This window comes from Catenulispora sp. GP43 (assembly GCF_041260665.1).
Lineage (GTDB): Bacteria > Actinomycetota > Actinomycetes > Streptomycetales > Catenulisporaceae > Catenulispora.
In genome coordinates, this window is sequence record NZ_JBGCCT010000003.1 from 394654 (window position 1) to 449777 (window position 55124).

57 protein-coding genes, 2 tRNA genes and 1 other RNA gene (1 of these 60 running past the window's edge) are annotated in these 55124 nt (G+C 71.3%); 25 read left to right on the plus strand and 35 right to left on the minus strand.

The genetic code is table 11. From position 1 onward, the window contains the following. Positions 1-107: 107 nt before the first annotated feature. A tRNA-Ser gene (locus ABH926_RS09045) sits at positions 108-192 on the minus strand. Positions 193-244: 52 nt separating this feature from the next. Here ABH926_RS09045 and ffs point away from each other — a divergent pair. The 9 genes from ffs to ABH926_RS09090 all read left to right on the plus strand — a co-directional run bounded on the left by ffs (position 245) and on the right by ABH926_RS09090 (position 8846). Continuing rightward, positions 245-341: signal recognition particle sRNA small type (ffs, locus tag ABH926_RS09050), an RNA gene on the plus strand. Between the two features lie 35 nt (positions 342-376). Further along, entirely contained in the window at positions 377-2830 is a 2454-nt protein-coding gene (locus ABH926_RS09055) for a DNA polymerase III subunit gamma and tau (RefSeq protein ID WP_370364946.1), read from the plus strand. A 209-nt stretch (positions 2831-3039) separates the two neighbouring features. Further along, complete coding sequence (locus ABH926_RS09060; RefSeq protein ID WP_370365193.1) at positions 3040-3384, plus strand: YbaB/EbfC family nucleoid-associated protein; 345 nt, start codon at positions 3040-3042, stop codon at positions 3382-3384. A gap of 19 nt (positions 3385-3403) precedes the next feature. Further along, on the plus strand, positions 3404-4003 hold the full coding sequence (recR, locus tag ABH926_RS09065; RefSeq protein ID WP_370364947.1) for a recombination mediator RecR: 600 nt from the start codon (positions 3404-3406) through the stop codon (positions 4001-4003). Continuing rightward, positions 3996-4532 carry a DUF5063 domain-containing protein gene (locus ABH926_RS09070; protein ID WP_370340986.1) on the plus strand — a complete coding sequence of 179 codons (537 nt, stop codon included), beginning with the start codon at positions 3996-3998 and terminating at the stop codon, positions 4530-4532. The genes recR and ABH926_RS09070 overlap by 8 nt, the downstream gene beginning before the upstream one ends. A 191-nt stretch (positions 4533-4723) precedes the next feature. Further along, positions 4724-5992, plus strand: coding sequence for an aspartate kinase (locus ABH926_RS09075; protein ID WP_370364948.1), 1269 nt, complete (start codon positions 4724-4726; stop codon positions 5990-5992). Then, entirely contained in the window at positions 5989-7050 is a 1062-nt protein-coding gene (locus ABH926_RS09080) for an aspartate-semialdehyde dehydrogenase (RefSeq protein ID WP_370364949.1), read from the plus strand. Before ABH926_RS09075 ends, ABH926_RS09080 begins: the two co-directional genes overlap by 4 nt. Before the next feature lie 153 nt (positions 7051-7203). Next, positions 7204-7719 (plus strand): SigE family RNA polymerase sigma factor, encoded by a 516-nt coding sequence (locus ABH926_RS09085; protein WP_370364950.1) that lies wholly within the window; start codon positions 7204-7206, stop codon positions 7717-7719. Continuing rightward, a complete protein-coding gene (locus tag ABH926_RS09090) occupies positions 7716-8846 on the plus strand; it encodes a hypothetical protein (protein ID WP_370364951.1) in 1131 nt (376 codons plus the stop codon). Before ABH926_RS09085 ends, ABH926_RS09090 begins: the two co-directional genes overlap by 4 nt. Here ABH926_RS09090 and ABH926_RS09095 read toward each other — a convergent pair. From ABH926_RS09095 to ABH926_RS09110, 4 genes are read right to left on the minus strand one after another with little or no spacing between them, the layout of a single operon-like run. Beyond that, the gene (locus ABH926_RS09095; protein ID WP_370364952.1) at positions 8828-9241 is read right to left on the minus strand and encodes a YchJ family protein; all 414 of its coding nucleotides are present in this window, start codon (positions 9239-9241) and stop codon (positions 8828-8830) included. The two genes, ABH926_RS09090 and ABH926_RS09095, sit on opposite strands and share 19 nt — an antisense overlap. Beyond that, positions 9231-9455, minus strand: a complete 225-nt coding sequence (locus ABH926_RS09100; RefSeq protein ID WP_370364953.1) for a DUF2277 domain-containing protein — start codon at positions 9453-9455, stop codon at positions 9231-9233. Before ABH926_RS09100 ends, ABH926_RS09095 begins: the two co-directional genes overlap by 11 nt. Positions 9456-9464: 9 nt before the next feature. After that, positions 9465-10460: a M56 family metallopeptidase gene (locus ABH926_RS09105; RefSeq protein WP_370364954.1), complete on the minus strand. Its 996-nt coding sequence runs from the start codon at positions 10458-10460 to the stop codon at positions 9465-9467. Further along, the gene (locus ABH926_RS09110; protein ID WP_370364955.1) at positions 10457-10816 is read right to left on the minus strand and encodes a BlaI/MecI/CopY family transcriptional regulator; all 360 of its coding nucleotides are present in this window, start codon (positions 10814-10816) and stop codon (positions 10457-10459) included. The genes ABH926_RS09105 and ABH926_RS09110 overlap by 4 nt, the downstream gene beginning before the upstream one ends. A gap of 164 nt (positions 10817-10980) precedes the next feature. Between ABH926_RS09110 and ABH926_RS09115 the strand changes: the two genes are divergently transcribed. After that, positions 10981-11685, plus strand: coding sequence for a phosphatase PAP2 family protein (locus ABH926_RS09115; protein ID WP_370364956.1), 705 nt, complete (start codon positions 10981-10983; stop codon positions 11683-11685). 20 nt (positions 11686-11705) lie between these two features. On the opposite strand, the gene ABH926_RS09120 is transcribed toward ABH926_RS09115, so the two are convergent. Both ABH926_RS09120 and ABH926_RS09125 read right to left on the minus strand, forming a co-directional pair. After that, complete coding sequence (locus ABH926_RS09120) at positions 11706-12485, minus strand: MBL fold metallo-hydrolase (RefSeq protein ID WP_370364957.1); 780 nt, start codon at positions 12483-12485, stop codon at positions 11706-11708. Positions 12486-12609: 124 nt separating this feature from the next. After that, complete coding sequence (locus ABH926_RS09125) at positions 12610-13062, minus strand: GatB/YqeY domain-containing protein (protein ID WP_370340998.1); 453 nt, start codon at positions 13060-13062, stop codon at positions 12610-12612. A gap of 86 nt (positions 13063-13148) precedes the next feature. On the opposite strand from ABH926_RS09125, the gene ABH926_RS09130 reads away from it, so the two are divergent. Together ABH926_RS09130 and ABH926_RS09135 are read left to right on the plus strand one after the other, a co-directional pair. Further along, complete coding sequence (locus ABH926_RS09130; RefSeq protein ID WP_370364958.1) at positions 13149-14135, plus strand: metallophosphoesterase; 987 nt, start codon at positions 13149-13151, stop codon at positions 14133-14135. A gap of 80 nt (positions 14136-14215) precedes the next feature. Continuing rightward, positions 14216-14289 (plus strand) — tRNA-Pro (locus ABH926_RS09135). A gap of 78 nt (positions 14290-14367) precedes the next feature. Here the strand turns inward: ABH926_RS09135 and ABH926_RS09140 are convergent. The 5 genes from ABH926_RS09140 to ABH926_RS09160 form a co-directional block, all read right to left on the minus strand. Then, complete coding sequence (locus ABH926_RS09140) at positions 14368-15093, minus strand: NDP-sugar synthase (RefSeq protein ID WP_370364959.1); 726 nt, start codon at positions 15091-15093, stop codon at positions 14368-14370. After that, positions 15090-15803: a hypothetical protein gene (locus ABH926_RS09145; protein WP_370364960.1), complete on the minus strand. Its 714-nt coding sequence runs from the start codon at positions 15801-15803 to the stop codon at positions 15090-15092. The genes ABH926_RS09140 and ABH926_RS09145 overlap by 4 nt, the downstream gene beginning before the upstream one ends. Further along, positions 15800-17209 carry a hypothetical protein gene (locus ABH926_RS09150; protein ID WP_370364961.1) on the minus strand — a complete coding sequence of 470 codons (1410 nt, stop codon included), beginning with the start codon at positions 17207-17209 and terminating at the stop codon, positions 15800-15802. The genes ABH926_RS09145 and ABH926_RS09150 overlap by 4 nt, the downstream gene beginning before the upstream one ends. 114 nt (positions 17210-17323) lie before the next feature. Continuing rightward, complete coding sequence (locus ABH926_RS09155; protein ID WP_370364962.1) at positions 17324-17692, minus strand: hypothetical protein; 369 nt, start codon at positions 17690-17692, stop codon at positions 17324-17326. Then, positions 17689-18345 (minus strand): HD family hydrolase, encoded by a 657-nt coding sequence (locus tag ABH926_RS09160; protein ID WP_370364963.1) that lies wholly within the window; start codon positions 18343-18345, stop codon positions 17689-17691. The genes ABH926_RS09155 and ABH926_RS09160 overlap by 4 nt, the downstream gene beginning before the upstream one ends. A gap of 164 nt (positions 18346-18509) precedes the next feature. Here ABH926_RS09160 and ABH926_RS09165 point away from each other — a divergent pair, with 164 nt between their 5' ends. Beyond that, positions 18510-19025 (plus strand): NUDIX hydrolase, encoded by a 516-nt coding sequence (locus tag ABH926_RS09165; RefSeq protein ID WP_370364964.1) that lies wholly within the window; start codon positions 18510-18512, stop codon positions 19023-19025. A gap of 92 nt (positions 19026-19117) precedes the next feature. Here the strand turns inward: ABH926_RS09165 and ABH926_RS09170 are convergent, their stop codons facing one another. From ABH926_RS09170 to ABH926_RS09180, 3 genes are all read right to left on the minus strand, one after another. Further along, complete coding sequence (locus ABH926_RS09170; protein WP_370364965.1) at positions 19118-19927, minus strand: HAD family acid phosphatase; 810 nt, start codon at positions 19925-19927, stop codon at positions 19118-19120. Then, positions 19924-20616 (minus strand): trypsin-like serine protease, encoded by a 693-nt coding sequence (locus tag ABH926_RS09175; protein WP_370364967.1) that lies wholly within the window; start codon positions 20614-20616, stop codon positions 19924-19926. The genes ABH926_RS09170 and ABH926_RS09175 overlap by 4 nt, the downstream gene beginning before the upstream one ends. 535 nt (positions 20617-21151) lie before the next feature. Further along, complete coding sequence (locus tag ABH926_RS09180; RefSeq protein ID WP_370364968.1) at positions 21152-21424, minus strand: CocE/NonD family hydrolase; 273 nt, start codon at positions 21422-21424, stop codon at positions 21152-21154. Between ABH926_RS09180 and ABH926_RS09185 the strand changes: the two genes are divergently transcribed. From ABH926_RS09185 to ABH926_RS09195, 3 genes are read left to right on the plus strand one after another with little or no spacing between them, the layout of a single operon-like run. Then, positions 21408-21824, plus strand: a complete 417-nt coding sequence (locus ABH926_RS09185; protein ID WP_370364969.1) for a hypothetical protein — start codon at positions 21408-21410, stop codon at positions 21822-21824. The two genes, ABH926_RS09180 and ABH926_RS09185, sit on opposite strands and share 17 nt — an antisense overlap. 28 nt (positions 21825-21852) lie before the next feature. Beyond that, on the plus strand, positions 21853-23277 hold the full coding sequence (locus ABH926_RS09190) for a hypothetical protein (RefSeq protein ID WP_370364970.1): 1425 nt from the start codon (positions 21853-21855) through the stop codon (positions 23275-23277). Between the two features lie 2 nt (positions 23278-23279). After that, positions 23280-24047, plus strand: a complete 768-nt coding sequence (locus tag ABH926_RS09195) for an SDR family NAD(P)-dependent oxidoreductase (RefSeq protein ID WP_370365194.1) — start codon at positions 23280-23282, stop codon at positions 24045-24047. On the opposite strand, the gene ABH926_RS09200 is transcribed toward ABH926_RS09195, so the two are convergent. Beyond that, a complete protein-coding gene (locus tag ABH926_RS09200) occupies positions 23980-24897 on the minus strand; it encodes a hypothetical protein (protein ID WP_370364971.1) in 918 nt (305 codons plus the stop codon). The two genes, ABH926_RS09195 and ABH926_RS09200, sit on opposite strands and share 68 nt — an antisense overlap. A gap of 127 nt (positions 24898-25024) precedes the next feature. Beyond that, the gene (locus tag ABH926_RS09205; protein WP_370364972.1) at positions 25025-27250 is read right to left on the minus strand and encodes a transglycosylase domain-containing protein; all 2226 of its coding nucleotides are present in this window, start codon (positions 27248-27250) and stop codon (positions 25025-25027) included. Positions 27251-27606: 356 nt separating this feature from the next. Between ABH926_RS09205 and ABH926_RS09210 the strand changes: the two genes are divergently transcribed. Next, positions 27607-28059: a WhiB family transcriptional regulator gene (locus ABH926_RS09210; RefSeq protein WP_370365195.1), complete on the plus strand. Its 453-nt coding sequence runs from the start codon at positions 27607-27609 to the stop codon at positions 28057-28059. A 237-nt stretch (positions 28060-28296) separates the two neighbouring features. Here ABH926_RS09210 and ABH926_RS09215 read toward each other — a convergent pair whose 3' ends face one another. The 5 genes from ABH926_RS09215 to ABH926_RS09235 all read right to left on the minus strand — a co-directional run bounded on the left by ABH926_RS09215 (position 28297) and on the right by ABH926_RS09235 (position 32305). After that, positions 28297-29103 (minus strand): MBL fold metallo-hydrolase, encoded by an 807-nt coding sequence (locus ABH926_RS09215; protein WP_370364974.1) that lies wholly within the window; start codon positions 29101-29103, stop codon positions 28297-28299. Between the two features lie 13 nt (positions 29104-29116). Continuing rightward, a complete protein-coding gene (locus tag ABH926_RS09220) occupies positions 29117-29986 on the minus strand; it encodes an NUDIX hydrolase (RefSeq protein WP_370364975.1) in 870 nt (289 codons plus the stop codon). A 95-nt stretch (positions 29987-30081) separates the two neighbouring features. Then, positions 30082-30543, minus strand: a complete 462-nt coding sequence (locus ABH926_RS09225) for a RidA family protein (RefSeq protein ID WP_370364976.1) — start codon at positions 30541-30543, stop codon at positions 30082-30084. Between the two features lie 3 nt (positions 30544-30546). Further along, positions 30547-30711 carry a DUF4177 domain-containing protein gene (locus ABH926_RS09230; protein ID WP_194894760.1) on the minus strand — a complete coding sequence of 55 codons (165 nt, stop codon included), beginning with the start codon at positions 30709-30711 and terminating at the stop codon, positions 30547-30549. A 37-nt stretch (positions 30712-30748) separates the two neighbouring features. Further along, positions 30749-32305 (minus strand): serine/threonine-protein kinase, encoded by a 1557-nt coding sequence (locus ABH926_RS09235; RefSeq protein ID WP_370364977.1) that lies wholly within the window; start codon positions 32303-32305, stop codon positions 30749-30751. Between the two features lie 115 nt (positions 32306-32420). Here ABH926_RS09235 and ABH926_RS09240 point away from each other — a divergent pair, with 115 nt between their 5' ends. After that, positions 32421-33416 carry an ArsA-related P-loop ATPase gene (locus ABH926_RS09240; RefSeq protein WP_370364978.1) on the plus strand — a complete coding sequence of 332 codons (996 nt, stop codon included), beginning with the start codon at positions 32421-32423 and terminating at the stop codon, positions 33414-33416. Beyond that, the gene (locus tag ABH926_RS09245; RefSeq protein ID WP_370364979.1) at positions 33413-34561 is read left to right on the plus strand and encodes an ArsA family ATPase; all 1149 of its coding nucleotides are present in this window, start codon (positions 33413-33415) and stop codon (positions 34559-34561) included. The genes ABH926_RS09240 and ABH926_RS09245 overlap by 4 nt, the downstream gene beginning before the upstream one ends. A gap of 302 nt (positions 34562-34863) precedes the next feature. On the opposite strand, the gene ABH926_RS09250 is transcribed toward ABH926_RS09245, so the two are convergent. Continuing rightward, a complete protein-coding gene (locus ABH926_RS09250) occupies positions 34864-35538 on the minus strand; it encodes a Crp/Fnr family transcriptional regulator (protein WP_194908530.1) in 675 nt (224 codons plus the stop codon). A gap of 113 nt (positions 35539-35651) precedes the next feature. Then, a complete protein-coding gene (locus ABH926_RS09255; protein WP_370364980.1) occupies positions 35652-37118 on the minus strand; it encodes a PLP-dependent aminotransferase family protein in 1467 nt (488 codons plus the stop codon). A gap of 47 nt (positions 37119-37165) precedes the next feature. Here ABH926_RS09255 and ABH926_RS09260 point away from each other — a divergent pair, with 47 nt between their 5' ends. Next, positions 37166-37663 (plus strand): carboxymuconolactone decarboxylase family protein, encoded by a 498-nt coding sequence (locus tag ABH926_RS09260; protein ID WP_370364981.1) that lies wholly within the window; start codon positions 37166-37168, stop codon positions 37661-37663. A gap of 71 nt (positions 37664-37734) precedes the next feature. Here ABH926_RS09260 and ABH926_RS09265 read toward each other — a convergent pair whose 3' ends face one another. From ABH926_RS09265 to ABH926_RS09280, 4 genes are all read right to left on the minus strand, one after another. Continuing rightward, on the minus strand, positions 37735-38400 hold the full coding sequence (locus tag ABH926_RS09265; RefSeq protein WP_370364982.1) for a response regulator: 666 nt from the start codon (positions 38398-38400) through the stop codon (positions 37735-37737). Continuing rightward, a complete protein-coding gene (locus ABH926_RS09270; protein ID WP_370364983.1) occupies positions 38397-39596 on the minus strand; it encodes a sensor histidine kinase in 1200 nt (399 codons plus the stop codon). The genes ABH926_RS09265 and ABH926_RS09270 overlap by 4 nt, the downstream gene beginning before the upstream one ends. 132 nt (positions 39597-39728) lie before the next feature. Then, positions 39729-40544, minus strand: coding sequence for a hypothetical protein (locus ABH926_RS09275; RefSeq protein ID WP_370364984.1), 816 nt, complete (start codon positions 40542-40544; stop codon positions 39729-39731). Between the two features lie 92 nt (positions 40545-40636). Further along, positions 40637-41317 (minus strand): TetR/AcrR family transcriptional regulator, encoded by a 681-nt coding sequence (locus ABH926_RS09280; protein ID WP_370364985.1) that lies wholly within the window; start codon positions 41315-41317, stop codon positions 40637-40639. Positions 41318-41411: 94 nt separating this feature from the next. Between ABH926_RS09280 and ABH926_RS09285 the strand changes: the two genes are divergently transcribed. Next, the gene (locus ABH926_RS09285; protein ID WP_370364986.1) at positions 41412-42533 is read left to right on the plus strand and encodes an epoxide hydrolase family protein; all 1122 of its coding nucleotides are present in this window, start codon (positions 41412-41414) and stop codon (positions 42531-42533) included. On the opposite strand, the gene ABH926_RS09290 is transcribed toward ABH926_RS09285, so the two are convergent. Both ABH926_RS09290 and ABH926_RS09295 read right to left on the minus strand, forming a co-directional pair. After that, a complete protein-coding gene (locus tag ABH926_RS09290; protein WP_370364987.1) occupies positions 42492-43859 on the minus strand; it encodes an MFS transporter in 1368 nt (455 codons plus the stop codon). The two genes, ABH926_RS09285 and ABH926_RS09290, sit on opposite strands and share 42 nt — an antisense overlap. 137 nt (positions 43860-43996) lie before the next feature. Continuing rightward, positions 43997-45589, minus strand: coding sequence for an MFS transporter (locus ABH926_RS09295; protein WP_370364988.1), 1593 nt, complete (start codon positions 45587-45589; stop codon positions 43997-43999). 167 nt (positions 45590-45756) lie between these two features. Between ABH926_RS09295 and ABH926_RS09300 the strand changes: the two genes are divergently transcribed. Together ABH926_RS09300 and ABH926_RS09305 are read left to right on the plus strand one after the other, a co-directional pair. Beyond that, complete coding sequence (locus tag ABH926_RS09300) at positions 45757-46563, plus strand: TetR/AcrR family transcriptional regulator (protein WP_370364989.1); 807 nt, start codon at positions 45757-45759, stop codon at positions 46561-46563. 9 nt (positions 46564-46572) lie between these two features. Further along, a complete protein-coding gene (locus ABH926_RS09305) occupies positions 46573-47598 on the plus strand; it encodes an aminoglycoside phosphotransferase (protein ID WP_370364990.1) in 1026 nt (341 codons plus the stop codon). Between the two features lie 6 nt (positions 47599-47604). On the opposite strand, the gene ABH926_RS09310 is transcribed toward ABH926_RS09305, so the two are convergent. Then, on the minus strand, positions 47605-48405 hold the full coding sequence (locus ABH926_RS09310; RefSeq protein WP_370364991.1) for an arylamine N-acetyltransferase: 801 nt from the start codon (positions 48403-48405) through the stop codon (positions 47605-47607). 125 nt (positions 48406-48530) lie between these two features. On the opposite strand from ABH926_RS09310, the gene ABH926_RS09315 reads away from it, so the two are divergent. After that, entirely contained in the window at positions 48531-49130 is a 600-nt protein-coding gene (locus ABH926_RS09315) for a TIGR03086 family metal-binding protein (RefSeq protein ID WP_370364992.1), read from the plus strand. A gap of 19 nt (positions 49131-49149) precedes the next feature. Here the strand turns inward: ABH926_RS09315 and ABH926_RS09320 are convergent, their stop codons facing one another. Both ABH926_RS09320 and ABH926_RS09325 read right to left on the minus strand, forming a co-directional pair. Continuing rightward, positions 49150-51069, minus strand: a complete 1920-nt coding sequence (locus tag ABH926_RS09320) for a GTP-binding protein (protein WP_370364994.1) — start codon at positions 51067-51069, stop codon at positions 49150-49152. A 137-nt stretch (positions 51070-51206) separates the two neighbouring features. After that, positions 51207-51950, minus strand: coding sequence for a metallophosphoesterase (locus ABH926_RS09325; RefSeq protein ID WP_370364995.1), 744 nt, complete (start codon positions 51948-51950; stop codon positions 51207-51209). A 46-nt stretch (positions 51951-51996) separates the two neighbouring features. On the opposite strand from ABH926_RS09325, the gene ABH926_RS09330 reads away from it, so the two are divergent. After that, a complete protein-coding gene (locus ABH926_RS09330) occupies positions 51997-53451 on the plus strand; it encodes a PLP-dependent aminotransferase family protein (RefSeq protein ID WP_370364996.1) in 1455 nt (484 codons plus the stop codon). A 21-nt stretch (positions 53452-53472) separates the two neighbouring features. Here the strand turns inward: ABH926_RS09330 and ABH926_RS09335 are convergent, their stop codons facing one another. After that, complete coding sequence (locus ABH926_RS09335) at positions 53473-54438, minus strand: ABC transporter permease (RefSeq protein ID WP_370364997.1); 966 nt, start codon at positions 54436-54438, stop codon at positions 53473-53475. Beyond that, positions 54435-55124, minus strand: partial view of an ABC transporter ATP-binding protein gene (locus tag ABH926_RS09340; protein ID WP_370364998.1) — the 3' portion only. 156 nt of this gene lie beyond the right edge of the window; only the last 690 of its 846 coding nucleotides appear in the window; its start codon lies off the right edge, out of view; it ends in the stop codon at positions 54435-54437. Before ABH926_RS09340 ends, ABH926_RS09335 begins: the two co-directional genes overlap by 4 nt.

Here is a 55124-nt window from a genome sequence, read left to right on the forward strand (position 1 = left end):
GTGACACCGCTTCCGACATGGCCGCTTCCTCCGACGGGAGAGCCGGGGCCAACGACGAAGGCCCGGACCTGCGGTCCGGGCCTTCGTGCGCCCGAGCTGGGCGAAAGCGGAGGATACGAGATTTGAACTCGTGAGGGGTTGCCCCCAACACGCTTTCCAAGCGTGCGCCCTAGGCCACTAGGCGAATCCTCCGCCGAGAAGCATACCCGACTCTCGGGATGGTCCTCACTCCTATATGCTTGTCCCCGGACTCCCATGCGGCGTCACCACACTCAACTCCCCCAGGGCTTGACGGCAGCAAGGGTCGGTGTGCTCTGGCGGGTGCATGGGAGTTCTTTTTTGTCCCGGTGTCGGTGTCAGCAGATACCTTTGCTACGTGTCTCTCGCGCTCTATCGCCGCTATCGGCCCGACACCTTCGAGGAGGTCGTCGGCCAGGAGCACGTGACTCTGCCCTTGCAGCAGGCCCTCCGGAACGGTCGGATCAACCATGCCTACCTGTTCAGCGGGCCGCGAGGGTGCGGCAAGACCACCAGTGCGCGGATCCTGGCGCGCTGTCTGAACTGCGAGCAGGGGCCCACGCCGACGCCGTGCGGGACCTGCCGGTCGTGTGTGGAGCTGGCCAACGGCGGGTCGGGGTCGATCGACGTGATCGAGATCGACGCGGCCTCGCACGGCGGTGTCGACGACGCGCGCGATCTGCGGGAGCGGGCGTTCTTCGCGCCGGCCGCGTCCCGGTTCAAGATCTACATCATCGACGAGGCGCACATGGTGACCTCGGCCGGCTTCAACGCGCTGCTGAAGGTGGTGGAGGAGCCGCCGCCGCACCTGAAGTTCATCTTCGCCACGACTGAGCCGGAGAAGGTGATCGGGACCATCCGGTCGCGGACCCACCACTACCCGTTCCGGCTGATCGCGCCGGGTGCGCTGCGCGAGCACCTGACCGACATCACCGCGCGCGAGGGCATCAAGGTCGAGCCGGAGGTGCTGCCGCTGGTGGTGCGGGCCGGCGCCGGCTCGGCGCGGGACGCGATGTCGGTGCTGGACCAGCTGCTGGCCGGGGCCGACGAGACCGGCGTCACCTACGCGATGGCCACCGGCCTGCTCGGCTACACCGACGCCGCGCTGCTGGACCGGCTGGTCGAGGCCTTCGCCGGGCACGACGGCGCCGCCGTGTTCGGCCTGGTCGACCAGGTGGTCGAGAGCGGCCACGACCCCCGGCGGTTCCTGGCCGACCTGCTGGAGCGCTTCCGCGACCTGGTGGTCCTGAACGCGGTGACCGATCCCGTGGCCGCCCGGGCGCTCATCGACGTGCCCGACGACCAGTTCGAGCGGATGGCGGCCCAGGCCCGGGCCTTCGGCGCCGCTGAGCTGTCGCGCGCGGCCGACTTGGTGAACACCGGCCTGACCGAGATGCGCGGGGCCACCGCCCCCCGCCTGCTGCTGGAGCTGGTGTGCGCCCGGGTGATGCTGCCCGGTGCCGACGACGCCGAGCAGGGCCTGGTCGCCCGCGTGGACCGGCTGGAGCGCCGCGGTGTGGTGATGGGTGCCGCCGCCCCCGCGCCGATGGCGCCGATGGGCGGCGGGCCCAGGGTGGTGGAGGACGAGTTCGACGAGCCGCCGGCGCGGCCGCCCAGCGGTGGCGGGGCCGGCGGTGCGACGGGTCCCACGGGGCCCACAGGTCCGGCGGGTGCCGGTCCGGCCTCGCACGGCGCGGCGGCTGCGGCCGGCGGTGCCGCTCACGGCCAGCAGTCGGCGGCCGACGGCGGTGCCCGGCAGGGCGTGTCCGCACCGGCGCCGGGGGCAGCCGGCGGCGGCCTCGGAACGCCGCCGTGGGAGCAGGGCGGCGGTCAGCAGGCCGTAGCGAACAGCGGCGGTGGCCAGCAAGGCGCTTCCGCATCAGCGCAGGCAGCCGGCGGCAGCCTGGGCACGCCTCCGTGGGAGCAGGGCAGCGCTGCGCCGTCGAGCGCATCGGAGTCGGCGACCGGGCCGACTGGGGCAACCGGGGCGACCGACGGCGGGTACGCCGCCACGGGCGCCGAGGGGCGCGGAACCGCAGGTCAGCAGGTACCCGCCGCGGACGACGCGCCGTCCTGGGCCGCCGAGTCCGCACCGGCGCCCGCCGCGCCCGAGCCGAGTGCGCCGCCGCAGGCCGCTCCTGCGCCGCAGCCGCAGTCCCAGCCGCAGCAGCAGTCGGGCGGCGCGCCCGCCGGCGTCGACATCCGCCGCATGTGGCCGGACCTGGTCGAGGAGGTCAAGCGCCGGGACGGCCGGGTGAGCTGGATGCTCGTGAGCCAGAACGCGCAGGTCCTCGGTGTGGACGGCGACCGCTTGCAGGTCGCCTTCGTGAACGCCGGCGCGCGCGACCGCTTTGTCAGCCGCGGCACCTCCGACACGCTGCGCCAGGCTGTGCGTGACCTGTTCGGCTTCCAGTGGCAGGTCGACGCGATCGTGGATCCGTCGCAGAATCCCGGCGCGCACGTGAGCCCGGGTGTCTCCATGACCCCGCCGCCTCCGGCGCAGATGCCTCCGCCGCCGAGCTCGTACCAGCCCCCGCAGGCTCAAGCCGAGGCTCAACCTTCGCCGCCGCCGCAGCGCGAGCCCGAGCCGCCGCGCGCGGCCCCGGCGCCGCCACAGCAGGCACAGCAGCCACCGGCTCCGTCCCCGGCCCCCTCGTCGCCGCCTCCGCCGCCGATCCCTGCGGTCCCGGCGGTGCGGCCCGAGGACGACGTCGTCTCGGACGACGACGAGGTCCTGGCCGAGGACAACGCCTCAGCCCACGAACTCGTCGTCCGGGAGCTCGGCGGGCAGCGGCTGGACGGCGAGGACTGACCGGTGCCGCCCGGGCCGGCCCGCGCTGAAGCCCGCGCCAGCGGCGGAACCGGGGCTGCCCAGGCCGTTCCCGACCGGGACACGCGGTATTGGCCGCCTTGGTCCCGGAGCGCGTATGGTCGAGTACGACTTCACATAGCGGCGGAACAGTGGCAGGAACAGGAGCACGCACAGTGGCTTTCCCCGATGCGACCGGGCCCGGTGGCGGGATGCCCGACTTCGGCGGCATGGACCTGCAGGGCATGCTCGGCCAGGCCATGCAGATGCAGCAGCGCATGGTCGAGGCACAGCAGGAGCTGGAGAACACGATCGTGTCCGGCAGCGCCGGCGGCGGCCTGGTGACCGCGAAGGTGACCGGCACCGGGGACCTGGTGGGCCTGGACATCAAGCCCGAGGCCGCCGACCCGGAGGACACCGAGACCCTGGCCGACCTGGTGATCGCCGCGGTGCGCGACGCGCGCGCGGCCGCCGACAAGCTGGCCTCGGACAAGATGGGCCCGCTGGCCGGCGGAGGGATGCCGGACCTGGGCAGCCTCGGCAACCTGTTCGGCTGACGCGGTCGGGGATTTCGCCATGTACGAGGGTGTGGTCCAGGACCTGATCGACGAGCTCGGCCACCTGCCCAACATCGGGCCCAAGTCCGCCCAGCGCATCGCCTTCCACCTGCTGCAGGCCGATCCGGCCGAGGTCCGCAGGCTGGCCGAGGTGCTGATCCGGGCCAAGGAGCAGGTGCGGTTCTGTGCGATCTGCTTCAACGTCGCCGAGCAGCAGGAGTGCAAGATCTGCCGGGACCCCCGGCGCGACCCGGGCAGCCTGTGCGTGGTGGAGGAGTCCAAGGACGTCGTCGCCATCGAGAAGACCCGGGAATTCCGGGGCCGGTACCACGTGCTGGGCGGCGCCATCTCGCCGATCGACGGCGTGGGCCCGGACGACCTGCGGGTCAAGGAACTGCTCAAACGGCTGGCCGACGGTGTGATCACCGAAGTGATCCTGGCCACCGACCCGAACCTGGAGGGGGAGGCCACCGCCACGTACCTGGCGCGGCTCATCAAGCCCCTCGGGCTGCGGGTGACCCGGCTGGCATCAGGCCTGCCGGTGGGCGGGGATCTGGAATACGCCGACGAGGTCACCCTCGGCCGGGCGTTCGAGGGGAGAAGACAGCTCGATGTCTGAACCGATGACCTCCGACGACTTGTCGGACTTCGCGATCGAGATCCACGACCAGGTCACCTCCTTCCTGCTCTCGGTGCGCGCGGTGGCCCGCGGCGACGCCCCGGACAGCAGCGTGCCGATCCTGCTGCTGGAGACCTCGCAGCTGCTGCTGGCCGGCGGGCGCCTGGGCGCGATCCGGGACGTGGTGCCCGACGAGCGCTTCGAGACCGACGCCGGTCCCGACCCGGACCTGGACGAGCTGCGGGACAAGCTGAACGCGCTGCTCAAGCCGGTGAACACCTACAAGGAGGTGTTCGACCCGCTGGCGCCCAAGTCCGAGATCGAGACCCGCCGGATCTCCGACGACCTGGCCCTGGTCTGCGCCGACCTGGCGCACGGCCTGGCGCACTACAAGGCCGAGCGGGTCACCGAGGCGCTGTGGTGGTGGCAGTTCTCCTACCTGTCCAGCTGGGGCCCGGCGGCCTCGGCGGTACAGCGGGCGCTGCTGTCGGTGGTGGCCCGGTCCCGGCTCGGGGCGACCACCGGCTGAGCCGGCCGCTCCCGGTTCCCGAGACGATTCCGCGGCCGGCCGCCTGACCTGCGTCGGCGGCCGGCCGGGTCCGGTCCCACATGGTGAAAGCTCAGGGACGTCTCAGCGGTCCCGATTAGACTCGAAGGCGGCGGGCCGCCTGCGGGCGGCCCTTTGTACCGCACACCGCCTCATCTCCAGGGAGACACCGCGTGGGCCTCATCGTCCAGAAGTACGGGGGCAGCTCCGTTGCCGACGCCGAGAGCATCAAGCGTGTCGCCAAACGGATCATGGAGACGCGCCGGGCCGGCCACGAGGTGTGCGTCGTGGTGTCCGCCATGGGCGACACCACCGACGAGCTGATCGACCTGGCCAAGCAGGTCTCGCCGATACTGGAGGGCCGCGAGTACGACATGCTGCTCACCGCCGGCGAGCGCATCTCGATGTCGCTGGTGGCGATGGCCATCAACTCCATGGGCGGCGACGCGCGCAGCTTCACCGGCTCGCAGGCCGGCGTGATCACCGACCAGTCCTTCAACAAGGCCCGCATCACCTCGGTGACCCCGGGCCGGCTGCGCACGGCGCTGGACGAGGGCGCGATCACCATCGTGGCCGGTTTCCAGGGCGTCTCGGAGACCACGAAGGACATCACCACGCTGGGCCGCGGCGGCTCGGACACCACCGCGGTGGCGCTGGCCGCCGCGCTGGGCGCCGACGTCTGCGAGATCTACACCGACGTGGACGGCGTGTTCTCCGCCGACCCGCGCCTGGTCCCCAAGGCCCGCAAGCTGAACCGCGTCGCCTACGAGGAGATGCTGGAGCTCGCCGCGTCCGGCGCGAAGATCCTGCACCTGCGCAGCGTGGAGTACGCGCGCCGATTCGACGTCCCGATCCATGTCCGCTCCTCGTTCTCGCAGCACGAGGGCACCTGGGTCGCCGCAAGAGAAGAAGGAGAGACGGTGGAGCAAGCCATCATCGCCGGGGTCGCCCACGACACCAGCGAGGCGAAGGTCACGGTGGTCGGCGTACCCGACAAGCCCGGCGTGGCCGCCCAGATCTTCCGCACCATCGCCGACGCCGAGCTGAACATCGACATGGTGGTGCAGAACATCTCGGCCGCCGCGACCGGCCGCACCGACATCTCCTTCACGCTGCCGGTCGCCGACGGCCGCAAGGCGATCACCGCGCTGCAGAAGGTGCAGCCGGCGATCGCGTTCGAATCGCTGTTGTTCGACGACCAGATCGCCAAGGTGTCGCTGGTCGGCGCGGGCATGAAGTCGCACCCCGGGGTGACCGCGGTGTTCTTCGAGGCCCTGTCCAACGTCGGCGTGAACGCCGAGATGATCTCGACCTCGGAGATCCGCATCTCCGTGGTCTGCCGCGCCGACGTCGTCAAGGACGCCGTCGCCGCGCTGCACACCGCCTTCGGCCTGGACGCCGACGGCGACGAAGCCGTGGTTTACGGAGGCACCGGCCGATGAGTGTGAAGAAGCCCACCCTGGCGGTCGTGGGGGCGACCGGAGCGGTCGGCACCGTGATGCTCGACCTGCTGTCCACCCGCGAGGACGTCTGGGGCGAGATCCGCCTGATCGCCTCGCCGCGCAGCGCCGGCCGCAAGCTGACCTGCCGCGGCGAGCAGCTGGAGGTCGTGGCGCTGTCCGAGGAGGCCTTCGAGGGCATCGACGTGGCGATGTTCGACGTGCCCGACGAGGTCTCGGCGCAGTGGGCGCCGATCGCCGCGGCCAAGGGCGCGGTGGCCGTGGACAACTCCGGCGCGTTCCGGATGGACCCGCAGGTGCCGCTGGTGGTGCCGGAGGTGAACGCCTCCGCGGCGCGCAACCGGCCCAAGGGCATCATCGCCAACCCGAACTGCACCACGCTGTCGATGATCGTGGTGCTCGGCGCGCTGCACCAGCGCTACGGCCTGGCCTCGGTGGTGGCCGCCTCCTACCAGGCGGCCTCCGGCGCCGGCCAGCCCGGCATCGACACGCTGCGCGCCCAGATGGAGAAGGTGTCCGGCACCAACCTCGGCACCCACCCCGGCGACCTGCGCGGCGTGGTCGGCGACCTGGGCCCGTTCCCGGCGCCGCTGGCGCTGAACGTGGTGCCGTGGGCCGGCTCGCTGAAGGAGGACGGCTGGTCCTCCGAGGAGCTGAAGATCCGCAACGAGTCGCGCAAGATCCTGGGCCTGCCGGACCTGCGGGTGTCGGCGACCTGTGTGCGCGTCCCGGTGGTCACCACGCACTCGGTCTCCGTGCACGCCAGCTTCGAGGACGAGGTCACGGTGGCCGGCGCGCACGAGATACTGCGGGCCGCGCCCGGCGTCGTCGTGCTCGACGACCCGGCGGCCGGAGAGTTCCCGACCCCGGCGGACGTGGTCGGCACCGACCCGACCTGGGTGGGGCGCATCCGGCGCACGCTGGACGACCCGAAGTCGCTGGAGCTGTTCGTCTGCGGCGACAACCTGCGCAAGGGCGCCGCGCTGAACACCGCGCAGATCGCCGAGGTGGTGGCCGCGGAGCTGTCCGGAAGGGTCTAAGGGTTCTTATTGCCCGGTCAATTCGGGTAGGAATAAAGGCATGTGCCTGTCAGAACACCCCCGTAGGCGGTACAACTCTACGGGGGTGTTCCGTGTCTAACGTTTGTGACCGCTGGAGTTCTGACGTCTCTGTTGCCCACGGGTGGGGCAGCGGTGACGTCTGACCGAGAAGCCGGCGACGTCACCGTCGACCTGCTCACGCAGACGTACCGCGACCATTACGGCTCCCTGCTGAAGCTGGCCGCCCTCCTGCTGGACGACCTGGCCTCCTGCGAGGACGTGGTGCAGGAGGCGTTCATCCGGGTGCACAGCGCGCGCACGCGGGTGCGGGACTCGGACAAGGTGCTGGCCTACCTGCGCCAGACCGTGGTGAACCTCTCGCGCTCGGCGCTGCGCCGCCGGCTGATCGGCATGCGCCTGGCGCCCAAGCCGATGCCGGACATGGCCAGCGCCGAGGAGGGCGCCTACGAACTGCTGGAGAAGGACGCCCTGATCCAGGCCCTGCGGGGCATCCAGCGGCGCCAGCGCGAGGTGCTGGTGCTCCGCTATTTCTCGGACCTGACCGAGGCGCAGGTCGCTGATCTGCTCGGGATCTCGATCGGGTCGGTCAAGGCTTATGGTTCTCGGGGCATCGAGGCCCTTCGGGTACGGATGGAGGCGTTCCGGTGAGCGCGCCACACGAGGACGACATGGCGTCGCAGCCGCCGGACGGGGATTCCGGGTGGTCGCAGGACGACTTCGACGAGGTCGGCAGCGCCCTGCGCGAGCGTTTCCAGCAGGCGGTCTCGGGCCTGGAGCCGGGACCCGGGACGCTGGAGTACCTGCGGCGCGCGGTTCCGGTGCGGCGCCGCCGGCGGCACGCGGCGCTGGCCGCGACGGCCGTGTCGGTGTTCGCGGTGAGCGCCGGGGCGACGCTCGCCGCCCGCGGCTCCTTCGAATCCGGATCCTCCCAGGCCGGCGGCACCGCTGTCGGCAATCCGTTGAGCACCGCGGTGAACGACGCGCCGGGCGGCGGTTCCGGCCACGGTCCGGCCACCCCCGGCGGCCCGGAGCGGACCACCGACGGCGCGGTCGGCAGCCAGGCGCCGTCCTCGCCGGCCTCGGCGCCGGGCAGCGCGAAGTCACCGCAGTCCGCGACCGCGCCCTCGGCCACGGTGACCGGAAGTCCGTTGGCCCCGCTGTGTCAGAACTCTTCGGTGACCGCGCTGGTCGCCACCCAGAACGGCACGACCGCGGGGGTCACCTATGAGACCTTCGAGGGCACCGCGAAGGCGGCCTGCGCCCTGCAGGGATTGCCGGGTCTGACTGTGACCGGGTCAGGCGGTACGTCGGTGAGGATCCCGGTCCTGGCGGCGGATCCGAACGCCGCGCCGCTGCTGCCGATCGTCCCGGCCGGCCAGGCGCTGGTGCTGCAGCCCGGCGAGCGGTTCGAGTTCCAGCTCGCCTGGGTCCCCTGGACCTGTCCGACGAATCCTCCGCCGACGGTCCCGCCGACGTCCGCGCCGTCCCAGAACGGCAGTCCGACGACCACCGCGACGTCCGCCGGACCGACGCCGAGCGGCCCGAGTTCGCCGCCGTCGAGCCAGCCGACGCCGTCCGGGCCGCCGTCGTCGTCCGCGCCGGGCTCGTCGGCCTACTCGGTGGTCTACTCGGTGTCCGGGTCGCAGCCGGCGCAGAGCGTGGGTTTCCGGGCCGAGTGCGGGGCCGCGGTCTACGTCACGAACTACTTCGCGGCGTCGGGGCAGAAGCAGGTGGGGCAGGCGACGTCGGCTTCCCCCTACACAGCGGTCAGGTAGACCCAGTTCCCGTTCTCGCGGACGAAGGAACTGTTCTCCCGCATGGAGCCGGCGCGGCCGGATTCCGTGTAGTGCGCGATGAATTCGACGGTGCCGTCGGTGTGGAACGCCGTGCCGCCGGTGGTGCCGAGGATCTCCAGGCCGGTCCAGCGGAGCTTCGGCTCGAAGTCGAGGGTCGTGGGGCGTGTTGAGGGGTGGTGTGTCTTCAACAAGTACGCGCCGTCCTGTACAGCGAAGGCGCTATAGCGGGAGCGCATGAGCTGTTCCGCTGTCGCGGCGGTTGCTTGTCCGGAGTGCAGTGCGGCACAGCAGTCGGCGTATGGCTTCCCGGTCCCACAGGGACATGCAGAGGGAATCGCTTTAGCGTTTCCGCCCCGGCGTTCTTTACGCGGCACTAGGCACCTGCTTACGGACTTCGAGATGGTCCAGGAGTTCCTGGGTCGCCGCCGCGATGGCGTCCACGGCCTGCTCGAAGGCCTCGGTGTTGGCCTTGCTCGGCGCGCGGAAACCGCTGATCTTGCGGACGTACTGGAGCGCTGCGGCGCGGACGTCCTCGGCGGTGGGGTCGGCCACATAGGGCTCGCGGAGGGTCTTGATGCTTCGGCACATGACTTCAGGCTAATCCCGCGAGCTGACGAGATGCGGGTGCTCCAGGCTTTGCCGGTGCTCCAGGCTTTGCTGGTGCGTGACATGCCAGGCGTCGCGCGCGGTGTCGAAGAAGTTCTCGGTCTCCCGGGCGGAGTCGATCGAGGCCCATACGGTCACCGCTATAGCGATTCCCACCAGTACGGCGAGTGCGCGACGGCGCGGAGGGGGCGGCGCCATCAGCGCGCGGACGCGTTTGCCCACATGCGCCTGCGCCATCGCCGGGACGGTGCGGGGGAGGTTCGACAGGGCGGCCCGGCCGAGCGCCCGGGCCAGGATCTCGCGATCGCCGACCTCGATCGCGGCGTCCTCGTCGGCCCACCGCTCGGTGGCCTCGGTGACCGCGTCCGGCAGCCGCCACAGCAACGGGTTCGCGACCGCGGCGAGGTTGGTCAGGAGCAGGTAGAGGTGGTGCCGGCGGCGCAGGTGGGCCTGCTCGTGGGCGAACATCGCGCGGCGCTGGTCCTCGTCGAGGGTGCGCAGCAGCGAGTCGGTGGCGACGATGCGGGTCGGGATCGCGGCGTGGCCGGGCAGCGACGGGATCCCCGGTACGGCGAAGGCCTGGGCGCGGGGGTCCTCGATCACCGCGATGCTCGCCGGGTGGGCCGAGAAGGCCTTGGCCAGGCGGTAGGTGCGCGCGGATTCGCGCCACAGGCGGATGCCGCCGCGGATCGCGAAGGGGAGCAGGCCCAGGAGCGCGGCGCCCGCGGCGGCGCCGGCCAGCGGGCTCACCGGGCCGTGCATGAGGACCGCGTCGGACAGCCGGCCCTCGGCGGCGAACTCCGGGACCCGCAGCAGGACGACGCCGGCCAGCAGGGCCAGCGAGGCGAGCGAGGTGAGGGCAGTGACCAGCGCCGCCGCGGTGAGCAGGACGGTGGCCACGGCCGGCGGCAGGCGGCGGCCCAGGGCCGGGCCCGCGGCGCCCAGTACGAGCGCGGCCAGCAGCGGGAGGTACACGTTGACGTTCACGGCGAGTCACCCAGCAGCTCGCGGATCATCGCCGCGTCGTCGGGGGAGATCTCGCCGAGGAACTTCGACAGCACGGCCGGGCGGTCGCTGCTGCCCTCCAGCGCGGCGCGCATGGCCTCGGCCGCGAGGTCGGCCTGCTCCACGACCGGCGTGTAGGCGTAGGCCTTCCCCTCGCGCACGCGGGTGAGCATCTTCTTCTCGTGCAGGCGGTCCAGGATCGTCTTCACCGTGGTGTAGGCCAGACCGCCGCCCACCTGCTCCTGGACCGCGGCCGGGGTCAGCGGGCGGCCCGCCGCCCACAGCGCGGCCAGCACTTCCTGCTCCAGCGCTCCGGAGGGTCTGCGTCCGGTGGCCATCAGGGGGTCTCCTCACAGGTCCGGGTCCGCGGGCGCGGTGTCGTCCGCATCGATGCTACAGCTTGTAGTAGATTGCGGGACGGGAACGCCTCGTTCACCCGGCGTTCACCAGTCTTGCCTGTACAGCCCATGGACCGCATCCCCCGATCGTAGGAGTATCCGCGATGCCGAAGGTACGCCACTGGCTGGCGATCCCGCTGGCCCTGTTCGCCGCGGCCCTGGTGCTGGGGCTGACCGCCGCGCACACCTCGCTGACCCGGAGCACCGAGCTGGGATGGAACTCACACATCCAGCAGCTGCGGACCGGCTGGCTCAACCGCGTGATGCTGGACCTGGCGAACCTCGCCTCGCCGGTCGGGGGACTGGTGATCGCCGTGCTGATCGCGCTGTTCTTCCTGTGGCGGCGCAACCCCGTGCAGGCCACCGCCACCTTCCTGGTGATCGCGGTGGGCTGGAACAGCTCGGAGCTCGCGAAGATCATCGTGGCCCGGCACCGGCCGCCGACGGTCTACTCCCTGGCCCCGGAGACCGGGTCGAACTCGTTCCCGTCGGGGCACACGGCGTTCGCCTTCTCGCTGGCCGTCGCGCTGTGCCTGCTGGCGGCGCGGACCCGCTGGTTCGGGCTCGCGGTGGCGCTGGGCACGGCGTGGACGCTGCTGATCGGCTTCGACCGCCTGTACATCGGCGCGCACTACCCGTTCGACGTGCTGGGCTCGGTCCTGGTCAGCACCGCGGCGATCGTCTTCCTGACCGGTCTGTGGCACGGCTGGATCGCGCCGAACCTGTACCGGGTGCCGCTGCTGGACAGGTTCGGGCCGGTCCCGGGGCCGGTGGCGGCCCCCGAGACCGCTTCGATCACGGGCTACTGACCCCTCAGAACCTCGCCGATTCAGAACCCCGCCGACTCGCCGGGCTTGAGCAGCCGCAGCTTCTCGCTCAGGCCGGCGGCCGCGAACGCCTGCCGGAGCTGCTCGCCGCCCTCGCTGAAGTGCGCCCACTGCTCGAAGTGCAGCGGGACCACGGCGCCGGCCCGCAGGATCCCCGCGGCCTCGGCGGCCTCGGTGCTGGTCAGCGTCAGGTAGGCGTAGTCCAGCAGCGGGGTGCGGGCCCCGCCGGCGAACAGCAGCGCCACGTCGACCGGGGCGTAGCGGTCCGCGATCTCGCGGACCAGGTCCAGCGAGGCGTTGTCGCCGCTGATGTAGACGGTCGGCAGGTCCTCGCCGGTCAGGACGAAGCCGGTGACCTCGCCGACCACCGGCTCGCTGCCGGCCGGGCCATGCAGCGCCGGGACCCCGGTGACCAGGGCGGTGCCGCCGCCGGGGCGGTCGAACTCCTGGCTCACCCAGTTCGGCAGGCCCAGCACCGCGCCGCCCAGGCGCTCCTCGGCCGAGCGGGTGCTCAGGACCAGGCGGGCGGTGTCGACGTAGTCCCGCCCCGCCTCGTCGAGGTTGTCAGGGTGCTGGTCGTGGGACAGCAGCACGACGTCCACGGCGCCGACGTCGTCGGCGGTCAGGGCAGGGCCGGCGGTCTTGGTCAGGACCCGCTCGCCGACCGGGTGCTCGCCGGGCGGGTCGAAGGTCGGATCCACCAGGATCGTGACGCCGCCGTAGTCGAGCAGGGCCGAGGGACCGCCGAGGTAACGGACCGTGAAGGTCTCCGGATTCGCCATGGATCAACATTACGGCCACGCGGGTCGGTGCGGACATGGCAGCGGCGTCGATCGTCGTGCTTTGCGATCGACGCCGCGTCCAACGTGAAGGCCTTGCGGTAGGGAGTGCGGATCCCCCGAGTGCTTACGCCAGCGCGGACTTCACCGCGGCGGCGACCCGGCCGCCCTCGGCGCGTCCGGCGATCTTCGGGTTCAGCGCCTTCATCACCAGGCCCATGCCCTTGGGGCCCTCGGCCCCGGTCTCGGCGATGGCCTGGGCGACCAGCGCGGCCAGCTCCTCGTCGCTGAGCTGCGCGGGCAGGTAGCGGGCCAGGACCTCGCCCTCGGCCTTCTCCCGCGCGGCCTGCTCGGGGCGGCCGCCGTTCTCGAACGCCTCGGCGGCCTCGCGGCGCTTCTTCGCCTCCCGCGTGAGCACCTGGACGACCTCGGCGTCGGACAGTTCGCGCGCCGCCTTGCCGGCCACCTCCTCGGTGCCGATGGCGGTCAGCGCCATCCGCAGGGTGGCGGTCACCAACTCGTCGCGGCCCTTCATGGCGGCGGTGAGGTCGGTGCGGAGCGTTTCCTTGAGCGCGGTCATGATCATCCCTTCTGGCTGCCCCCCAGTCTGTCACCAACTCCCCCGGTCCGGCCGCGAGATTTCGCCCGATGCCGATAATGGGATCCATGCGGAAGCTCGTGACGGTCCCCCTGTCCCTCGTCGGCGCGGCGGCAGCCGGGCTCGCCTATGCGCACAAGGTCGAGCCCAACCTGTTCCGGCTGCGCCGCTACGAGGTCCCGGTGCTCCCGCGCGGGGTGCGGCCGTTCCGGATCCTGCAGGTGTCGGACATCCACATGATCCCGGAGCAGTACCGCAAGGTCCGCTGGCTGCGCTCGCTGGCCGCCCTGGAGCCGGACTTCGTGGTCAACACCGGCGACAACCTGTCGCACCCGGAGGGCATCGGCTCGGTGCTGGACGCCCTGGAGCCGCTGATGGAGCTGCCCGGCGCCTTCGTCATGGGCTCCAACGACTACCTGGCGGCCAAGCCCCTGAACCCGACGAAGTACCTGCGCGGCGGCGACCCGAGCGAGCGCACCCGCGGCAAGGGCCCGACGAACGACTGGCAGAAGCTGCGCGACGGCTTCGGCAAGGCCGGCTGGCTGGACCTGACCAACCGCAGCGACCGCCTCACCCTGCCCGGCGCGGCCGGCCCCGTGGTCGGCCTGGTGGGCGTCGACGACCCGCACATCCGCCGCGACGACTACGCCACCGCCGCCGCGGACCTGGCCGCCGCCGAGGAGGGCACCGCCACCGGCACCCGCGGTGCCTCTCGCGGCGCCTCCGGTACCCACAGCGCCACCCGCGCCCTGCCGGGCACCGACCTGACCATCGGCGTCGTCCACGCCCCCTACCGCCGCGTCCTGGACGCCATGTCCGCCGACGGCCTCCCGCTGATCCTGGCCGGCCACACCCACGGCGGCCAGCTCCGCGTCCCCCTCTACGGCGCCCTGGTGACCAACTGCGACCTCGACCGCCGCCGCGCCTCCGGCCTGTCCGCCTACGGCGACTCGCACCTGCACGTCTCAGCCGGCTGCGGCACCTCGCGGTTCGCCCAGGTGCGCTTCTGCTGCCCCCCGGAGGCCACCCTGCTGACCCTCACGCCCCGATCGTGAGCTTTCGGCGAGGCTCTGACCTGCGCGGATAAGTCGTTTTCGCTTCCGGGCCCCGTTTGGGTAGACTGTCCACGCACGATCGGGGTGTGGCGCAGCTTGGTAGCGCGCTACGTTCGGGACGTAGAGGCCGCAGGTTCAAATCCTGTCACCCCGACTACGCAGGAGCAGGGGCTCGATTCCACTGGGAATCGAGCCCCTGACGCGTTCCGGCTGCGGACCGTCTCCCTCGTGGTCAGGGCGACGCTTTCAGATGCGGCGATGCCGCCGCCGAAGCGATGTCGCTGAGAGTGTCGACAGTGGTCAGTGCCGATCCGACGGTGACCGCGGTCAGCAGCCGGCGGTCGGCGAGGCCGACGAGCACGCTGGCCAGGTCCTGGCCTTCGTCGAGAGAGGCGAAGGCCGCGGGCCCCAGCGCCATCTGGCCGGCATTGATCAGGTGGCCGCTGTCCGGCTTCTCCTGGAAGCGGACGATCACGCCGTCGGTGACGGTCACGACTCCGAACGGGATGCGGTAGCTCGCCACCGCGAGGGCCGAGTCGAACGGCGGGGATGCCGCCTTCACCAGCGCGAACGGGTCGTACCAGGCGTAGCTGTCGCCGAGGACCGCCAGGACCGGGGAGCTGGGCACGAGCCCGGTGCTCTTCCGGTAGAGGCGCAGCTTGTCCGCCGGCTCGCCGGTGCAGTACAGGAGCCTGACGCAGACCGTGTCGCACAGGTCGGCGGCGATCCCCTCGACGTGCGCGGCGACCAGGGGGTCCATGTGGTCGACGACGACTGTGACGTCCCGGACGCCGGCCAGGACGGCGCGGGTGATGTGCCTCGCGACGAGCGTGGCGTTCTGCAGCGGCAGGAACGGTTTGTAGATGGTGCCGCTGAGCGCTTGGAGACGACTGTTCTGGCCCCCGCACAGCAGGACCATGGGCGGGGCGGCCGCGTCGCGGCGCACGAGCGCGGTCAATGGGCCGAGCCCTCGGCCGAGAGGGCCGGCACACTCGGCCGCGGACTCCGGCGGCTTTCGATCACCGCCGCGGCGCTGCGCACGCAAAGGCCGTGCAGGCAGACGGAGATCGGGTCCATGGTGGGCACCAGGCGGACCGGGTCGTGGTGCAGGACGGCCTCGTGGACGTCGTCGATCGGGACCCAGTCCAGACGGGAGTAGGACTCGGTCGAGCCGGGGAACAGGTTTCCGCCCGCCTCGACGGTCACGACGATGGAGAGCATCAGGGTCAGCTCTTCGGGCGGGTCCGCCTCGTCGTCGTGCACGGTGTCCAGGGCGATTCCGCCCGCTGCGGCGTGGCCGCGGATCCGGCCGGCGACCAGGTGTTCGGCGATGCCGAGTTTGCGCGCCATCAGATGCTCGGCGAGGAAGGTCGGATGCGAGGCCATCGAGGGGCCGGTTCCGAACTCGTGGAGCTTCGAGCCGGTCAGGGGACGGATCTCGCCATGCCGGGCGAGGCTGAGATCAATGCCCTCGCTGCGCAGGGCCGCTCGGAGCGTTTCGCGCGGTACTCGCATGGTCGGTGAGCTCAGGACATCAGGGTGACGCCGGCTTGTCGGTGTGGGGGTGCGGACGCCGAACAGCGCGCGACCGGGGTTCTCCGCGTCCAGCAGGACCAACGAGACGACGTGCACCACGTCGGGGTGGTCGGCCAACGGATCCGGATTCACGGTGCCTCCTTCTTGGGGGAGCCGGCGACCGGGGTCGCCACACTGAAGCAGTGCTCGGACAGCCAGGACCGGCGTCGCCGCAGCAGCCGGTTGAGCTCGCGCCGGGGGTCATAGAGCTCATGGAGCGGGACGCGGACCAGCCCTTCGGGATTGCGCTGGAGTACCTGGCGCAGCTCGTCCACCCGGGGGCCGCGGATCAGGTCGACGGTGAAGACCGCGAACCCCAGCTGTCCGTTGCCGTTCTCGTGGTCCACGCACTGGAAGCCGCGCAGTACCAGCCGTTCCGGCGCGACCTCGAGTCCGAGCGTCATGAACAACTCGCGGTTCGCGGCCTCGGCGTAGGCGGCGGTCGGAAGGATGAAGGGATCGGGGCTCCCCGCCGCCAGCCACAGGTCCTCGAAGGCTGTCTCGTCGTCCTCGGCGGCGGGCGAGACGTTCGCCTGGATCGCGGTGGCGATGTCGGTCTCCTGGACGCGGCAGCTGAGCAGGGAGAGTTTGCCGAAGTCGTCGTTGTCCGTGAACGGTGTACGGATCTTGAGCACGAGATCGGTCCCGTGCGGCGACAGGCAGCGGACCACGACCACGGCCACCGGCTTCAGATTCGGCGCGGCCGAGGAACTGCTGCCGTACGGCGTGAGAGCTGAGATGGTGAGGGTGGGGATGCCATCGGAGCCGACGCTGGTGCCGTCGCTGGGGGCGTCGCGGTGGGCTGTGGGTTCGCCGACGGACGTCTCAGATTCCAGCGGCTGGCAGTTGACTTCCCGTTGGCGCAGCGGGCCGGCGCTCGACTTGAGCGTGCCCACGTACCGTGCCAGGTCCGGCGAATCGCCAGTCATGCGGCTGCATAGCGTCGGCGGCGTCGTGAACCCGGGGACCGGGGGGAGTTCGGCGAGAAAGAGCGTGTCCTCGTCGGCGGCACCCGCGTTCAGAACGACGGCGCAGTCCACGAACAGCTCCGACAAGCCCGACACGAAGCTGTGCGAGCCCGCGGGCTGTCCGGAGGCCGGGTCGGTGGGCTTTTCGAGGGCCCGGATGAGGTTCCTCAGTCCCATCAGCCCGACCTGCCAGCGGTTCACCAGACGAGTCCGCGATCGCTGGTCACGGCTGGCGAGCATGATCTCCGCCACCGGTGTGTAGTAGCGCAGCGGCGGCAGGACCGCGGATTCGGTCGGCTCAGCCAGCTCGCGCAGGGCTTCGAGCAGGCCCCGAGGCGCGATACCGATGATGTCCACGCTGCGTGCCCGGAACACGGCTTCGGCCAGCGCCGCCCAGACCTCGGTCGTACACAGGCCGACCTGGTTGAAGCCGGGCGCCGTGGGGGCCGGTGAGCCGGCTTGGTCGACGAAGCCCCCGATGCGCGCGGCCGCCCGCGCGTCCGGGTCGCTGCGCGCGGGTATCCGCCCCAACGTCCCCACCCTCTTCGGTAATCAGGTGCCCGATAATCTGTGGTGTGGTGAATCTGTGGTGTGGTGCTGCGTCGTGCGGCGGCTCGGTTCCCCCTCGCCACACACGGGAGTGCACTAGTTCCGGCGGTAGACGCGGGCGACCGAGTCGACCGCGAGACTCCACTGGTCCATGAGCGCCTCGTCTGTCGTCCCCGGCAGTGCACTCATATGGACCAACCGCAGACAGGACTCCCGGGCCGATGAGTCGGTCAACCGCGCGCTCAGCAGCAGGAGCTTCCTGCGCGATCCGTTGATGTCGCTCTGCAGCAGGCCGGCGAGATCGCGGTCCGACTGCCACAGGTCCAGGATCCGGTCGGCCAGGTCATGTTGCGCCTTCCTGGCGTCCTGACGCCGGGTGAGCCGACCCGACAGGATCGGCGAGCCCAGTCCGACCAGGATCCCGACGAGCACGCTCGCCGCCGCTGTGACGGCTGCCGCCGTCACGGGACGTTCCCGTCGGCGGACTCCGCTGCGGCCGTCGAGAGAAATCCTGATGAGATCGCCGAATCCACCAAGGCACGCGCATGCGCGGCCAGGGGCGGCGAGAAATGCTCGACGCGTTCGATGCGGCTGAGGACTTGAGCTGCCGCCACATGATGTCGGGCCCACGAGGAATGCTCAAGGTTCGCATGGTTGAGTACGACGGGAAGGATGACGTCGACGGCCATGACGAAGCGGGCCTCGGCCGATCGCAGATATTCGTATTCTTCCCACAGATCCATGATCCCGCAGGCGATATCCACCGGCGGCGTCCGAGAAAATTCCCGCATCGCGGACTGTTCCCGGTCCTGGCGGGTCTTCACGGCTGATCCATAGACGAACGTGTCGCCGACAAAGATCTCCGGAATATCGTGGAACAGGGCCAGGGTCACCGCTCGCTCCACGTCGAGCGGTTCGGCGGCGAGATGCTGGAGAACGTAGACCGAGGTTGCGACGTGCCAGGAATGCTCGGCGGTCCGTTCCCGACGGCCGCTCGCCGCGACCGGGCTTTCGCGGCGCACGTCCTTCAATCGATCCAAGAGCATAATCATGCGCATCGACGCCTCATCGGCCTTCGCGGGAATCGATCTCTGGTGACCACCAACCACATCCGCCACGATTGAAGTGTACTGCGTCACTCAGAGTGCTGCGACGCGTATGATGGATTTCGACGGACCGGCATGTGCTGCGCCGCGCTGGCGGAGTCCGGGTGATTGATCCTTCAGGGAAAAGGCGAAACTCCCGGCGCCTCGAATCGTTTCCAGTCCGCGGCGAATGCCTGATGTCGGTCATGGAAACTCAAGATATGGATGTCTCCATCATGATTTCGAAGGCGCCCGTCAAAGAGTCGGTGGCCATGGTCATCAGGAACTCCGAGGGCGAGTTCCTGGTGGTGAGGCGGGCTGACGACGACGAGTCGCTGCCCGGGGTGTGGGGGCTGCCGGCGGCGAGCATCGGTGCGGACGAGAGCGCGGCGCAGGCCTTGGTCAGAGCCGGCCGGCAGAAACTCGGCGTGCGCCTGCTGCCGGGCGATCGCATCGGCGACGACGACGCCGACCGCGGGACGTACCGTCTCCATCTGACCGACTATGAAGCGACGATCCTGGAAGGCGAGCCCGGAGTGCCCCAGCCCGACTCCTCGGTGAGCCAGTATTCCGACGTGAAGTACGTCTCGGACGCCTCAGTGCTTTTCGAAGCCGCGCAGCTGGGCAGTCTCTGCTCCCGTGTCTTCCTCCGGTCGCTGGGTGTGGCCTGGGGCGGCGAGTCGAACGACCAGGAAGCCCCGGCATCCGCGTGACGACGTAGGAAATCAGGGGCTCGATTCGCGCGATGGAATCGAGCCCCTGATCGGTTTCGCGTGGTGGCCGAACCCCGTGTGGCAGCGCCGGACTACGGGATGTCGTACATGGGATCCGGCAGCTTGAACCCCCGATCGTCATAGCCGCCGGCGTAGTCGCTGACCTGGTCGCCGACGGCCTCGATGAAGTCGTAGCCCATCGTCTGTTCCAGATACTCGCGGGTGGCCGACTTGAACGGCGTCGCGGTGCACTGCGTCCCGCAGGGCAGGTATGGCGGCGGGTCCTGGCGGGGGCGTAGGTAGAGGCCGTCGATCGGGAAGCCGAGGGCGGTGAGTTGGTTGCGGGTGACGGTGGTGAGGTTGTCGTGCCGGCCGGTGATGAAGACGACCTTCACGCCGTGTGCGTGGGCCCACTTGGCGAGCTCCAACGTGGGCTGGACGACCGGGTAGCTGTTGTCCGCGTTGGCCTGCGCGTCCGCCGCTGCGGCGTCGGCGCCGCCGCCGAAGTCGTAGTCGGCGTTGACCGGGTAGGTGGAGATCGAGGTGTCGTCGATGTCCAGCATGATCGCCGGGGTGCGCGGGGCGTGGTGCGCCAGGCGTGCTTCGAGGTAGGCCTTGGCCTGGGCGATCTGGGTGGCCACGTCGGCGGCCCACTGGCTGTGGGGGCCGATGTGGTGGTGGCCGGAGGAGTCCGTGTAGCCGTTGTAGTAGGTGGTGATCTGGGCTTTGAGTTGGTCCAGGTTGCGTGGTTCGGAGCCGACGCGCTTGTGGTCGGGCGGGGCGGCGGTGGTCGCGGCGGCCATGCCGGCGCCGGAAGCAATCAGGGCCAGGGCGATGGCGACGGCTGTCGTGGCCAGGGTGGGGCGGGCTGCTAGCAGGCGGGATCGCATGGCGCCGGTCACTTCCCGATGGTCTGCTGGATCCAGCTCTGGTAGGCGGTGATGTCGGCGTAGTCCTTGACCGTGTCGGTGCCCCTGCTGTCGGTGCCGACGATGGCGCCGTCGTGGAAGGCGGGGCCGCCGGAGTCGCCCTTCGCCGAGATGCCCGAGCCCTTCGTCAGCTGCAGGACGTGGGCGTTTGCGTCGTCGGAGGCGCTGTTGTCCTTCACGACCATGGTGCAGGTCTTCAGTTGCGTGCCGGGCGTGCCGCTGCTGTCCACCTCGCCGTAGCCGTAGGCCTGGACGGAGGCCTTGTCGGCGGGGCGGTCCGAGGGGGAGCCGATCTTCGCGTAGGTCGTGGTGTAGGGCTTGGTGAGGTGCAGCAGGAGGATGTCCTCGCCGTTCCCCTTGATCTGCTTGTCCGTGGAGATCTGCGTCCCCTGTCCCTTCGTCACGCTGCCCAGCAGCACGTAGTCGTCGCCGGCCGCGCAGTGTCCGGCGGTCAGGACCCACTGCGCGGCGATGAGGGCGCCCGAGCAGTGGCTTGAGCCGCTGTTGAAGCGCACCTGCGCTGCCCATGGGGCGCTCGAGATGTTGCTGACGTTCGATCCGCCGATGATCAGGGGGCTGGCAGCCTGTGCCACGCCGCCGGCCGCGAGGATGCCCGCGGTTGTGAGGCCGCCGATCAACGCGACGCGCCGTCGGTTCGACATGGTGTTCCTCCGCATTCGTGAATGGATGGACCGAGCGGGAGGAACGTACTTCTGTGCCGTGGAGTGGCGTAAGGCCAGGTGAGAGGGCCAGGGCCGGTGCTTGAACGGGGGTGGGAAAGGGCGCTGGCCGGCGCCGTCTCGACCATTGACTGACTGGTCATAAAGTTGCTGGACTTATTGCCTTTGTGCGCTCGGTCTCGGTGCGGGTCAGGCCGTCGGTGCGGTCGACGGTGTTCGTGCAGGTGCAGGTGGCGGCCGATGAGCCGGCACTGGGAAGTATGAAGACCATGCCGGTCCGCGTTTTCTCCCCCGGCCGGCGGCCAGGTCTGCTCGACCGCCCAGCGGCCCGGGCGCTCGTCCAGGTCCGCGCCGAACGGCGCCGGGGCGGGTATCCAGGCCCTCAGCGCGGGCAGTTCTTCATCCTGGTGCGCGTTTTCGCGGAGGAATCGGTCAAACCATTTCAAACATTCGCCGATGAAATCCATCGCGGGGCCGGGGCTCGCCTGGTGCGGATATGTATGGGCCCAGGGTCCGATCAGACCCTTGACGGGAGTGCCCAGCGGGGTGAGTTCGTCCAGGAGCCGGAACACCGCTCCGCGTAGGGGTCGGCCCAGCCGCCGACCGCCAGGACCGCCGCCTTGATGCCCGACGGGTCCTCGATCACCGAGCCGTGCCGCCAATAGGCGCCACGTCTTTGGTGGGCCAACCACGTACTGATATAGGTCGGCGTCCGCTCCATCCGCCGGAACCACTCCGCGCGCCAGCCGGGGCCGACCACGTAGCGGTCGTCGGTGGAGCAGACGGTCACAATGCATTTCAGTTGGAGCGGGGTCAGGGCCGCGACCTGCAAGCCATTGAAGCCGCCCCAGGACCTTGCCGATCATCGCCACGTTCCCGTCGCACCAGGGCTGCGCCGCCAGCCGCTGCAGGACCTGCAGCGCGTCGTGGTCGCATCTCCGGGGCCGCGGACTTCATCTCCCCGGCGTTGGTGGTGGCGCTGGCCCCGGGGGATCGCGGTGATCATGAATAACGCGAAGATCACCGACACCGTGCTGTACGCGCTGGAGGGTGCGGTGCCGCACCTGGCCGTGATGTTCGTCATGATCTGCGGCTTCCTGGCGGTGGGCGCGGCCGTCGGCCCCCAGCGCCGGCGTTCACCGTCCGGTCGTCCCGTGATCACCGTGAATGTCCTCACCCCAATGGGGTAACGCCCGTCGCTCGGGTAGCGTACGGTCCATGCTCGATCTCTTGCATGGCACAGAGGGAGCCTCGCGCTTCGACCTGGCGGCTCTGCCCTGGTGGCGGATCTGCCGCGTCGACGCTGTGGCCCCCGGACAGGGCGCGGTCCAGTCTTTCCTCGACGAGCTGTGCAAGGCGTTCGCCGACCAGGGGCACGAGGTCGGACGGCCGGCGTCGGTGACCGGGGCCGGCAAACGCGTCGAGCTGGACGTGCTGCTGGTGCACATACCTGTGCCGGCAGGTCCCGGCACCCTGTTGGACCGGGTCGCCGAGCAGTACCCGCCGCTGATGGTGAGCCTGCGGCGCACCGGCGACGTGCGCGGCGGCGTGCGGAACCTGGTCGGGGTGTTCGAGGTCGACGAGCCGCTGGCCGGGGCCAAGCACCTGGAAGTGGTCCAGCTGGCCCGGGTGCTGATGGCCCGGGTCGGGGCGCCCAAGACGCTCTTCGTGTATCCGGACCCCGAGACCGGCGAGATCCTCGAGGCCACGCTGTGCACCATGGAGGGCGGCCATCCCTCCGTCACCACCGATATCGTCCGCGACATCCGCGACCGTCTGGTCGCCGTCGCCTGCGCCACCGAGGTCAACGACCGGCTGGACCGGGTACCGGACTCGGTGCAGACCTCGGCCTTCGAGACCGCCCGCGCGCCGCGGGTGCTGGTCACCGCCGGGCGTCGGATGGGCAGCCTGGGGCTGCTGCCCCCGCCGCACCGGGTCTCGGACTACGTCTCGGTGACCATGGCCTCGGCCTACCAGCGCTACCTCGGAATCAAGGGGTTCAGCGAGGGCATGATGTTCGTGTACGACCCGGACCTGCAGGCGCTGGTGGTCACCGCGTCCGGCAGCTTCGAGGTCGACAAGCGGGATCTGCGGCCCGAGGACGTCGTGGTCGTGGACCACCAGTTGGACGGCGGCCGCCTGCGGCTGCTCGAGGTCGCCGGCAGCGGGCAGAAGGGCCCCTCGGTGGAGGCCTGGGAAGTCGCCTCCCTGATGGCGGCGGCCCCGAAGATCAAGGTGAGCAAGGACGCCGCCGGCATCTGGCGCCCGGACCCGAACGGCACCGTCGAGGTGCCCTCCGTGCGCGGCGGACTGCACGCGCACGTCGGCGTCGACGAGGCCGACGAGACGCTGATCGAGAGCATCCCGCCGGACCGCGCCACCTACCCCTACGGCTTCGGCTGCGGCACCGACCTGATGGTGGACGTCGCCGCGGCCACCGTGCGGCGCTCGCAGGCGATCAACGACGCCGCCGACACCCGCTCCTACGTGCGCTGGCAGATGCTGTACCACGGCGAGATGGCCGTGGAGCTGTGGACGCCCGACGTCCCGGACGAGCCGCTGGCCGGCCTGCTGGACCTGTTCGACCCGGCCGGCCGCGCGGCGATCGCCTTCCGTACCGACAACGTGGATCAGCCGGTGTGACGATGAAGCAGACATATGCCAGAGCCCTGGTGACCGGGGCCTCGTCCGGATTCGGCGAGCAGTTCGCGCGGCAGCTGTCCGCGCGCGGGACCGCGCTGGTGCTGGTCGCGCGCCGGATGGGGCGGCTGGAGAAGCTGGCCGCCGAACTGGGCACCGAGATCGAGATCCTGCCCGCCGACCTGACCGACCCGGCCGGGCTGGCCCTGGTCGAGGAGCGCCTGCGCGACGCGGCGAACCCGGTCGACCTGCTGGTGAACAACGCCGGGGTCGGTACCACCGGCGCGTTCGCCACGCTGCCGGTGGAGGGCGAGACCGGCAAAGTCGCGCTGAACGTCATGGCCCTGATGCGGCTGTGCCACGCCGCGCTGCCCCGGATGACCGAGGCCCGGCACGGCGGCATCCTCAACGTGTCCTCGTTGTCCAGCGCGACGCCGGCGCCTCGGGCCGCGACCTACGGCGCCACCAAGGCGTTCGTCACCTCGTTCAGCGAGAGCCTGAACCGCGAGTCCCGGAGCGCCGGCGTGCACGTCACGGCCTTGCTTCCGGGGCCGTCGGCGACCGAGCTCACCGATGCCGGGTTCGTGAACCTGCTGCCGCGCGTGTTCTGGCAGTCGCCGGAGGCGATCGTGGCGCGCGGGCTGGCGGCGGTGGCCTCCGGCAAGCCGGTGTGCATCCCCAGCCGGGTGCTGTCGGCCGCGACGGTCACGGGGTCCCGGATGCCAAGGTCCTTTCAATACCTTGTGGGAGAGCGCCTGTTCGGGTCCAAGTGATGCCGAACAGCGCGTAGACCTTCGCGATGAGGTCGGGGCCGCCGGTGTAGAACTGCGGGGCGCCGCCCTGCGGGGTGATCTCGACCGCCTCGCAGCCGACCGGGTCCGCGCTGACCACCGCCAGGCCCGGCAGCGTGATCCGGACCCGGGTGCCGTCGTCCGACGGACAGTTCACGGCGCCCCGGATCTGCGGTTGCAGGGCGTTGAGCAGGTCGACGACCTGGTGGATGATCAGCGGCGCGGTGGCCGTTTGAGTGCGGGCCTCAGAAGCGGGCAGGGGCTGCCGCGGATCCGGCGGCGCGGTGGTCACCACGGATACCGACGGCGCGCCATAGCCGAGCTTGGTGGCGGCGGGCCGCGAGGGCGTCCAGACCGCGATGGCGTCGAGCCGGACGACGGTGCGGCCGTCGGAGCCGCTGAGCGGCGACACGACCAGCCAGTTGAGCGTCCCCGGGAACGCGAAGCTCACAAAGCTCGGCCCCACCGAACTGCTGCCCGACCCCGACAACGACGATCCGGTCGGCGGATGGGCCCTGACCCAGGCCAGCACCTGGTCCGGGCTCTGCGGGGCGGAGTACCAGGCGACCGCGCCGGCCTGGGTCTGCGCGCCAGCCTGGATCGGCGGGTGTTGCAGACCTGAGGGCAGCGGATCGGGTTGGCCCGCGCTCTCGGTCGCGCCCGGCGGTGCCTGGAAGGCGGCGAGCATGTGGGCGATCTCTTGCTGGGCGACCACCTCGTGGGGATCGGTCGCCGAGGACGATCCCGCGGCCACCGCCGACCCGGCTGGATTCACCCCCGAGCCGGAGGGCGACGCGTGCACCCCTACCGCCGCGCCCGCCACGACGACCACAGCCGCCGTCGTCGCACCGATCCATCCCCGGCTGTTCCGCAGCTTCGATTGTGGAGAGGCCATAAAACTTCGACGGGGCGCGCAGCCTGTCGGTTGCACGCCCCGCCGAATACTTCGCGCGGACCTTCTACTGCCCGCCGATGAATCCTCCGATGAAGCCGCCGTTGGCCCCGCCGTTCTGCCCGCCGTTGGCCTGGCCGGGAGGGGTGCCCGGCGGGTTCGGCGTGGTCGGCGGCTGCGTCGGCGCGGGGATGTCGCCGGGCAGCTCGGGCACCGAGAATCCGGGCGGCGAGGTGCCGGCCAGGGCGCCGTTGACGGCCTCGCCCCAGATCGGGGCGGCCAGGCAGCCGCCGCAGACCTTGTCGTAGTACTGGCCGTGGATCTTGACGTTCACCAGGCCCTTGTCGCCGGGCTTGGGCGAGACCACCCCGACCCAGACCGCGGCGGCCAGGTTCGGGGTGTACCCGTCGAACCAGGTCATCAGGCGGCTGTCGTTGGTACCGGTCTTGCCGGCCGCCGGGCCCGAGAAGTAGTCGCGGACCTTGGCGCCGGTGCCCTTGTCCACGACGCCCTGGAGCATCCCGGTCAGCTGGTCGGTCAGCGAGGGGTCGATGGTCTGGTGGCAGTCGGGGGTGGCGACCGGGTACTGCTTGCCCGAGGTGTCGGTGATCGAGGAGATCGCCGTGGGCTTGCAGTACATGCCGCGCGCGGCGATGGTCGCGTAGGCGTTGGCCATCGCTATCGGCGTCACCTGGTTGGTGCCCAGGGTGAACGAGCCGATCTGCTCCAGCCGCTTGCCGGCGCCGCTGTCGCTGTCGATGGTCAGGCCGGCGGCCGCGGCCAGCCGGGCCGGCTCACACAGGCCGGTCTGCTCCTGCAGCTTGATGAAGTAGTTGTTGACCGAGTTCCACAGCGCGCTGGTCATGGTCTGCGGACCCTGTTCGGCCTGGGTCTCGTCGGTCGGCTTCCACTTGGTGTCCTGGGTGAAGCCGGCCGGGGTGTCGCAGGTCGTGAACTTGGTCTGGCTCTCGTCGATCTGGTACGGCAGGTCCTGGACGTACTGCGGGGTCAGGCCCTTCTCCATCGCGGCCATCGCCACGAAGGACTTGAAGGTGGAGCCGGCCTGGTAGCCGTTGCCGCCGCCGTGTGCGGGGTCGGCGGCCAGGTTCAGGTAGGTCTGGCCCTCGCCGGTGCCCATGTCCCGGCTCTGCGCCATGGCCTTGATCTGCCCGGTGCCGGGCTGGATCATCGCGATCGCCGCGCCCGGGACGTCGGTGGCCGAGACGTTGTCGTTGATCGCCTTCTCGGCGGCCGCCTCCGTCTTCGGGTCCATCGTGGTCTTTATGGTCAGGCCGCCGCGGTTGAAGAAGGCCGCGCGGTCGGCCTTGGTCTTGCCGTAGATCGGGTCGTTCAGGATCTCCTGCTCGATGTACTCGCAGAAGAAGGCCGAACTGCCCGGCGCGTAGATGCAGCCGGAGTGCTGCGGCTGCAGGTTCAGGCCCAGCGGCATCGCCTTGAAGGCGACGGCCTGCTGCGGGGTGATGTAGTGCACCGTCGGGTCGGACATCCGGTCCAGCACGGTGTTGCGCCGGTCGGTGGCGGCCTGCGGGTGCTTGGCCGGGTCGTAGGCGACCGGGTTCTTCAGCATCCCGATCAGGGTCGCGGCCTGCGGGATGGTGAGCTGGCTGGCGTGCACCCCGAACCAGCGCTCGGCGGCGGTCTCGATGCCCGAGACGTTCTCGGCGAAGGGCACCAGGTTCAGGTAGCGCTCGAGGATCTCGGTCTTGGAGAACTTCTGCTCCACCGCGATCGCGTACTTCAGTTCCCGGACCTTGCGGGCCACCGAGTCGCCGGTGGCGTCGGCGTACGCGGCCTTGTTGTTGCCGGCCTGCAGGACCAGCACGTTCTTCACGTACTGCTGGGCGATCGAGGAGCCGCCCTGGTTGGACCCGCCGAGGTCGGAGACGAAGGCGCGCATCGTGCCCTTGATGTCGATGCCGCCGTGCTGGAAGAACCGGGAGTCCTCGGTGGCCACCAGCGCCTGCCACACGTTCGGGCTGATGGCGCTGAAGGGCACGATCACCCGGTTGCCGAAGTCGCCCCAGACGGTCGCGATCACCGAGCCGTCCGCGGCCAGTATCTGCGAGCGCTGCGGCAGGTCCGGGGTCTTCAGGTCGTCCGGGATGTCCTCGAAGTGGTCCGAGGCGCTCTTGGCGGCCAGGCCCGCGGTGCCGACGAAGGGCAGTGCCATACCGGCCACCAGCACGCCGGCCAGCGCGCTGATCATCAACAGGCCGAACAGGGCGCGCAGGGGTCCGCTGCCGCGGAAGGGCCGGGGCGGGTGCGAAGCCATGGGGGACACCTTACGACGTCGACCTCGGCCCGGGCGGGCGGGTGGCGCGGCCGGGCGGTCGTGCCCTGGCGCCGTCCTGCGCCGGCGGCCGGAGTTTGGGGAGGCGTCGCGAGCCCCCATGTATGAGGACAGCAGGGTGCGGCATCTGCGGCGATCTAGTCACAAAGGACCATAGGAATTGAGTACATCGGGGACTGTTGCGCCCTTGGGATCTTCCGTATTGTGCTGTTTGGCTGCCGAGATCGACCCTTCCACCAGGTCGGATGCGTTTCGGTCCGATCGACGGGCCGGTACGTGACAGGTTCGTGACAGCGTGTCCGGGTCCGTGGACACCTGTCGGGTGAGGGGAAGGGCCGCTGTCGGCTCCGCCGTTGGGGGAGCTCGATCTTTGCGAGAGGACGGCACCGGCGATGAGCTGGGTAGAGGACTGGACCGTTGTGGCGGCGTGCCGCGGCATGGATCCGGATGAGCTGTTCGTGCAGGGAGCAGCTCAGAACCGGGCGAAGACCGTGTGCTCGGGGTGCCCGGTGCGCACCGAGTGCCTCGCCGACGCCCTGGACAACCGCGTCGAGTACGGCGTGTGGGGCGGGATGACCGAGCGCGAGCGGCGCGCGCTGCTGCGCCGGCGCCCGGAGGTGCGCTCCTGGCGGCAGTTCCTGGAGTCCGCCAAGGAGCACTACGAGCGCAGCGGAGCCGAGCGCACCGGCGGCGAGCTGCCATCCGCCGAGGTCGACCCGCGGTTCGCGGCGGCGGCCCAGGCCGCCATCCCCCGGCAGCGCAGCGAGGCCGGCTCCTTCGGCCGGGCCTGAGCGGCGGGTGATCGACGGGTGATCGAGCGGGTCCGTGTCCGTCAGGGCCCGCTGATGCTGCCGCCGACCTGGACGGCCTGGACGACCAGGACAACCCCGGTGGCGTGAACGGCGCCTCCCATAAACTCACCTCGCCCGAGGCGGTCCGGCCCGGGCGGGGAGTTCTAGGACGGCAAGCCCCAGCACGACCGGCTCAGGCACGGCCAACTCAGATACCGCCGGCTCGGCACGGCCGGCTCAGGCACCGCCGTTGATGTACTCCAGCTGGGCCCGCACCGACATCTCGGCGGCGAACCGCACCGCCGGGTCCACATCGGCGTACACCCGGGCCACCACGTCGGCGGCACTCTCGTCGCCGGCGGCCAGTGCCGCGCGTACCTGCTCCAGCCGCTGCCGGCGGTGCTCGAGGTAGAACTCGATGACGCCGAGCGCGTCGGCCGGCACCGGTCCGTGGCCGGGCAGCACGGTGTTCACCTCGTGCGCGGACGCCAGGTCGCGCAGCCGGCGCAGGGTGTCGAGGTAGTCCCCCAGCCGCCCGTCGGGGTGGGCGACCACGGTGGTGCCGCGGCCCAGGATGGTGTCGCCGGTCAGGACCGCGCGGTCGCCGGGCAGGACGAAGCACATGCTGTCGCCGCTGTGCCCGGGGGTGGCGACCACGTCGAGCCGCAGCCCGTCCATGTCCACGACGTCGCCCTCGGCCAGCCCCTCGGAGCCGAGGCGGAAGCGCGGGTCCAGTGCGCGCACCGGCGCGCCGGTCAGCTCGGCCAGTCGGGGTGCGCCCTCGGAGTGGTCGAAGTGGCCGTGGGTGAGCAGGATCAGCCCGATCTGCTGCTCGCGTTCCTCGGCGGTGGCCAGGACGAGTCGCAGGTGGTCCTCGTCCAGCGGTCCCGGGTCGACGACCACTGCGCGGCGCGCCCCGGGTTCGGCCAGCAGCCAGGTGTTGGTGCCGTCCAGGGTCATCGGGTCGGCGTTCGGCGCCAGGATCAGCGTCGCGCGCTCGGTCCCGGCCTCGGGCCGGACGCCCGGCTTCATCAGGTCGTTCATCGGCGCGGCCGCCTCACAGTTCCCATTCCAGATGCCAGGATCCGTCGTCGTGGCGGCGGACTGTGGCCATGATCGGCTTCAGCGGCCGCTCGGCCGCGGCCCGCACCGCGTCGGCCGCGGTGGCGAAGGCGTGGACCTCGCGCAGGGTGGTGACGGTCGGCGGCAGCATCAGGGCCCGGCCGGCGATGTGGTCGTCGATGGCCTGGCGGGGCTGCATCCAGATGGTCGACTCGGTCTCCCCCGACACGTCCCGGGTCCGCTGGCCGGCCGGCAGCGCCGCGACGAAGAACGCGGTGTCGTACCGGCGCGGCTCGAATTCCGGGGTGATCCAGCGGGACCAGCCGCCGAGCAGGTCCGTGCGCAGGACGAGGGACCTTTTTGTGAGGAAGCCGGCCAGTGATGTTTCCCGTGAAACCAGGGCCCGGCGGTCGGCTTCCCACTCCTCGTCGGTGGTGTCGGCGACCACGGAGTGCTCGTCGGGGCCGGCGAACAGCACGCCGGCCTCCTCGAACGTCTCCCGGACCGCCGCGCACAGCAGCGCGCGGGCCTCGGCCTCGTCGCTGCCGAACCGCCGGGCCCACTCGGCCGCCGACGGTCCGACCCAGGCGATCTCGGCGTCGGCGTCGCGCGGGTCGACCCGGCCACCGGGGAAGGCGTAGAAGCCGCCGGCGAAGGACATCGAGGCGGCGCGCTTGAGGAGGTAGACGTCCGGCGGGCCGTCCGGGCGGTCGCGCAGCAACACGACCGTGGCGGCGTGCTTCGGCGGGACCGGGGTGAACTCGCCGCGCTCGTGGGCGGCGATCTGCTCCTCCCAGCCCTCCGGCACCCGCGCGCTGAGCCGGCTGCCGGCCGGGGCTATGTAGTCCCCGCCTTGCTGCGACATGCGTTCCCCTTCCTGTTCTGGTTCCCGCCGGCCGGCGGGAACCAGATGCGTGGTGCGGCTCAGCCCTCGGGTGCGGCTCAGCTCTCCGGTACGGCTCAGACCTCGACGGTCAGCTCGACCTCGACCGGCGCGTCCAGCGGCAGCACGGCCACGCCGACCGCCGAGCGGGCGTGCCGGCCGGCCTCGCCGAACACCGCGCCGAGCAGCTCCGAGGCGCCGTTGATGACGGCGGGCTGCCCGGTGAAGTCCGGGGCGCTGGCCACGAAGCCGACGACCTTCACGACCCGCTTGACCTTGGCCAGGTCGCCGATCTCGGACTTCACCGCGGCCAGCGCGTTCAGCGCGCAGCGCTGCGCCAGGGCCTTGGCGTCCTCCGGGCTGACCTGGTCGCCGACCTTGCCGATCATCGGCAGCGCGCCGTCGACCATCGGCAGCTGGCCGGAGGTGTAGACGAGGTTGCCGCTGCGCAGCACCGGGATGTAGGCCGCGACCGGGGCCGCGACCTCCGGCAGCTTCAGGCCGAGTTCGGTCAGCTTCTCTTCGGGATGGGTCGTCATGTCTTAGGACTCCGTCGTCTTCGGACGCTTCAGGTAGGCGACCAGCTGGTCCGGGTTCGGGCCCGGGACGACCTGGACGAGCTCCCAGCCGTCCTCGCCCCAGGTGTCGAGGATCTGCTTGGTGGCGTGCACCAGCAGCGGCACTGTCGCGTATTCCCACTTGGTCATGGGCCAACCTTAAGGGTTGCCCGGCGGCTGGAGTCCGTCAGCCGTCGCCGGGCAGCTGGCCGGCCGAGTTGGTCATGACGCAGTAGATGTTCTGGTTGACGGTCCAGTTGGTCGGCAGGTTCTTGCCGTTCCACAGGTTCTCGCTGGGGATCAGCGCGTAGTAGTCGTAGTGGCTGCCCGCGGGGTCCGCCCACGGCCCGATCAGCCGGTCGGTCCAGCACAGCTGCTTGCCCAGGGCCGTCAGCGCGGCGACGCCCGGATAGGGGATCGGGCCGTTGCCGTCCGTGCCGTACTGGCTGTACGACGAGTTGGTGACCGAGCTCACGTAGTAGAGCTCCAGATCATGAGCGCTCTTGCACTCGGCGTCCTGGTAGGTCGGGGTGCCGGGGACGAACGGCGGCCCGCTCATGCAGGTCTGGCCGCTGCCGATGGGCAGGCTCGGGAAGTCGGTCCCGGGGCCGCCGAGGGTGTAGACCTTCACCGCGTCCGAGGGCAGGACGTCGGCCTTCTTCTCCTGCTTCTTGCCCGAACTCGATCCCGCACCGTAGGCGGCGAACCCCGCGACCGCGGCGGTGACCAGGACCGCGGCCGCGAACGCCCCGGCGACCTTGGCCCGGGACCGCTTCGGCGGGGTGGACAGGGCGGCTCCCGCTGGACTCTCCGCAGACTCGGGCGCGCTGAGCATGGCGGTCGGTACTCCGGCCGGGGACATCACCATCGTGCCCTGTGGCGTCCTGGACTGGCCCGGGTCCGCCGTCACCGCGTCCAGCAGGGTCCGGACCTGCGGCGCGGTCAGCCGGCCCGCGGGCGCGGAGGCCAGCATCCCGGACACCGCGGCGGCCAGCGGGCCCTGCGCGTTCGTCAGGTAGGCGACCTCGTTCAGCACCGCGCCGAACGTCGCGGCGGTGGTGTCGCGCTCGAACGCGGCCTTGCCCTCGATCGCGAAGTACAGCACCGCGCCGAGCGACCACAGGTCCGAGGCCGGGCTGGCCTCGTGTCCGGAGAGCCGCTCGGGTGCCAGGTAGGCGGGGGAACCGATGACCGCGCCGGTCTTGGTCAGGGTGGGATCGTCGGCGGCCTGCGCGATGCCGAAGTCGGTGAGCTTGGCCCGGCCGGTCGCGGCGACCATGATGTTCGAGGGCTTCACGTCGCGGTGCACGATCCCGGCCTCGTGGGCGGCCTCCAGCGCCGAGAGCACCTGGCGTCCCATGGCGGCCACGGCGTGCGGGGCCAGCGGACCGCCGCGGCGGACCAGCTGCGCCAGGGTCGGCGCCTCGACCAGCTCCATGACGATGAACACGGAGCCGTTGTCGTGGACCACGTCGAAGACGGTCACCACGGCCGGGTCGTTCAGCCGGCCGGCGATGCGGGCCTCGCGCAGGATGCGCTGCTCGAACTCGGCGCGCTCGGCGGCGGTGACGTCCTCGCCGAGCCGCATCTCCTTCACGGCGACCGCGCGGCCGATCACCCGGTCCTCGGCGCGCCACACGATCCCCATGCCACCGCGGCCGAGTTCGGCCTGCAGGACATAGCGTTCCGCGATCACCCGCTCGGTGCGCGGCGGCAAACGCTCCGTATCGACGTTGTCGCTCACTATGGGCCCCCCTTGGCCAAGTTCCCTGATAAGCACCAGAGCTATAGCGCGTCATCACACTAGCGCCAGAGGTAGGCCGTCCCAGGAGTGTTCCGCGCATGGTTAGGCTGGGGCCATGAGCCGACCCTGGCCGCCGGAGTGCCGCCTCCACATCGTGACCGGAAAGGGCGGCACCGGGAAGACGACGGCGGCCGCGGCGCTGGCCCTGGCGCTGGCCGAGGGCGGCGGCCGGGTGCTGCTGGTGGAGGTCGAGGGCCGGCAGGGGATCGCGCAGCTCTTCGACACCGCCCCGCTGCCGTACGAGGAGCGCAGCATCGCGATCGCGCCGGGCGGTGGCGAGGTGTTCGCCCTGGCCATCGACCCCGAGCAGGCGCTGCTCGAGTACCTGGACATGTTCTACAAGCTGGGCCGGGCCGGCAAGGCGCTGAAGAAGTTCGGCGCCATCGACTTCGCGACCACTGTGGCCCCCGGCATGCGCGACGTGCTGCTCACCGGTAAGGCCTGCGAGGCGGTCCGCCGCACCGCCGCCGACCGCCCGGGCGCCGCGTTCGCCTACGACGCCGTGGTGATGGACGCCCCGCCGACCGGCCGGATCACCCGGTTCCTGAACGTGAACACCGAGGTCGCAGGCCTGGCCCGGGTCGGCCCGGTGAAGAACCAGGCGGAGGCGGTCATGCGGGTCCTGACCTCGCCGCAGACCGCGGTCCACCTGACCACGGTGCTGGAGGACATGCCGGTCCAGGAGACGTTGGACGGCGTCGAGGAGCTGCGCGCCGCCGGCCTTCCGGTCGGCACGATCCTGGTGAACATGGTCCGTACCGCGTACCTGGACATCGGCAAGCGCACGGCGGTCAGCGCGGCGGCCGAGAAGCGGGTCGCGGCCCTGCTGCGGCCGCACGGCATCGACACCGCCGACACCCACGCCCTGGCCGAACTCGGGCGCGAGCACGCCGAGCGGCTGGCCCTGGAAGAGGTCGAGCGGCGGGCCCTGGACGAGGCCGGCCAGCCGGTGGTCGAGCTGCCCCTGATCCCCGGCGGCATCGACCTCGGCGGACTCTACGAACTGGCCGCGGCCCTGACCGCCGCGGCCGAGACCGGAGAGGCGGCATGAGCGTGACCCCGAAGCACCTGGACGTCGACGGCCTGCTCACCGACCCGGCCACCTCCATCGTCGTGTGCTGCGGCTCCGGCGGCGTCGGCAAGACCACGACCGCCGCGGCGCTCGCCCTGCGGGCCGCCGAGCAGGGCCGCAAGGTCGTGGTGCTGACCATCGACCCGGCCCGCCGGCTGGCGCAGTCCCTGGGCCTGACCGAACTGGACAACAACCCGCGCGAGGTCGAGGGCGTCCAGGGCGCCGGCCGGCTGTTCGCGATGATGCTCGACATGCAGCGGACCTTCGACGAGATCGTCGAGAAGCACGCCGACCCGGACCGCGTCGACCAGATCCTGGAGAACCCCTTCTACCAGTCGCTGTCCGCGGGCTTCTCCGGCACGCAGGAGTACATGGCGATGGAGAAGCTGGGCCAGCTCCGCCGCACGGGCGAGGAGACCGGCAGCTGGGACCTGATCATCGTCGACACCCCGCCGAGCCGCTCCGCGCTGGACTTCCTGGACGCCCCGAACCGGCTGGCCGGTTTCCTGGACGGCCGCTTGATCAAGATCCTGATGGCCCCGGCGAAGGCCGGCGGCGGCTTCGCGATGAAGGTCCTGGCCTCCGGCTTCTCCATCGCCACGATGGCGCTGAACAAGCTGCTGGGCTCGGGGCTGCTGCACGACGTCCAGACCTTCGTCGGCTCCCTGGAGTCGATGTTCGGCGGCTTCCGCCAGCGCGCCGAGGACACGTACCAGCTGCTGCAGGCCGAGGGGACGGCGTTCCTGGTCGTGGCGGCGCCGGAACCGGACGCGCTGCGCGAGGCCGCCTACTTCACGGAGCGCCTCGCCGCCGAGAACATGCCGCTGGCCGGGCTGATCCTGAACCGGGTGCACCCGGTGACGGTGCCGGAGCTGTCGGCGGAGAAGGCCCTGGCGGCGGCCGAGGAGCTGGACGCGGACTCCCCCGACCAGCGCCTGGCCGCGGGCCTGCTGCGGCTGCACGCTGAGCGGGTGCGGCTCAGCGCGCGCGAGCGGCGGCTCGCGGAGCGGTTCACGGCGTCGCAGCCGCATGTCCCGGTGGCGGAGATCCCGGCGCAGTCCGGGGACATCCACGACCTGGAGGGGCTGCGGCTGGCCGGGGATCTGCTGGCCGGCGGCGCCTGACGCGAGCGGCGCGGGCTGGCCCGGCCGGCCGGGCCAGCCGGGTCGGGGCTGCCGGCGCGGTGCGGATCCGGCAGGAGAGCGGTTGGGCGCGCTGACCGGCGTCGCCTGACGCGAGTGGTGCGCTAGCCGGATCGGCATGCACTGCCGGCGTGGCGCGGATCTGGCGGGAGATCTGTGGGCTGCGGCAGCTCGCGCGAGTCGTGCCCGCCGACCGGACCGGCACTGCTGCCCTGGCGCAGATCAGCACTCAGCCCGGCGGGTATCCACCGCGCCGGGCTGAAACCGTCCGGAAACCAGCCTGCCTACCGCGAGCGCTGGCTCAGCCGCTCCACGTTCGTCAGCACCACGGCGCGCGCCTCCAGGCGCAGCCAGCCGCGGCCGGCGAAGTCGGCCAGCGCCTTGTTCACGGTCTCGCGGGAGGCGCCGACCAGCTGGGCCAGCTCCTCCTGCGTCATGTCGTGGGCGACGTGGATGCCGTCCTCGGCCGGGGTGCCGAAGCGCGCCGACAGGTCCAGCAGGGCCTTGGCCACGCGGCCGGGCACGTCTGAGAACACCAGATCGGACATCGAGTCGTTGGTGCGGCGCAGCCGCCGGGCGATGGCGCGCAGCAGGGCCCGGGCCACGTCGGGGCGGGTGGCCAGCCACGGGGTCAGCTCGTCGGAGCTCAGGCCGAGCAGGGTCGAGTCCACCAGGGCGGTGGCGCCGGCCGAGCGCGGGCCCGGGTCGAACAGGGACAGCTCGCCGAACATCTCGCCGGGGCCGAGCACCGCGACCAGGTTCTCGCGCCCGTCGCCGCTGGTGCGGCCGAGCTTGATCTTCCCGCGCAGCACCACGTACAGCGAGTCCCCGGGGTCCCCCTCGTGGAACAGGAGGTCACCTCGGGCCAGCTCGATCTCGTTCATGGAGGCGCGCAGGGACGCGGCCGCGTCCTGGTCGAGCGTGGCGAAGAGGGGCGTACGGCGCAGTACGTCGTCCACGGGTTTCTCCTCTTAAAAGGCAGTGCTGTTCCGAGACCAGTGTGACGCAGGGAGCGCCTGCGCAGCACGCCGGGTCGGGCTATCGTGCGATGTCCATTAGACCGTATGAGTAGTCATCTCCACGAAAGTGTCCGCACCAATGCGTCCAGCGCCCTGGGGTAGGCGGCCTCCGTGGGACTGCCGAAACCGACCACGATGCCCTGTGGACGTGCGGCGGAGCTCGCAAGAGTGTTCGCCGGAAGTGTGTGCCACAGATCCCCGAGGCCTTCCAGGTCCAGATCAAACTCAGCTGCGCGCTTGAGCACTTCGGCCTCGGTCATCCCCGCCGGTTCCAGCCGGACCAGCGCGTGCAGGCCGGCGGCGATGCCGCCGAGCGCGAAGCCGGCCGCCGGCCGCCCGGCCCGGGTGTGCAGCCGCTCGGCCAGCAGGTCGCGGCGCCGGCGGTAGCGCAGCCGCGCGGCGCGGATGTGCCGGTCGTAGTCGTGGGAGGCGATGAACTCCGCGAGCGTCAGCTGGCCCAGGGCCTCGGACTGGTGGTCGGCGTGCCGCTTGGCCTCGGTGAGCGGCCCGACCAGGTGCTCGGGCAGGACCAGCCACGCCAGCCGGATCGCCGGCCCGAGCGTCTTCGAGGCCGTGCCGAGGTAGACGGCGCGCTCCGGCGCCATCCCCTGCAGCGCGCCGACCGGCTGCCGGTCGTAGCGGAACTCGCCGTCGTAGTCGTCCTCGACGACCAGGCGCCGGCCTTCGCGGGCCCACTCCACCAGGGCCTGGCGCCGGGCCGGGTGCAGGGTCGAGCCGATCGGATACTGGTGGCTCGGCGTGACCACCGCGGTGTCGACGCCGTCGTAGTCCGGCCCGCGGAGCAGGTCGACGCGGGCGCCGTCGTCGTCCACCGGGAGTGGCACCACCTGCGCGCCGTGCGACCGCACCACCTTGTGGAACAGCGGTATGTACGGGTCTTCCATCGCGACGGCGCCGCCGAGCACCTGCCCCAGCAGCGCCAGCCCCTGCACCGCGCCGGACACGATGACGATCCGTTCCGGGTCGGCCCGGACGCCCCGCGCCCGCCCCAGATACTCGGCCAGTGCCTGCCGCAGCTCGACCCGGCCGCGCGGATCGCCGTAGCCGAAGGCGTCGTTGGGGGCGGCGTTCAGCGCGCGGCGGGCAGCGCGGAGCCAGGCGGCCCGCGGGAAGTGGGACAGGTCCGGTGTCCCCGGCCGGAGATCGTGGGTTAGACGCCGTGCCGCGCGGGCCTGCTCGCCGGTCGCCGAGGCGCCGGCCGCCGCCGCGGAGGGGTTGCCCGCGCTCTGCCCTCCCAGCTCGGCGACCCGCGTCCCCGATCCACGTGTCGCGACCAGGTGTCCCTCGGCGACCAGCTGGTCGTAGGCCGCGGACACCGTCCCGCGCGCCAGCCCGAGCTCCACCGCCAGGGTCCGGGTCGAGGGCAGCCGGGTCCCGGCGGCCAGCCGGCCGTCCCGGATCGCCTCGCGCAGGGCCTGCTCCAGCCCGACCCGGCGCCCGGAGGCCGGGTCGACCGCCAGATGCAGATCGACATCCAAAGTGGACCAATATTCAGCCATCAGATTGGATCCTAACAGCGGTCCACAATCCGCGTACCGTCATAGCCATGACAACGAACACAGAGACTAAGACCCTCGAATACGTGAAGCCCGCCGTCCGCCTCGCCGTCGACGACCTCGCGCCGGGGATCGCCAAGGCGATGAACGGCCTGGAGCGCGCCGCGGGCGAGAGCAGCCTGGAGAAGCCGCTGCGCGAGATGGTGAAGCTGCGCGCCTCGCAGATCAACGGCTGCGTCTACTGCGTCGACATGCACTCCCGCGACGCGGTCGCCGGCGGCGACACCTGGCGCCGCCTGAACCTGGTCGCGGTCTGGCGCGAGGCCCCGTACTTCACCGCCCGCGAGCGCGCCGCCCTGGCCCTGACCGAGGCCGTGACGCGGCTGGCGGACAGCGAGGTGTCCGACGCGGTGTGGAACGAGGCCGCGGCCCACTTCACCGAGACGGAGCTGGCCGAGCTGGTCTGGCACATCGGGATCATCAACCTGTGGAACCGGCTCGGCGCGACCGCCCGGCCCTGGGAGCTGTCCGGCGGGGCGCAGGACTGACCTGCCCGACGCCGGACGAGAACAGCCGGTGAGCACGCACGCGATGCGACGGGGTCATCGCGGGTGCGGGCTCACCGGTTGTTCGCCGTCACCAGCCCCGACTCGTAGGCCAGCACCACCGCCTGGGCCCGGTCCCGCAGCCCGGTCTTGGCCAGGATCCGCGAGACGTGCGTCTTCACCGTCTGCTCGGCCAGGACCAGCTCGGCGGCGATCTCCTGGTTCGACAGGCCGCGGGCGACCAGCCGCAGGACGTCGAGCTCGCGCGGGGTCAGCGTGCTGATGGTGGTCGGCTCCGGCCGGTCGGCGGGCCGCCGGGCGGCGAAGTCCGCGATCAGCCGGCGCGTCACGGACGGTGCCAGCAGCGCGTCCCCGGCGGCCACCACCCGGACCGCGTGGACCAGTTCGGCGGCCGGGGCGTCTTTGAGCAGGAAGCCGCTGGCCCCGGCGCGCAGCGCGGCGTAGACGTAGTCGTCCAGGTCGAACGTGGTCAGCATCAGGACCCGGGGACGCTCGGGGGCGCCGGCCAGGATGTGCTGGACCGCCTCCAGACCGTCCATCACCGGCATCCGCACGTCCAGCAGCACCACGTCCGGCTCGTGCGCGGCCACCTCGGCGACCGCCTGCACGCCGTTCGCGGCGTCCCCGACCACCTCGATGTCGGGCTGGGCCGCCAGCAGCGCGCCGAATCCGGCTCGGACCATCGCCTGGTCGTCCGCGATCAGGACTCGGATGCTCACGCTTCGGTCTCCAGGGGGAGGGAGGCGGTCACCGCGAAGCCGTCGTTCGCCGTCGGGCCGGTCTCCAGTTCACCGCCGACCAGTGTGACGCGCTCGCGCATCCCCGCGATGCCCTGCCCGTCGGCCGCTTCGAGCTCCGGACCGAGCATCGGCGGCTCCGGCGAGGGCTCGTTGCGCACCTCGATCCGCACCTCCTCATCGGTGCGGGTGACCCGGACCGAGACGTCGGCGCCCCGGGCGTGCCGCCGGGCGTTCGACAGCGACTCCTGCACCACCCGGAACGCCGTGACCCCGATGAGCGGCGGCACATCCTCCAGGTCCCCCGACGTCTCCCACTCGGCGCCCGCCTCCTCGACCAGCGCCGGCACGTCGGCCAGCCGGGGCTGCGGCGCGGTCTGCACCTGCTCGTAGTCCGCGCGCAGCAGCCCGAGCAGCTTGCGCATGTCGTTCAGCGCCTCGCGCGACACCGCGCTGATCGACCGGAACTCCGCCTCGGCCTCGGGGCTCTGTCCGGTGATCCGGAACGGCGCGGTCTCGGCCTGCACCGCGATCAGCGACATGTGGTGCGCCACCACGTCATGCAGCTCGCGGCCTATGCGTGCGCGCTCCTCGAGCAGCGTGCGGCGGGTGCGCTCGGCCTCGGTGCGCTCCTCCTGCACCACCAGCGCCTGCCGGGCGTCGCGCCGGTCGCGCAGCAGCTCCAGGCCTGCGAGCGCGAGGGCCGATCCGCCGATCACCGAACCGATGCTCAGCGCGAAGCCGTAGCCGGGGCGGACGCTTTGCAGGAAGAGGGTCAGCAGGAAGTACGCCGTCGCCATCTCGACCCCGCGCCGCCGGTCGACCTCCAGGCCCGCGACCACCAGGGCCGCCAGCACGCACAGCTGGCTCGACGGCGACCACGGCCACACCGACCAGGGCAGCGGCGCCCCGACGACCGAGGCCAGCGCCGCGCCGGCCAGGGCGGACCCGGACAGGGTCGCGGTGAAGGCGATGAGCGGATGCCGGCGGCACCACAGGATCGGCAGCGCGCGCAGGATGGCGAAGAACCAGACGTAGGCGTCCTCGGCGCCGGCGCGCCAGACGCCGTGCGCCGCGTCGAAGCGTTCGTGCAGATCGGCGTACCCGAACAGGATCAGCCCGGCCACGGCGGCCGCCACGGTCAGCAGTTCGGCCGGGCTGAATCCGAGCCCGTCCATCCGCTGTCCCGGTATTTTCTGTGGTCGCTGTGGTGCCCCCGGCACGGAAGTCATGCCGACGACGGTAGCTCCGCCACCGCCGTCGCACGTCACACCGGAGAGCCAGGCTCCATGCAGTACCGGGGTAGGGGGTCAGTCCTGAATCGCGGGGTCCTGCTTCGCGACGTCCATCTTCGTCACGGCCAGCACCGCCACCAGCACCACGATGATCGCGAGCAGCACCAGGCTCACCGGCCCGGTCCCCCACGCCAGGCCGCCGCGCTTGACCGAGACGCCCATCCAGTCGGCGAATGAGGCGCCGAACGGCCGGGTCACGACGTAGGCGAACCAGAAAGCGAAGATCCCGTTCAGCCCGAACTTGTACGCCACCGCGGGCACCGCGAACAGCACCGCGAACATCACTCCGGAGGAGAAGTACCCGAGCTTCAGCGTCGTGGCGGTCAGGTCGCCGACCGCGGTGCCGAGCGCGAACGTGGTCACGACGGTCAGCCAGTAGAACAGCTCGCGGCGCGGTGTGGTGATGCTGTGGATCGACAGCGTGCCCTCGACCCGGTACCAGAGGACGAAGATCGCGGCGAGCGCGACCGCGAAGAACGCGGTGGACACCGCGTAGGGGATGCCGAAGCCGACGTGGAGCACGTCGGCGCACATGGTGCCGAACACGCTCACCATGACGACCGCGGCCCAGTAGAGCCACGCCGAGTACCGGCTCGCCTTGAACTGCACCCAGATCACGCCGGCCAGCACCAGCCCGGACAGCGAGACCATGATCTTCGGGTCCCACTTCTGGTTCAGGAAGTCCGAGGTGGTCTCGCCCATCCCGGTGGTGAGGATCTTGGTGACCCAGAAGATCAGCGTGACCTCGGGGACCTTGCTCAGCGTGGTGGCCGAGGCCAGGCCGCGGCGGGTGGAGCCGGCCGCGCTCCGCCCGGTCAGTTCGGTCGTCATAGCCGCAGATCATCTCAGAACCGGGGCCCGCCGAACGGGGTTGTCCGCAATCTGTTACAAGATGTAGCAGAAATTCGTCCCGGACCGCCGGCTCAGGCCTTCGCCCCGGGGATCCAGCGGGCCCCGAGTTCTTCGTCGCTCGGCGGCGGACCTGGCATCTCGGTGGTCGGGCCTTGCGTTCGCAGGGCGTCGAAGTGCATGGCCAGATAGCGGTGGCGCAGCTCCCTGGTCCGCTCCGGGCCCGCCCCGGTGACCGCGGTCAGCTGCTCCAGCACCATGGCGATGTCGTTCAGGGCGAAGTCGGGGCGGATCACGCCGGCCTTGTGCGCCTGCTCCAGGATCGCGTCGGCCAGGCCCACGGCGCGCACCGCCTGGCCGGACATCTCCGGGGTCGGGGTGAACGTCCCCGCCAGGTTCACGGTCAGCGCGTGCACGTCGGCGTCGATCACGGCGCGCAGGAAGCCGGTGAACGTCTCCCACGGTTCGGCCGGCGAGGCCAGGGCCGCCTCGGCGCACGCGATGTACGTCGCCAGGCCGTCCGCGCACAGCGTCTGCAGCAGCACTTCCTTGCTCTCATAGCGCCGGTACAGGGCACTGATCCCGACGCCGGCCGCCTTGGCGACGGCGGAGATCGGCGCGGACGGATCGGCGACGAAGACCGCGCGCGCGGCGCGCAGGATCGCCTCGTCGTTGCGGTTGGCCTGGGCCTTGCGGCCGGACAGCGGCCCGGTGCGGGGAGCGGGCTGGGTGGGGGGCATGGGCTGGGTGGGCATGGCTCCAGGCTAGCACTTGAACGGAATACTTTGTTCCGCTAGTCTCGATCCTAGAACGGAACGAGTGATTCCGTTCCAATTCCAGGGAGCAGCCATGACCGCCCGCCAGACACAGCCCGCGCAGCAGAACACCGCCATCCGTCCGTACCGCGTCGAGATCCCCCAGGCCGACCTCGACGACCTGCACCAGCGCCTGGACCGGACCCGCTGGACGCCGGTGGTCGACGGTGCCGACGGCGAGTACGGGACCCCGGTCTCCCGGGTGCGCCGGCTGGCCGAATACTGGCGGAACGGTTTCGACTGGCGGGCCTTCGAGGCCCGGCTGAACGCCCACCCGCAGTTCCTGACCGAGATCGACGGCCAGGACATCCACTTCCTGCACATCAAGGCCGCCGAGCCGAACGGCACCGCGCTGGTCCTCACCCACGGCTGGCCGGGCTCGCAGGCCGAGTACCTGGACGTCATCGAGCCGCTGACGGCGACCGGCTACGACCTGGTGATCCCCTCGATCCCGGGGTACGGCTTCGCCGGCCCGACGACCGCCAGGGGCTGGAACCTGCATCGCACGGCGCGCGCCTGGGTCGAGCTGATGGCCCGGCTGGGCTACGAGCGCTACGGCGCGATCGGCAACGACGGCGGTTCGATGATCTCGCCCGAGGTCGGCCGCCTGGACCCAGAGCACTGCGTCGGGGTGCACGTCACGCAGCTGTTCTCGTTCCCCTCCGGCGATCCGGCTGAGCTGGCCGATCTGACCGACGAGGAGAAGAAGGCCGTGGAGACGCTCCAATGGTTCTGGGAGAACATGGGCTCCTTCAACCAGGTGCAGTCCCAGCAGCCGCAGACCCTGGCGCACGCGCTGTCCGACTCGCCGGCCGGCCTGCTCGGCTGGAACGTTCAGCTGCTGCCGGCGAACCTCGACGACGACTTCGTCCTGGCCCACGTGGCGACCTACTGGCTGACCGGCACCACGGGCTCGGCGCTGCGTTTCTACCGCGAGATGGCCCTGGACGCCGAGCGGCCCGACGGCCCGACCACGGTCCCCACGGCGCTGGCCGGCTCGGGAGGCGACTTCTTCGGCATCCGCCGCTTCGCCGAGCGCGACCACGCGAACATCGTGCGGTGGAACGTGTACGAGACCCCCGGCCACTACACCGCGCACCAGGCCCCCGAGGTGCTAGTGCGTGACGTCGTGGAGTTCTTCGGCGGCCTGGGCTGAGTCCGGGGCGGACATCGAGACCGACCGCGTCTCGCGCGCGAAGTACAGGGCGACGATCGTCACCACGGCCGCCAGCCCCATGTAGAGCGCGAGCCACGCGGAGGTCTTGCCGCCGTTGTGCTGCAGGATCGCCACGGCGATCAGCGGCGCCGGCGCCCCGGCCGCGATCGAGGCCACCTGGTAGCCGATCGAGGCGCCGGAGTAGCGGACCCCGGTCGGGAACATCTCGGCGAAGAAGGCGGCCTGCGGGCCGTACATCAGGCCGTGGAAGGCCAGGGCGACGGTGATCGCGAGCACCGCCAGCGGATACGACTTCTGATCGACGAGCGTGAAGAAGATCGGCGTCCAGATCCCGATCCCGACCGCTCCGGCCAGGTACACCGGCCGCCGCCCGATCCGGTCGGAGAGCGACCCGAACACCGGGATGAGCACGGTCTCGACCGCCGCGCCGATCATCACCGCGTCCAGGCCGAAGGACTTCGACAGCTTCAGGTGCTCGGTGATCCAGGTGACCGAGAAGGTGGCGACCAGATAGAAGGAGATGTTCTCGGCCATGCGGGTCCCGAAGGCGATGAGGATCTCGCGCCAGGAGGTGCGGAACACCTCAAGGACCGGAAGCTTCGGCGGCGCGCTCGCCTTCTTGGCCTGCGCGGCCCGGAAGGCCTCGGTCTCGTTGAGCGACTTGCGGACCCAGACCCCGACCAGCAGCAGGATCGCCGACAGGCCGAAGGCCAGCCGCCAGCCCCAGTCCAGGAACGACTTCTCGCTCATGTTCTGGGAGAGCAGGATGAGCACACCGGTCCCGAGGACCAAGCCCAGCGGCGCACCGGCCTGCGGCCACGAGGCCCAGAAGCCGCGCCGGGACTGGTCGCGCTCGGCCACGATCAGCACCGAGCCGCCCCACTCGCCGCCGAGCGCGAAGCCCTGGACCATGCGCAGCGTGGTGAGCAGCACCGGGGCCCAGACCCCGATGGAGCTGTAGCCGGGGACGAACGCCATCCCGGTGGTGGCGATGCCCATGATCACCAGGCTGACCATCAGCGTCTTCTTGCGCCCGACCCGGTCGCCGACGTGGCCGAAGACCACGCCGCCGATCGGCCGCGCGGCGAAGCCCAGCGCGTAGGTGAGGAAGGACAGCAGCGTCGCGGTGAGCGGATCGCTCTTGACGAAGAAGACCTTCGGGAAGACCACAGCGGCCGCGGTGCCGTAGAGGAAGAAGTCGTACCACTCCAGCGTGGTGCCGACCATGGAGGCGCCGACGACTCTCCAGACGGAGTCGCCGGCGCTTTCGGATATGGGGGTCGTGGTGGTGGGGGAATCCGTCATGCAGGGAACAATGGGGCACTACTCTGCGTTGTGATATGGCTCACATGCCCACAGTCGCACGCGGGGTGGTGTCGCCGGTCAACACCGGGTTAACCCTGGTGGTCGAGTCCGTGCTCGCCGATCGTCCGGCGGATGGATCAGGCCTCGGCGGTGACCAGCGCCCCGTCGGCCGTGCCCGCCTCGGCGGCCGTGCCCGCCTCGGCACCGTCCACCTCGGTCGGGGCCGCCGGCGGCTTGACGTCCCGCAGCACCGCGAAGGACACCACGGCCGCGGCGATCACGCCGATCGCTCCGGCGATGTAGGCGACGGACGCGGCGTGGGTGAAGGCGTGCTTGGCCGAGTCCAGCAGGGCACTGTTTCCGGTGCTCTTGGCGATGCCGTAGGCCTCGCCGAGCGAGTGGCGCGCGGTGCCGGTGACGTTCGCCGGCATGCCCGCGGTGAAGCGGCTGGCCACCACGGTGCCCATGATCGCCACGCCCAGGGCGGCGCCGGTCTGCTGGACCGTGTCGTTCAGCGCCGAGCTGACGCCGGCGTGCTCCGGCGGGACCGAGCCCATGATCGCGGTGATCGCGGCCGGCATGGCCAGGCCGGAGCCGGCGCCGAGCAGGAACAGGCCGACGAAGAGCTTGCTCAGGCCGTCGTCCACGCCCAGGTCGGCCAGGATCCCGAAGGCCGCCGCGCAGATCAGCAGGCCGACGACCATCAGCGGCCGGTTGCCGAACCTCATGCCCAGGCCCGCGCCCAGGGTGTTGAAGATCAGCGCCGCGATGGCCAGCGGGATGAAGCACAGCGAGGCCTTCAGCGCCGAGAAGCCGAGCACGAACTGCAGGTACTGCGTCATCACCAGCAGCAGGCCGCCGTTGCCGATCTGCACCAGGGTCAGCGAGAACGAGCCGCCGGAGAAGTTGCGCTGCTTGAACAGCTGCAGCGGCACCATCGGCTCGGCGATGCGGGTCTCCCAGATTCCGAAGGAGACCAGCGCGATCAGGGCCAGCGCGGCCGCGGCCAGGGTGCCCGGCCGGGTGAAGCCCTTCGGGAACTCGATGATGACCCAGACCAGCGCGGTCAGGCCGACGATCGACAGGATCGTGCCCAGCGGGTCGGGCTTGCGCCACGGGCCCTTGCTCTCCGGCATCAGCACCACGGCGGAGATGACGGCCAGCACCGCGATCGGGATGTTCAGCAGGAACACCGAGCCCCACCAGAAGTGGCTGATCATCACGCCGCCCAGCACCGGACCGCCGACCAGGCCGACCATCGCCACCACGGTCCAGGCGGCCATCGCCTTGCGCCGTTCGGCCTCGTCGGTGAACACGGTGATCAGGATCGACAGCGTGCTCGGCATCAGCAGCGCGCCGCCGACCCCCATGGCGACGCGGGCGGCGATCAGCTCGCCGGGGTTGCTGGCCAGGGTCGCCACCGCCGAGGCGATGCCGAAGACCGTGAGCCCGATGATCAGGACCCGGCGCCGTCCGAACCGGTCGGACAGGCTCCCGGTGGTCAGCAGCAGGCCGGCGAACACCAGGATGTAGGAGTCGAGCACCCACTGGATGTTCTGCGCGCTGGCGTGCAGCGACTCGGTCAGCGCCGGCACCGCGACGGTCAGGACCATGTTGTCCACCACCAGCACCAGCGTGGCCAGGCACAGCACGATCAGGATGAGCCAGCGCCGCCGGCCCTCGACCGGTCCTTGCTCGGGTGCCGGTGCACCCGTTTCCACCTCTGACATGTCCCCTCCTCCTGGACGCGGCCGGCTTCCGCCCCCGTGGATGTCGCCGGCGCGCACACCGTTCGCATCTGCGCACAGTGTGCGCGTCGATGGGAACACCGTACGCTGATGCGTACGCCGTGCGCAACAGCGAACAGCGTGCGCACGTCTGGGCTATCGTGGACGGCGTGAACCCCGAATCTCGCTCCGAGGACCCGGACCCCGTTCCGGCTCCCGCTCTGAACTCGGTCTGGACCCGGCCCCAGCGCCGGCAGAAAGAGCAGCTCACCCGGGAGCGCATCGTCGCCGAGACGATCGCGCTGCTGGACGAGGAGGGCATGGAGGCACTGAGCATGCGCTCCCTCGGGCAGCGGCTCGGCGCCGGCGCCACCTCCCTGTACCGGCACGTGGCCAGCAAGGACGAGCTGATCGAGCTGGTGATCGACGAGGTCTACGGCGAGCTCGAGGTCCCCGAGCTCACCGACCCCGCCGGCTGGCGGCTGGCCATGCACATCACCGCGCACAGCCTGCGCCAGGCCGGGCTGCGGCACATGTGGATGATGCACGTGCTGGGCCAGGTCGGGCTGAACTACCTGGGCCCGAACGTCGTCTCGGTCACCCAGCGGGGCCTGGCCATCCTCACCACGGCGGGCTTCGACACCTCCGAGGCGGTCCGGGCGATGAGCTCGGTGTCCTCCTACGTCATCGGCATCACCTCCGCCGAGGCCGGGTGGCTGACGGCCCTGCGCCGCCAGGGCATGACCGAGCAGGAGTGGTACGAGAACATGGGCCCGCGGATGGCCGAGTCCGCCTCCGACGCCGGGCTGGCGGAGATCTACCTGGAAGAGCTCACGAAGGACCCCCCCGAATCGCGCCTGGCGAACTTCGTCTACGGGCTCGATCTCATGCTGGACAGTCTGCAGGTCAGGCTGACCGCCAAGCTGGCGGCCGACGCCGACGCCGACGCAGCGGTACGGCCCTCCGTGTCTCAGTAGGGTTCTGCCATGGTCGCCGAACAGTCGCAGTTGCCCCACAACCGCAACAACGCGGTGACCCGCGGCGTGTGGCGCGGCGAGGACGGTCTGGTCCACAAGGTCCTGACCCATCGCCGCAGCGACGCGCCGGCACAGTGGGCGTCGTCAGCCGAACCGCGTTTCTGGAACTACTGGCGGCGCGAAGCCGACGTCTACGCGAGCGGTCTGCCCGAGCGGCTGGGCCTCGGCGCGCCGGAGCTCGTCGAGCTGCGCGAGCTGCCGGACGGCGATGTCGAGCTGCTCCTCGAGGACGTCCCCGGGACGCACGGCGGCGATCTGACGATGGAGGACATCGCAGCAGTCGCCTTCGCCCTGGGCCGGGCGCAGGGTGCCGACCGCCGGCCGTCGGAGCCGTGGTTCAGCCGGGGATTCCTCGCGGACTACAGCACCACGCGGCCGGCCGACTTCGCGCTGCTGGACGACGAGCGAGTCTGGTCGCTCCCGCTGATCGCCAAGCACTTCCCGCCGGATCTGCGCGAAGCCCTGATCCGCCTGCACGGCAATCGCGACCGGCTGCTCGGCCTGATGACCCGCCTGCCGCGTACGGTCTGCCACCTGGATGTGTGGCCCAACAACGTGATCCGGCGCCCGGACGGCACCGTGGTGCTGCTCGACTGGGCCTTCACCGGCGACGGCGCGGTCGGCGAGGACGCCGGGAACCTGGTGCCGGACAGCTTCTTCGACTGGCCGCTGCGGCCGGGGTTCGCCGAGCACCTGCCGGACCTGGTGACCGAGGCCTATCTCGAAGGACTGCGAGCGGCCGGCTGGTCCGGCGACCCGCGGATGGCGATCCTCGGCATCCGCGCCTCGGCGGTCAAATACGACTGGCTGATGCCCTGGTGCCTGCAAGCAGCGCTCGACGACCGGCACCGTGCCTACGGCAGCGGCGAGGCCGTCGACCCCGATGTGCGCTACGAGGCGCGCGCAGCCGGCCTGGCCGTCTGCGCGCGCTGGGCCGACGAGGCTGTAGAGCTGGCGGATTCGCTGGGCCTGTAAGGGTTTCTAGACCTCGGGCGGGACGATGACGCCGAACTCCTCGGCCAGCACCTGCCGGACTTCGGCGTCGTCGGCGAGTTCGCGCTTTATCGCGGTGCCGTCGTTGTGGGTCGTGGTGAAGGTGCGGGCGTCCAGCTTCAGCAGGCGGTCGGGATACGTCCGGCAGACATAGACGCGGGAGCCGAAGGGGGATCGGGGGTTCCGCGCCATGAAGAAGTTGACGACCCCGAAATCGGGTGCGTAGTACGGCTCGACCGTGAACGAGTACTGATCACGCCATTCGCCGTCCGTGAACGCACGCAGGACCCACTGGTCCAGCGGGCCGTCGGCGGGCGTGACGACGAGCCGGTGGCGGCGCGGTTCGTCCGCGGTCTCGCCCTCGGCCAGCGGCACCGGGTCCAGCAGCGCGCCCTCGGTGCCGAAGCCGACGTCGGTCAGGTAGCGGCCGGGGTCGCCCGGGGCCTCGGCGAGCAGCAGCATGTGGGTGCGCGGCCGCAGGTCGCCGGGCATGGCGCCGACCAGCACCCGGGCCGCCAGCAGCGTGACCTCGAAGCCGAGCGCGCGCAGCGCGGCGGCGTAGAGCGTGTTCTGCTCGTAGCAGTAGCCGCCGCGCGTGGTGTCGCGGACCAGCTTCGCCGTCAGATCGCCCAGGTCCAGCGACGGCACCACGCCGCGGATCGGGTCCAGGTTCTCGAACGGGATCGCGTAGATGTGTGCGCGCTGAAGGGCCCGGAGGGTTTCGGCGCTCGGGGTGCGGTCGCCGGTGTAGCCGATGCGGGCGAGGTACGCGTCGAGATCGAAGTCCACGGACGGAACGCTACTCGCAGCGGTTTCCTCTATGCCGGGCCCAACAGTGGAACGAAACATTCCGTTCTGTTAAACTGGAGACCTGACCACGGCACCACGCCGCGGGCCGGACGAAGGGATCAGTCATGACCAGCACCGGATTCGCCGCCCTCGACGCCTCGCACCGCGCGCTGCGCACCGTCGTCGGCGCGCTCGCCGCCGACGACCTGGACCGCCCGACCCCGTGCTCGCAGTGGTCCGTCACCCAGGTGCTGCGGCACGCGGCCGGCGACCAGATCGGCTTCGCCGCCTTCCTCGACGGCGGCGCCGGCCCGGACGAGAACCCCTTCACCCCGTCGGCGACCCCGCCTCAGGACCCGAAGGCCCACGTGGGGCAGGCCCTGGGCCGGTCGGCCGCGGCCTGGGCCGGCGTCGACCCGCGGGCCGAGGAGGTCGCGGTCCCGGTCCCGCCGAACAAGCTGAGCGCCCGGGTCGGCGCCGGGGCGTGCGCGCTGGACGCCGCAGTGCACGCGTGGGACATCGCGGTGGCGACCGGTCAGCCCTCGCCGCTGACGCCGGAACTGGCGGCGGAACTGCTGGAGGTGGCGCGGCAGATCGTCGAGCCGCTGCGGCAGTTCGGCGCCTACGCACCGGCGCTGGCTCCGGAGCCGGGCGACGACGCCGAGGCAGAGCTGCTGCGCTACCTCGGCCGTGAGCCGCGCTGGTCGGCCGCCGCGGCTGGGTGAGGCGGTGACCGGCCGGCCCTCACACCCCGCGCTGCACCCGCATCAGATACTCCTTGCGGTCCAAGGGGTTCGCGTCCCATCGGGCGCGCTCGGGCACCTCGCCGCCGCTGACCGGGGCGAAGTGGTCGAAGGCTGATTCCAACACGCCCTCGCCTCCGGTCAGCCCGGGGATCCTCCGCCCCAGTGCGTGGACCCGCGCGGCGGGGACCATCCCCTCCAGGACGGCCGCCTCTCCGGCCACCGTGGTGGAACCCGGCACGGCGCGGAACGCCGCCAGAACCGGCAGAACCGTTCCCAGCAAAGCGCTCGGCACCTCCAGCCGGAACCGGTGCAACGGCTCGCAGACCTCGGTCCGGGCCTTCGCCAGCGCTTCCATGAGCACCAGCGGCGTCAGGGACCGGAAGTCGCCCGCCGTGCTCGACATGCTCTTGTCGAAGGTGCCGTGCGCGTGGCTCTGCCGGGCCCAGTAGCCGCTGCGGGTCAGGGTCACCACCGCGTCGGGGATCTCCCAGCCGTGCAGCCCCGAGGCGAGGGTGGCGCGCACCGTCTCCTCGATCGCGGTGAGGAACGCCGGCGGCAGCGACCCGAGTTCGATCTCCAGCCCGAACGACACCCCGGAACCGGCCGGCGCCGGGGCGATCCGCAGCCCGACCGTCGCCAGGAACGGATTGTCGCCGCGCTTGATGACGTCCAGGCCCTCGCCGACGCCGAGTATCCGCTCGACGCAGATCGGCCTCGTCTCGCGGAAGTCCACGGCGACTCCGTACTCCTCGCAGAGCGTGGTCTGGATGACCTCCTTCTGGACCTCGCCGTAGAGCGATAGCGAAGTCTGCGCGCGGTCCCGGTCGTAGCGCAGGCCGATCAGCGGATCCTGCTCCGCGAGCTGCGTCAGCGCGGCGAACATCGGGCCGCGGTCGGCCTGCTCCCGGGGTTCGACCACGGTCTCCAGGGTCGGCGGCGCGAAGTACGTCGCCGCGGTGTCCTGCTCGTTCTCCTCCTCGTTCTCCTGGCCCGCGCGCGCCCCGAGCCGGTCGCCGATCCGGACCCGGGTCAGGCCGTGGACGACGCCGATCTGTCCGGCGCTGACCACCTCGGCCGGGACCGGCGCGCCGTCGGCCGCGGACAGCACGGAGATCCCGGTGACCCGGCCGCTCGGCAGCCGGTCGCGGGTCTTGAGGGCCCCGGCGAACATGCGCACATAAGCGATCCGCTCGCCGGCGGCCCCGCGCTCGACCTTGAAGACCCGGCCCGCGGCCGGGGTCGCGGTGTGGTCGGCCGAGCGCGGCAGCAGGTGCTCGATGCCGGCCATCAGGTCGGGGATGCCGGCGCCGGTGATCGCGGAGCCGGAGTACACCGGATGCGCCGCGCCCCGTCGGCTGTCCGCGGCCAGCTGGGACCACAGTCCCAGCCGCCGCAGTTCCGGGACGTCGGAGACGAACCGCGCGGCGCGGGTCCCGGCGCCTTCGATCCGGCCGAGCGGGAAGGCGGCCGGTGTGAGCTTCGCCGAGATCTCCGCGAGCACCCGCGCCGGATCGGCTCCGGCGCGGTCGGCCTTGTTGACGAACAGCACCGTCGGCAGCCCGAGCCGGCGGACGGCGCGCATCAGGACCCTGGTCTGCGGCTGCACGCCCTCGACCGCGGACACCACCAGCACCACGCCGTCGAGCACCCCGAGGGTGCGCTCGACCTCGGCGATGAAGTCGGGGTGTCCGGGCGTGTCGACCAGGTTCACGGTGGTCCCGCCCAGCGGGAACGCCGTGACGGCGGCCTTGATCGTGATGCCCCGGCGGCGTTCCAGCTCCAGGCTGTCGGTCCGCGTGGTGCCGCGGTCCACGCTGCCGATCTCGTCGATGACCCCGGCGGCGTGCAGCAGCCGCTCGGTCAGGGAGGTCTTACCGGCGTCGACGTGCGCCAGGATGCCCAAGTTCAGATACCGCACCGGAAACCGCGTCCTTCGCGTCGGCTGACATGACCAGGAGAGTGGGCACGTAAGCCAAGCGGCGCATGCGCGGTTCCTTCCGGACGGAGAACGGGACCCGACCAGTGCAACACCGCGTTGCGGTGTCGGCAACCGGATTACACGACACTGCGATAGTGCGTGGTGATCCGCTGCCGGTCATCGATGACGTGGAAGGCCAGCGACGGCGGCTGGTCCAGGTGGACCGGCCGCTCCCCCTCCCAGGGCAGCGGCACCGTGGAGACCACTCCCGGCGCGACCAGCAGCGGCAGGCCGGCGAAGCGGGTGGCGGCGGCGGTGTGCGCGTGCCCGGCCAGGAAGGCGACGACGTTCGGACGCCCGGCGACGGTCTCGGCCAGCCGGTCCTCGGCGAACTGCCGGATCCGGTCCACGAACGGCGCGTGCAGCTCGACCGGCGGATGGTGGAAGCCGATCACGAAGGGGACGCCGTCCGGTGTCGCGTCCAGCTCGGCGGTCAGCCACTCCAGCGTCGCGTCGGCGAGGTACCCGTCGTCCCGGCGGGGGATCGAGGAGTCGCAGAGGGCGACGACGAACCGGTCGGTGCGGTGCACCTGGTCGATCGGCCCGGTCGCGGCCGGGACGCCGAGCAGCGTGCGCCGGAACGCCTCGCGGTCGTCGTGGTTCCCGGGGCAGACCAGCAGCGGGTGGCGGGTGGCCGTGGCTTCGCGGACGGCCTCGTACTCGCTGTCCAGGCCGTGGTCGGCGACGTCCCCGGTCAGCACGACCAGGTCCAGGTCGGCCGGTAGGGCGTCGAGATGGTCGAAGACGCGGCGGGTGCGCTCGGCGGCGCGGGGTCCGGCGTCGATGTGGATGTCGCTGACGTGCGCGATGACGACTGGCATGCTCCGAGCGTAGGCAGCGACCGGTCCACGGTTAAGCTCCACTTCCATGGCGAAAGCTTGGACCGGTTCGCGCCTCGACCTGCATCTCGACCTGCACCCAGACCTGCACCCAGACCTGCACCCAGACCTGCACCGCGGCATCGGCGCCGCCGGGCCCGCGAAGCGCCGCGCCGCGCTGGAGGCCGCGCTGCGCGAGGCGATCCGCGACGGCAGCCTGCGCCCCGGCGTGCCGCTGCCGTCCAGCCGCGGCCTGGCCGAGCAGCTCGGGCTCTCGCGCGGCACGGTGACCTCCGCCTACGGCCAGCTCGTCGACGAGGGCTTCCTCACCGCGCGGCCCGGCTCCGGTACCGCGGTCGCCGACGTGCGCGACCCGAAGCCGCCGGCCGCCTCGCCGCACCGGTTCGCGGCCCCGCGGCCGGAGCACGACCTGCGGCCGGGGAGCCCGGATCTGGCGGCGTTCCCGCTGCGCGGCTGGACCGCCGCGACCCGGCGGGTGCTCGCGGCGGCCCGCCCGGAGCTGTTCGGCGCCGGGGATCCGCAGGGCCGGTACGAGCTGAGGGCCGCGCTGGCCGACTATCTCGGCCGGACCCGCGGCGTGCAGACCTCGGCCGACCGGGTGGTCATCACCAGCGGCTACCACCAGAGCGTGCAGCTGGTCGCGCGGGTGCTGCGGTCGCAGGGGGCGACGACGGTGGCGTGGGAGGATCCGGGGCACGCGGTCTTCCGGGAGCTGGTCGCCGGGACCGGCCTGAAGGTACGGCCGCTGCCGGTGGACGAAGGCGGCGCGGTGGTTGACGCGCTGACCGACGAGTCCGCCGTGTTCCTCACGCCGGCGCATCAGTATCCGACCGGCGTACCGCTGGATCCCGCGCGGCGTCGGGCGGTCGTCGAATGGGCCCGGGCCGCCGGGGCGCTGGTCGTCGAGGACGACTACGACGGCGAGTTCCGCTACGACCGGCGTCCGGTCGGCGCGATGCAGCCGGTCGCGACGTGCGAGGTCGTCTACTGCGGGTCGGTCTCCAAGACGCTCGGCCCGGGGCTGTGCCTGGGCTGGCTGGCGCTGCCGTCGCGACTGGTCGAGGACTTCGTGCGGGCGAAGCTGGAGACGGAGCCCTTCGGCGAGAGCGTCGGGCAGGCGGTGCTCGCCGACTTCGTGTCCTCCCATGCCTATGACCGGCACGTCCGCGCCTCCAGGCTCCGCTATGGCCGGCGCCGGGAGCGATTGATGGAGGTGCTCGAAGAGTTCCCGAGGCTGACTGCGCACGGCGTCCCCGCCGGTCTGCATGTCCTGGTGACGCTGCCCGCCGACGGACCGGGGGAGAGCGAGATCCGGGCCGAGGGCGAGGCGCGAGGCTTGGCGGTCCGCGGTTTGGCCGAGCTGTATCAGAACCTGGACGAAGCCGGACAAGGGCTGCTCATCGGCTATGCCGGTCCGGCGGAACGCGCGTTCCCGGCGGCGCTCGAAGCGCTCGCCGGGACTCTTCGCGCGGTGGGTCTCTAGTGGTGGGCCTCTAGCGGGCTGCTAGCCGACCGTGGTCCGGGTCTTCTTCACGCACCACCACGCGACCGCCAGCGCGATCACGAACAGCCCGAGGTTCATGCCGTTCTCGATCAGGTGGAAGGTGCCCATCCGGGAGGCCGGCTGGAACTTGTCCAGGGTGCCGATGATGCCGTGCTGGTGCAGACAGGCGTTCATGTCGTCGGCGGTGCCGCACCAGCTGTCCATCGCTTGCTGAGGTGTGTGGGTCCCCCCGTGGGTGTCCAGGAAGGAGGCGTTCGAGTTGAGGCTCATGTCGTTCACCGCCGTGGACAGGGGGCTCCCTCCGCCTTTGCTGAGGTCGAACGGCTTGATCAGCGTCACCGGCTTCATGAACCGCGGCCGTAGCTGGACCATCCCCACCATGCGCACGATCCACAGCCCGCCGACCACCGCGATCGCCACCAGCACCCGCCGGGTCGCCGCTCCCGCCGCGATGCCGACCGCCAGCCAGGCCAGGCCCAAAGTGAGCGGCAGCCAGCCGCCGGCCTGGAACTGCGTGCCGTCGAAGAGGCTCGCGCCGGTGTAGACGTGGTACTCGTGCGCCAGGTGGATCGACGCGCCGGCCAGGACCGTGCCCATCGCCCCGACCAGCACGACCATCACCGTGGTCTTGCCGGTCAGCCACCGGAGCCGGCTGACGTCCTGCGACCAGGCCAGCGGCAGCGTGCGCTGCTCGAACTCGCGGGCCAGCAGCGGGACGCCCCAGAACACGGCGACCAGCACCGGGAGGAAGACGACCGAGTTCATCAGATAGCTGGCGTGCGAGGGCACGCTGTCGGTCTTGGTCCCCTGACAGCCCTTGGCTGAGGCGGTGGCGCACTTGGCAGCCAGGGAACCGAGGTCAGAGGCGGTCATCAGCATCAGGACGGCCAGCACCGCGGTGATCACCGCGCTGACCACGATCGGCCAGCGGTGCTGGCGCCAGGTCAGCCAGATCAGGCCCTTCACAGCTCCTCCCCGAGGCTGCGGTTCGGCTTCAGATAGGCGAGCACCAGGTCCTCCAGCGTCACCGGCTGGGCCTTCCACGGCTCGGCGACCGGGGTGTCCGGGCCGAGCAGGGTGCGGACGACAAACGTCGACTGCCGTTCGGTGTGCTGCGTCTGCACGATCTCGCCCTCGATCGGCGGGGCGTCGGCGCGCGGGCCGGTGAGCCGCGCGTGCTGGGCCAGCAGCTCCTCGATGTCGCCGTCGAGCTTGCCGTGGCCGTGGCTGAGCAGCAGCAGGTGGTCGCCGACCCCGGCCAGCTCGGCCACCACGTGGGTGGACAGCACGACCGTCATGTCGCTGTCGGCCACCTCGGCCAGCAGCTCGCCGGTGACGTCGCGGCGCGCCACCGGGTCCAGGTTGGCCAGCGGCTCGTCCAGCAGCAGGACCGAGGGCCGCGCGCCGAGCGCCACGGCCATCGCGACCTGCGTCTGCTGGCCGCCGGAGAGCTTGCCGCAGGGCCGGTCCAACGGGATCTCGAAGCGGCCCAGCCAGTTCAGCGCGCGCTGCTGGTCCCAGGCGCGGTTCAGGTGCCGGCCGAAGGAGAGCATCTCGGCGACCTTGAACGAGCGGTAGAGCGGCTTCTCCTGGGACAACAGCACCACGCGGCCGTCCACCCGGATCTCGCCCTCGGTGGCCGGCAGGATCCC

Excerpts from the sequence above, each read along its gene's own strand:
- ABH926_RS09195 (WP_370365194.1), top strand. The coding sequence starts at position 23,280 with ATGAAGCAGACATATGCCAGAGCCCTGGTGACCGGGGCCTCGTCCGGA.
- ABH926_RS09130 (WP_370364958.1), top strand. The coding sequence starts at position 13,149 with ATGCGGAAGCTCGTGACGGTCCCCCTGTCCCTCGTCGGCGCGGCGGCA.
- ABH926_RS09280 (WP_370364985.1), bottom strand. The coding sequence starts at position 41,317 with ATGCCCACCCAGCCCATGCCCCCCACCCAGCCCGCTCCCCGCACCGGG.
- ABH926_RS09295 (WP_370364988.1), bottom strand. The coding sequence starts at position 45,589 with ATGTCAGAGGTGGAAACGGGTGCACCGGCACCCGAGCAAGGACCGGTC.
- ABH926_RS09215 (WP_370364974.1), bottom strand. The coding sequence starts at position 29,103 with ATGAACGACCTGATGAAGCCGGGCGTCCGGCCCGAGGCCGGGACCGAG.
- ABH926_RS09190 (WP_370364970.1), top strand. The coding sequence starts at position 21,853 with ATGCTCGATCTCTTGCATGGCACAGAGGGAGCCTCGCGCTTCGACCTG.
- ABH926_RS09125 (WP_370340998.1), bottom strand. The coding sequence starts at position 13,062 with ATGACCGCGCTCAAGGAAACGCTCCGCACCGACCTCACCGCCGCCATG.
- ABH926_RS09305 (WP_370364990.1), top strand. The coding sequence starts at position 46,573 with ATGGTCGCCGAACAGTCGCAGTTGCCCCACAACCGCAACAACGCGGTG.
- ABH926_RS09175 (WP_370364967.1), bottom strand. The coding sequence starts at position 20,616 with ATGTCGAACCGACGGCGCGTCGCGTTGATCGGCGGCCTCACAACCGCG.
- ABH926_RS09285 (WP_370364986.1), top strand. The coding sequence starts at position 41,412 with ATGACCGCCCGCCAGACACAGCCCGCGCAGCAGAACACCGCCATCCGT.
- ABH926_RS09270 (WP_370364983.1), bottom strand. The coding sequence starts at position 39,596 with ATGGACGGGCTCGGATTCAGCCCGGCCGAACTGCTGACCGTGGCGGCC.
- ABH926_RS09220 (WP_370364975.1), bottom strand. The coding sequence starts at position 29,986 with ATGTCGCAGCAAGGCGGGGACTACATAGCCCCGGCCGGCAGCCGGCTC.
- recR (WP_370364947.1), top strand. The coding sequence starts at position 3,404 with ATGTACGAGGGTGTGGTCCAGGACCTGATCGACGAGCTCGGCCACCTG.
- ABH926_RS09230 (WP_194894760.1), bottom strand. The coding sequence starts at position 30,711 with ATGACCAAGTGGGAATACGCGACAGTGCCGCTGCTGGTGCACGCCACC.
- ABH926_RS09205 (WP_370364972.1), bottom strand. The coding sequence starts at position 27,250 with ATGGCTTCGCACCCGCCCCGGCCCTTCCGCGGCAGCGGACCCCTGCGC.
- ABH926_RS09315 (WP_370364992.1), top strand. The coding sequence starts at position 48,531 with ATGACCAGCACCGGATTCGCCGCCCTCGACGCCTCGCACCGCGCGCTG.
- ABH926_RS09290 (WP_370364987.1), bottom strand. The coding sequence starts at position 43,859 with ATGACGGATTCCCCCACCACCACGACCCCCATATCCGAAAGCGCCGGC.
- ABH926_RS09325 (WP_370364995.1), bottom strand. The coding sequence starts at position 51,950 with ATGCCAGTCGTCATCGCGCACGTCAGCGACATCCACATCGACGCCGGA.
- ABH926_RS09110 (WP_370364955.1), bottom strand. The coding sequence starts at position 10,816 with ATGGCCACCGGACGCAGACCCTCCGGAGCGCTGGAGCAGGAAGTGCTG.
- ABH926_RS09330 (WP_370364996.1), top strand. The coding sequence starts at position 51,997 with ATGGCGAAAGCTTGGACCGGTTCGCGCCTCGACCTGCATCTCGACCTG.
- ABH926_RS09165 (WP_370364964.1), top strand. The coding sequence starts at position 18,510 with ATGTCGGTCATGGAAACTCAAGATATGGATGTCTCCATCATGATTTCG.
- ABH926_RS09115 (WP_370364956.1), top strand. The coding sequence starts at position 10,981 with ATGCCGAAGGTACGCCACTGGCTGGCGATCCCGCTGGCCCTGTTCGCC.
- ABH926_RS09260 (WP_370364981.1), top strand. The coding sequence starts at position 37,166 with ATGACAACGAACACAGAGACTAAGACCCTCGAATACGTGAAGCCCGCC.
- ABH926_RS09225 (WP_370364976.1), bottom strand. The coding sequence starts at position 30,543 with ATGACGACCCATCCCGAAGAGAAGCTGACCGAACTCGGCCTGAAGCTG.
- ABH926_RS09120 (WP_370364957.1), bottom strand. The coding sequence starts at position 12,485 with ATGGCGAATCCGGAGACCTTCACGGTCCGTTACCTCGGCGGTCCCTCG.
- ABH926_RS09100 (WP_370364953.1), bottom strand. The coding sequence starts at position 9,455 with ATGTGCCGAAGCATCAAGACCCTCCGCGAGCCCTATGTGGCCGACCCC.
- ABH926_RS09070 (WP_370340986.1), top strand. The coding sequence starts at position 3,996 with ATGTCTGAACCGATGACCTCCGACGACTTGTCGGACTTCGCGATCGAG.
- ABH926_RS09275 (WP_370364984.1), bottom strand. The coding sequence starts at position 40,544 with ATGACGACCGAACTGACCGGGCGGAGCGCGGCCGGCTCCACCCGCCGC.
- ABH926_RS09245 (WP_370364979.1), top strand. The coding sequence starts at position 33,413 with ATGAGCGTGACCCCGAAGCACCTGGACGTCGACGGCCTGCTCACCGAC.
- ABH926_RS09255 (WP_370364980.1), bottom strand. The coding sequence starts at position 37,118 with ATGGCTGAATATTGGTCCACTTTGGATGTCGATCTGCATCTGGCGGTC.
- ABH926_RS09060 (WP_370365193.1), top strand. The coding sequence starts at position 3,040 with ATGCCCGACTTCGGCGGCATGGACCTGCAGGGCATGCTCGGCCAGGCC.
- ABH926_RS09240 (WP_370364978.1), top strand. The coding sequence starts at position 32,421 with ATGAGCCGACCCTGGCCGCCGGAGTGCCGCCTCCACATCGTGACCGGA.
- ABH926_RS09080 (WP_370364949.1), top strand. The coding sequence starts at position 5,989 with ATGAGTGTGAAGAAGCCCACCCTGGCGGTCGTGGGGGCGACCGGAGCG.